Origin of the sequence: Maritalea myrionectae DSM 19524, from assembly GCF_000423365.1 — a bacterium.
Lineage (GTDB): Bacteria > Pseudomonadota > Alphaproteobacteria > Rhizobiales > Devosiaceae > Maritalea > Maritalea myrionectae.
In genome coordinates this window covers 285,498-343,168 of the sequence record NZ_AUHV01000004.1, presented here as the reverse complement: position 1 = coordinate 343,168, position 57,671 = coordinate 285,498, and the positions used below count along the sequence as shown (strand labels likewise).

Sequence of the window (57,671 nt, the reverse complement as noted above, 5' to 3'; positions counted from 1 at the left end):
TCGAAAATAAGGTGGGACAATTGCAATGTGCCGCCAGAAAGCTGCTCATATGGATCAAGCGAAACCGGATCCGCATCATAAGCCACGCGCAATGTGTGTTGCGCCTGCGCTGATGCGGCCACAAAAAACACCAGGGCGATGCCTGCCAAAATTCTCCTGATCATTGTGGTTGATGTCCTCCCCAGAACCAGCCGCACCACCAAATCTGCAAGCCTTGCTTTTGGATGAAGTGGTCGCGTTTCCCCCATTATCAGCTCGGCACTCTAATGGGCTGGCTTTGATCTGAAAAGAACTGATCTATGATCTGCTCGATATTCGGTGATTGCATGATCGAATAATGATCTGCCTGCAGCACGGCACCGTGCGTTATTTTGGCCAAGCGTTCCTTCCATTTTTGCACGTGTTCTGTTGGCTGAATTGGGTTCACCAGCAATCCTTCGGCGACATCATTGGCGATGAATAGATGCACCTTGGTTTGTTCAAGCTCGCCCGGCGAATGGTCGCGCATGGCTGCCATATTCAGCTGGCAGCAGCGCACAAGATTATCCAGATGCACCTGCAGTTCCGGCGCAATTTGGCTTTTCAAAGAAACTCGATCGTCGTGCGTATGCTTCAAGCGCGGTGCCAAATCGTAGAGAAATGCCTCTTGAATATCCTCTTTCGAGTGAACGCTGACTTGGGTGCCACAATCGGGTTCGGGCGGGTCGATCATTGTAAGATAGCCGATGGCATGTTCTTCTTGTTCCGCAAGTCGACACATTTCTTGTGCCACCCAGCCGCCAAACGACCAACCAACAAGCTCTAACTGACTGCGTTCGCCGCCGGTTTTTTCATCAAGTGCTTGTAAATAGGCCTTTGCCCGGCTTTTAATGCCAAAGCTCTGGCCCGGTTCTTGGCGCAAATTGGGATCAGATATGGCAAACACAGAAATGGACTTGGGCAATCTTTGGAAAATTGCACGATAGGAGGCTGTTTCACCGCCGACAGGATGGACAAAACAGATGCTTTTGGTGCCATTTCCCTTTTGCCAACAATCTACCGTTACTGCCTGTTGCATGGCATCGGGTGCCTCGTGTCGGTTTTCAATATCCTCGACGACATATTGAACAACATCATTCAGTGTTGCCTCATCATGAAATGCGGAGAGGGGCAATTGAATGCCGAAACGCTTCTTGATTTCGTCAATCATATCGAGCGCCATCAACGAGTCCAAGCCCAGTTCGCCAAATGAGTTGGACACTGAAAAATCATCGCTGCCTAACAGTTCAGCCAGGATTGTCTGCAATATGGCTGCGATGTCTGGCTTATGGCTTTTTTCGTTGATCAAGTTGATCAACGCCGACACCTGTAAAGAGGGCGGTAAATCCGACAATGACAGCGCAACATCAAATTTTGATTTGATGTCGTCAATCAAATCAAGAGTGGCGAGCGAGTCGAGCCCCAACTCATCCAAGCGTTGCGAGGCCTCGACCTGATCGGCACCAACAAGGTGCGCAATCGCCTCAACAACAAATATTGCCGGATCATCATGGGCGTCGGTCGCTCTGTTTTCTGTTGTCGACGCGGGTGAGTAAAAGCGTTTCGCGTGCTCCAGCGCAACAGTTGACACCATGATTTGAGGGCGAGTGGTGTTAAGACACCGCTTGAAAATGTCTCTGCCCTCTTGGTCACTCAACCCAAAGGCCAAATGCTGTTGGTGAGTTACATCGTGATGCAGGGCCGAAATCGCCATGCCACTTTCGCGCCAAATATCCCAATTGATGGTGGTTCGGATTGTATGCGGCGATTGAGGATTAACCCAAAAAGCAAAGCTATCCATCAATCCGTTGGTTGCAGCATAATCGAGCTGGCCAATGCCGCCAAATTCCGAACTCATGGAGGAGCAATAGATCACCCGCTTTGGCTGATGAGTTTCAATCCAGCGTTCAAGTTTCAAAAGCCCTTGAATTTTCACACTGTTTAAGCTGCGCATCTCCTCTGAATCACGATGGGTTAGCATCGCACCTGAAGCCACACCTGCCGCAAAGACAACACCTGCAATCTCTTTTTGATCGAGTTGAGGCAAAGTTGCTTCCATATCTGTGAGGTCGAGCTGATGCGCATTTATTCGATCGGCGAATTCTAAAAGGTCACCCGGCACATCGCCGCTTCGTGTTGTGATCTCCAAATGCACATTTTCATCCGACAAAAGCTCACGACAAATATTGCGCCCAATGCCGCCATTGGCTCCGATGACCAAATAGGTCTGTTGCGCGGTTCCGCGATGTTCTGACCGCATCGGTGCAGGTGCGGCAGTCCTTTGCCTCGCCCACAACGACCCATAGCGCAGGCCATATCGACCAGGCGTCAGGCCGTCATCCATCAAGATAGGCGCGAAACCGTTTAGATCGTTCGCTTCTAGATCAATCCAACAGCTCTTTAAGTCACGCTCAGATGAAAGCACAGTTTGGGCACCGGCCAGCAGCCCAGAAAGCGGCGCGTTGATCTGCCCCGATAAGTCTGAACCTTCTTTGGAAACACAAATAACCCGTAGATCTGTTCCATTAAGCTGGTCGGCCAAAGCTAAAATAGGTGGTATGGCATCCAAACAATAGGTTTGGGCCAAGTCCAGATTGTGAGTGGTTAGCTCATGTACCATTTGTGCTGGCGAGAAATGAATAATATCGACTTGTGAATGCGCGTCCGCATTTGCCTTTGCACCGATGCAGGAGAAATCTTCGCTCGAGAGAGACGCAATGAATTCGTTTGTGTCGGTTTGCGCAAATTTTTCGCCATGTTTTACGAAAATGACCTTTGGATAGGCCTGCTCAAAACACCGCTTTTCCTCTGGCGTCAAAGCGTCCGCATGCAAAACAATGCCAAGCGCGCGGCGGGTGCCAATTTGACTAACTCGTCCGCAATTTTGCCATGTAGGTACATGCAGCCATTGTTCCGACTTAAGGCGTTCAATGTCTTGAAAACCTGTTGCCGGCGATGTCGCAGCCTTTCGCGACAGCTCATAATGTTGCAGGTCAAAAGGATAAAGTGGAAAGCCGTCAGGTCGTGGCGCTACGACATGTTCAATGTCCAGCATTGCCCCGTCAAGCCAAGCGGTCAGCGCGTCCTCCATATTGTCATCACGCAGAAACACTTGGGCTTGGCTGTGCGCCTTCTTCCCGCCAGTCACTTCGCGCAACTGTTCAATGGCGTTTGCGACATCAGTCACCAGGAACCCGGTGCGATAAGGCAAATGCGGGGTGCCAGATTGCAAGAATTGGAGTGCGTCATTGAGGCGGTTGGGGTGCGCAGTTAAATAATCTGCAATCTGCGCCGCCCATTTCTGCAGACTTGTTGCGCTGTGAGCTGAAAGCAAAAGTGCTTGTGGCACATCTTTTGTCATTTCTGGGTAGGGGGCTGGTTCACCAATAATGGCATGGGCATTTGTGCCCCCAATCCCAAAGCTGCTCACTGCGGCGCGCTTTAGCACATCAGTTTTCCAGGCTTCACTCCGCGCGGGGAAAACCAAAGGCATGTCACCGAAGTCGATCTCCGGGTTCAATCGTTTAAAGTTTAGATTTGGCGGCAGCTTTTTCGTTTGCAATGCAACGATGGCCCGAATGAGCCCGACCAAACCCGCCGCAGCGCCCATATGGCCGATTTGGCTTTTCAATGAACTCACAGCGAGCTGGGTTTTGCGCGGGCCATACGCCTGTCGCAGCGCCTCAATTTCAATCGGGTCACCCAAAGCCGTGCCTGTGCCGTGGGCTTCAATCAACGACACATCATCTGGTTGCAGCCCTGCATCCATAAGCGCCAACTTCAATACGGACGCTTGTCCTTTCACCGAAGGTGCGGTGTAACTCATTTTGTCGTGGCCATCATTATTGATCGCCGAACCCTCAAGCACGGCATAGATTTTATGCCCGTCGGCAATCGCCTTTGACAAAGGCTTGAGCAAAACAAATCCATATCCGCTGGCCCCAATAGTCCCCGAGGCATCTTGGTCAAACGGTCGACAAAACCCGTCTTTTGAGAAAATATGCTGCGGTCGATAGCTATAGCCGTCTTGCAAAGTGGCATCGATTAGGCAGCCACCCACCAGCATCATGTCCGCATCATTGTTGCGCAACATGCCTGCGGCCATGTGTAAACCAATCAATGAACTGCCGCAGGCTGCCTGCACCGCAATTGCCGGACCGGTTAGCCCCAAGCGATAGGCGATTTTTGAGCCTAAAAAGTCCTTGTCGTGGTGCAGGGCCATTTGAAAACTATCAGGCAAGTCCGCAGCATACTCACCGCGCAATGCATCTTGAAAATATGTGTTTTCACCTGCACTTGCCATCACGCCGATGCGTTCCTGCACTCGTTGGGGATTTACACCCGCGTCCTGCAAACAATGCACTGCCCCCATAAGCAGGTGACGCTGCTGCGGATCCATCAGCTTGGCTTCGGGTTTGGAAATGCCAAAATAAGCAGGATCAAAACCCATCATATTTTTGAGCTGACTGCGGGCACCAACCTTGCCGTTCTCCGCATTAAATCGTTCAATACCGGTGCGATTATTCACCACCAAATCGGTGAACGATTCATAGTTTTCCGCGCCCGCAACACTAATCGATATGCCAACAATTGCCATTTTCTCATGGTTGGTGCGTTGCTTGGGTTCCGGTGCGCTTTGCGCTTCCTGTTGCGGTCCCAAATGCCGTGCCAGCTTTTCAATGCTGCTATACTGGAAAAGCAATGCAACCGGCAGGCTAATGCCTAATGCTGATTGGCAGGCATCCCGATAGCGAATGAGGTCTAAACTTGTCGCCCCCGCATCAAAGAAGCTTTGCTCCGGTCGAATTTCACGATGAATAATGTCGCGAAAGAGATCAGCAAGCTGTTGCTCTGTCTGGTTCGACCACGTTTCCCTCGCGTCGTTTGCCCCAAGTTGCTCGATGGAAGCTTTTTGCAGCTTCAGTTTTTTGCGGTCTATTTTCCCACTGGGTGTTTTGGGCCAGCTATCCATCGGCACCAAGCTATTTATCCGCACATAATCCGGCAGGTGGCGAGATAGATGCGCGTTCACCTTGTTCAGTGCAGGTAATGTACCATTTGGCTCGTAAAAGCAGGTCAGTTCATTGTCAGATATTTGAACAACGATGGCCAGGGCGATACCCGATATACGGTTTAGCACTGCCTCAATCTGCTGCAGTTCAATGCGATGTCCGGACAATTTGATTTGATTGTCCAAACGGCCACGATAAGCAAAATGATAATTGCGGGTCACCGCAACGCGATCTCCCGTTTTGTACCATACACGACCGTCTAAATCTGTTTCAAATGCTTTTTGGTTGTCCTCGTCATCGACATAACAGGGGCGTACAAAATCACCAGAAACCAGTAGCTCACCAGACCCGTCTTCGCTGTCTTGGGCATTTGTAATGCGGAAAGAAACATTGGAAATCGGACGTCCAATTGGTGCGCTGTCGGGCCATTGATCCACATCTTCGGGCAGATTATAGGCACTCACCACATGGGTTTCGCTCGGCCCATAATGATTGATCAGCCGGGCTTGCGGCAATTTCTTGAACCAGGTTTTCAGCGCCGGCGTACTCACCAGCTCTTCTCCTGCTGAAACGACTTCTTTCAGATAAGGCAAAATGATCCCGGCGCGAAGCGCGGTTTCAGCCAAAAGCTTCAGGGCAACAAAGGGCAGGAAAATGCGTTCAATGCGATTGTCGCGCATTTCTTCCAACAAGATCGCTGGATCTTGCCTCAATTCAGGTTCGATGATGTGGAAGGTGCCACCCGTTGTGAGCGTAGTGAAAATCTCTTGAAAACTTACATCGAATGACAGTTTGGAGAATTGCTGAGTGATAGCAGCTTTCGCCAATGTGCCTTCCCGCTTTTGCCATTGAAGCAGATTGCATAATGCATCATCGGGCACATAAACACCCTTCGGTTCGCCTGTCGAACCAGATGTGTAAAGCAGATAAAGCGGGTTTTTGCCCTCATGTGAGGCGGGTTTGTTTTGCGAAGGCTGGTTGAGGTTGACTTCATAGACGTCCACACCGGCAAAACTGCGGGGTTCAGCTTTGGGATGGGTGAGAATGAGCGTCGGCTTTGCTTTCTCAACAATGCGTTGCAGCATATCGTCCGGATAGCTGGGATCGAGTGGCAAAATGGTAATGTTCATTTGCGCCAACGCGATCAATGAAACGATATGTTCACGCGACGGTTGAATATAAACACCGATCACATCGCCAGCTTTACGATCGCCTAGTTGAGCGTTCAGCTCATCAATCAATTTCCATGAATGCTGGATGAGGGCGCGATAGCTCAGCCAGTGATACCCATCCACAACGGCAATTGTAGAAGGCGTCAGCGCCGCTTGTTCTCGCAACATTTCAGCAACAGTTTTTGGCGTAACGTCTGTGTTCGGTGCAGACAGTTCATCAATGAGCGGCAGTGTAAATTGCTCTATCGGCGCGTCTAATTCGGCCAACCCGTAAAGCGCTTTGGCAAAGCTGTCGCAAAGTCGATCAATATCGTCCTGCGTAAAATACCGCGACTGAGCTTCAACAATCAGCTCTGGCCCATCAGCGGTTTCCAAAACAAAGGCCGTGATCGGCGCCTTGCCATCCACATGAGAGGGTGTTTCAAAGCGTGTTCTGCACTGGGCCAGCTGAAGTTGGTCATAATCCGTGTTTTCCAACACAAACATCGCATCAAATCGGCCTGCGTCAGCGCGGCCAGCTTCTGCTATATCTTCAATGAAATGCTCAAAGGCAACATCATCAAACTGCAACAATTCCGCCCAACTTGCCCAATTTGCTCCAAATACGTCACGCAATGACTGTTCGGGCGCCAGATGAACGGGCAGCAACATGGTGTTGGCCATCATGCCGATCGTATTGGCAAAAGTTGGATTTGATCGGTTGCTTACTGGCGTTGCCAACTTAAACGTCTGTTGGCCGGTGATATGGGCGTAGGCCAGCGAGAAGGCCGCTAAATATAGGTTAAAAGGGGTCACATTGTAGGTTGCAGCGCAACGCCGCACAATCTGCCCAGCCTTAGACCCGAAAGACTTTCGCGTAACAAACGCCGCCTGGTCATCGGATGCACATTGTGCGGGCAGTGGAGCATACGAGCTGTCATCGTCGAGCCACAGATCACAAAGCGCTTTGCGCTTGGCCAAATATGCGCCGGTCGAATAGTGCTCACGCTGCCAGAATGCAAATTGCCCCATTTCAGGGCCAGCATCTTCTGGCAGCAATTCGCCGCTATACAGGAAGGAAAGCTGCTGCAACATCAAGTCGAGTGACCAACCGTCCAATAGGATGTGATGCGCATTGATCAGCAAAACGCCTTCATGCCCATTAAATGGCAACCAACAGGCACGGCAAAGCGAAGGCTCACTCAAATCGAAATTTTGCCCAAATAGTTCTTTGGCAAAGCCTTCCCAATCCTTCGCTTTATATTTCCCAGCCCGAAACGATTCAAACGTGCAAGCGCTTTCCTCAAGCACCACCTGCATCAATTCACCGTCAACCTCACGATATGCCGTGCGAAATGAAGCATGGTGTCTAAAAAGAGAATTGAAAGCGTGTTCTAGTTTTTCTGCATCAACTGGACCTGCAATTTTAAACACCAGCGGCACAGAATATGCCCGTGAGTCGGGATAGCGCTGCGCATCCAGCCAAAGCCGTTTTTGCTCACTTGTCGCTGGGCTTGTGCCGTTTTGAGGCTGTCTGAATACCAGTGAAGCATCCTCGATGGGAGTGGATTTGTCATGCAAATCCTTCAACGGTAGCGATAAAATGTCTGCAATCGAAAGTGAGAGATTGAGTTCACGCGCAACTTGATGCTTGAATCGCAATGCCGACAGGCTATCGCCACCCGCGTTCAAAAACGTAATTGTGTCATCCAAATCTGGCTGTTCCAACACAACATCGGCGATGTCGCGCAGCGCCTTGACCTCAGGCGTGAGGTCCACGGCAGAACTTGCCCGTTGCCAACGCGGATGGCTGCCATCCAACAACGCATCTTGATCGATCTTACCATTGGCATTAGTTGGCAAATGCGTCAGGCGATAAAAATGATGCGGCGCCATGTATGTAGGCAAATGCTCCTGCAGATAGGCGTAAAGGCTCTCAATGGTAACTTCATCAGCAGGCACCACAAAAGCATGCAGTTCAAGCGTGCCAGAAGTGGATTTTGCCGCCAATACATGCGCATTTTCAATCGCGTGGTGGCGGTTCAAAATGGTCTCTATTTCGCCCGGTTCCACTCGAAAACCGCGAATCTTAACCTGTCGCCCAATGCGCCCGACATAGCTGATCGTGCCGTCAGCGTTGCGTTGGACCAGGTCACCGGTGCGATAATGCAACTTGCCGTTCAGCTTCACAAAGGCCTGATCATTCAGCTCCTGCCGCTCATGATAGCCGAGCGCCACCGCGTCACCTGAAATAAGCAACTCACCTTTTTGGCCGTCCTCTAACATATGTAAATCAGCATCGACAATGGCGAGTTTCGTGCCCGGAAGTGGCCGCCCAATCGGCGCATTTGCGGCTTTTTCATTGCGAGGAATAGGATAGTTCAGCGAGAACGTCGCGCACTCGGTGGGGCCATACACATTGTAAATTGTGCAATCGCTTTTCGAGTTGGTTTTATACCATTTCAGAACCGTTTGCGTGTTGATTTGCTCGCCGCCAATCAACAAGGACGATAGGTTCGCAAAGCAGTGCTCCTGCTCGCCAACAATCGCGTTAAACAGCGCTACTGTCATAAACATGGTGTCGATTTTTTGGGCGGCGAGTTGCGCTGAAAAAGTGCCGAAATCATCAAACGCGCCGTCAGGGAAAACAACGCAAGTCCCACCGTTCAGTAAAGGCGCCCAAATATCAAAATTTATCGCATCAAATGATGGATTAGAGATGTGTCCCACACGCACATTTTCATCCAAGGGAATATAGCCTTGCATGCCCAGCCGCAGAACACCGCGTTCCGGCACCAAAACAGCTTTCGGCTTGCCGGTCGAACCTGACGTGAAAAACACAAAGCTAAGCGCTTCTTTTGAACGCTCATGAGCTTTGAATTTACTCTTCTTGCCCGCATCTAAAATGCTTGAAAAAACAGCACAGCGCTGCCCGCCAATCTTCGTTGATTTGTCGCGGGCCAGAATGAGGGCGCAGCCGATATCTTCTGCCATCTCCTTGATGCGACTTTTGGGGCTTTGGCGGTCTAGCGGCGCGGCCACAGCACCAGCTTTAACAATGCCCAAGATGGCGACAATTTGCTCCCAAGACCGAGGCAACATCAGCCCTACAATTGCGCCAACTTCAATCTTCTTGACGCCGAGCCCATGGGCAAACTGATCGCTTAGCTTATCGAGCGCTCGATAAGTTAGTTTGGTCGATCCATCCTCCACGGCAATGTGGTCAGGAAAGTTTTTGACGATCTTGCAAAAACGCTCAGCAAGTGAGTTGAGTTTATCCATTAGCCACCTCCAGTTCAGATGCCGGGGCGATGGCATCCAACTCTTTCAACATCACATTTTTCACGATCTTGAGCTCGTCACTTTCCAGCATTTCCCAATGATCTCCTCGCACCAATTTCACAGAAAATTCGCCGTCAGTGCGGCTGCGCCAATAGGCGCGTGTTTCATGCAAAAATGGGCGGGGCAGATCACTGCGCGCTTGGATAAATGCCATCCGCGCACCGCTCACCGGAACTTCATAATCACGCACGGCCAAGCGGTTTTGATTATAGACATTGAAGTAACGCTCGATCTGAGCGTCATCAATGCCAGGATAGGTGCCGTTAAATCGCACCAACTTGTCGCGGAATTCGGGTAAATCCACCACATCAATCATTCGGCGCGCTTCAACGTCATGGGTGCCTTGGGTATCAAGCAACACCACCGAAATGTCTTGCTTGCCCCGGGCGCTCAGCAAGCGACCCATCTCGTGCGCGACCAAACCGCCGAAGGACAGCCCGGTGATCACCATCGGTCGATCCATCAAGGGCTCGATTAAAGGGAGATAATGCGCCGCCATATCCTCAACGGACGTGCAGGCCACTTCATTGGCGTTCAAACCCATAGATTGCAGGCCATAAACGCCGATATTTTCGTCTAGAGTTTTGGCCAGAGACAGATAGCAAAATGCCGTGCCGCCCGCGGGGTGCACGCACACCACATTGGTCGACCCATCGCCCGGTTGCAGGGTGATTAAATGATCTTCATCCTGCCGCTCCGCCGCATCGCCACGCAGCATTGCGCCTAACTCTTCAATGGTCGGGCTGGTGATGATGCTCTTCAGCGCCAACTGCACGCCAAAACTTTCCTTGATCTGGTGCACCATTTTGATCGCGGAAATGGAGCTACCGCCAATGGCAAAGAAATTATCGCGAATGCCAATGGTCGGATGCAGCAAAATATTCTTCCAAATGCGATAAAGCTTCATCTCGGTGTCATCGCGCGGGCTGGCTTGGTTCACCGCGTTGCTTGCCATAAAGTCAGCCGGGTCGGGCAGGGCCTTGCGATCAATCTTCCCGCTGGCATTTAGCGGCAACTGGTCAAGGTGAATGATCATCGACGGCACCATATAGGTGGGCAGAAACTGCTTTAGCGCCGCTTGCAAATTGTCAGGCTCATCGCCCCCTTGCACAAATGCCACCAGCTGGTCTCGCCAGCCAATAACAGCTGCAAGGGCGCAGCCACAACGCCGCAATCCGGCTTCAATTTCACCAGGCTCTATGCGGAAGCCATTGATTTTGAGCTGAAAATCCTTGCGGCCAATAAAGCGAAGTTCGCCGTTTCTGTTCTCTACGCCCAAATCGCCAGTGCGATATAGCTTGGTCTGCGGTAGATACGGATGATCAATAAAAGTCTTAGACGTGAGTTCATCCCGCTGATGATAGCCATTGCCAACCCCAGCACCAGCAATGCAGATTTCGCCAATAGCGCCACGTGGCACAGGCAGGCCTTTCTCATCCAGCAAGCAAATGCTGGTACGTGAAATCACTTTGCCAATTGGCACATGCAAATGGTCATCTCGATCCGGATCAAAGATGTGATAGGCAGAATCCACTGCACATTCGCTCACGCCGTAAACATTGATCAACTGAACCTGGGGTAGCTTCTCAGTCACCAAACGCGCTAAATCTGTTGTCAGCGCGCCTCCACCGCAAAAAACATATTTCAGGCTGTGGCTGCCTTGCTCCGGCAGCGCATCCAAAAACAATTGCAGTGTTGCTGGTACAAACTGAATGGCCGCGATCTGGTGCGCATTCACAAGCTCATGCAGGTGGGCGGGGTTTTTCCGCGCATCCCCCTGTGCCAACACCAACTCATGACCTGAAAGAAGGGGCCAGAAAAATTCCCACAAACTGGCGTCAAACCCAATAGCGCTCTTTTGTAAAACACTTTCCTGCGCACCGAGCGGAAATACACTTTCAGTCCAAGTCGCCAGATTAACCAACCCCTTATGAGTGACATATGTACCCTTTGGGGTGCCGGTCGAGCCGGAGGTGAAAATCAAAATCGCATTGTCAGATGCTTCAATTTCAACAGCAGGAGACGTTGCAGCAAATGCATCTAATTCGGCCAGTAACTGTTCCAAATCGACAATTTCAGGAGCGTCAAATGCAGTTTCACCCGAAGCAAACACCAGTTTCGCTTGTGCATCCGCCAAAATTTGCTGCTTGCGTTCGCTTGGCAAGCTCGGATCAAGCGGCAGCGCAGTTGCCCCTGCTTTGAGAACGCCAAGTAGTGCGACAACATAATTACAGCCAGCCTCTGCACTGAGCGCGACAACGTCTCCCTTTTGGATAGATTTCGACGAAAGCAACTGCGCGACTTGGTTCGCTTTCCCATCTAATTCAGCAAAATCAAGGTGCTGCTTTGCATCCGTAACGGCACGCGATTGCGGAAATTGTGTCACAACTTCGGAAAAACGGGCAGGGATGCTGGTAAGTTCATCATCGAGCGCTGATGTGTCATGCAGTTGCGCGCGATACGCATCAAGATCAATCAACGCAATATCGCCTACCGAAATGGTCGGCCTTGAACTCACAGCCTTTAAGGCATGGGTGAACGCATGCGCCATGCTTTCAATCGTGCTTTGATCAAACAGGTCGCTATTATATTCAAAGCCAAGCTGGAAATTATCCTGATTTTCAAACAGTTCGATGGTGATGTCATATTTTGCCGTGGCGCTGTCTGTCTCCATCGGCGAAATGTCCAACACACCATTGGCTTGCTCACCCACAGGCATATTTTGAAAAATCAGCATGGTTTGAAACAGCGGTGAATAGCTGGCCGAGCGCTTTGGATTGACTGCCTCAACCACTTTTTCAAACGCAATATCCTGATGGTCCATCGCGCCCAACACCTTGTCGTTCATTTGGGCAACCAAATCAGCAAGTTGCATCTGATCGTCAAATTGCGCACGAATAACGACTGTATTGATAAAATGGCCAATAAGCCCTTCCAGCTCTTGCTGGTCGCGTCCGGCCAGTGGCGTGCCGGTGCAAATATCGCTTTGCCCGCTAAAACGCCCCATCACCAAGGCATGCACCGCCAGGAAAATCGCAAACGGTGTTACGCGAAGCTTTTGGCAAAGATTGTCAATTTCCTGGAATAAAGGACCATCGATCAGATTGCGGAAATGGGCCCCATTCATTGATTGTTCGGCTGGGCGGGGTCGATCCGTCGGCAAGTCCAACAAATCAGGCGCATCGCTCAGTTCCGCCCGCCAATAATCAACTTGCCGCTGCATTTCATCGGACGATAATTTATTGCGTTGCGTTTCCGCAAACTCTGCATATTGCAGCGGAAGCGGTGTAAACTCGGGCATCTCGCTGGCGGCAAACCCCTCATATGCCTTGAAAATTTCGTCCACTAAAATGCCAATAGACCAGCCATCGGCGCATATATGATGCACATTCAGCAGCAAGACATGACCGTCCGCACCCAGCTTTATAAGCTGTGCGCGAATGGCCGTTTCCTGTTCCAGATCAAAACCCGTTTGCGCCTCTGTGCGCACGATTTCGTCCAGTTTTTCGGGCTCCGATTGCAGGTCAATAACAACTAGGGCGCGATCATTTTCCAGCAAAACTCGCTGGCGCGGCTCACCCTGAAGATCAAAAAAGACTGTGCGCAAAATACTGTGCCGTTGAACGATAAGATCAAAAGCCTTGCCCATGGCATCCTGATCCAATGCACCCTTTATCCGAAAGGCGAGCGGATTGTTATAACGCGGGTTTTTCGGCTCCAACCGATCCAAAAACCATAATTGTGCCTGGTTGAACGATTGCGGATAATCCCGGCCTTGGCGCAATCGCAATAGAGACAGCAAAGCGGGTTTGTGCTGCTTCATTTGCTGCAAAAGCTCTGGTGAAATTGCACCCTTCGCCGCTTTCACTTTCAGATTTCCATCTTGCACAAGAAGGGTCACACCCAAGCTTTCGAGTTCATTGAGAAGGCGAATAGCACTCATATTTCAAACTCCTCCACCTCTTCGGATGGATCATCGTGCGCAGGCGCGGTGGCGGGGATGCCGCCGATCATGGAATAAATAAGATGATGGTGTGGCCCAAGATCGAACAAATCGCACAAAGCTTCATTGATCATCTCGCCAATGCCACATAGGCCAAGGCCAATTTCGCCCGCGCGGTGCGTCAAATGTTGGGCAACCAAACCAGCTTCAATCAGCGACATATCACGGCCCTGATCGCCATAAAGCGGTCGAATAGCCGCATCATCCGCCACGAAGAACAGGGCAAATGCGCCGCCTTCAAAAGTCGGTCGATTGACAAAATAGTCATAAGCATCCGCCGAAAGCGCTTTGCCGCTTCCCGTGGCCACCAAAGAGCGATCTTTCGGATCAACATAGTAACAGCCGCCAGGTATGCCAATCACACGTTCAGGCTTCACATAAAGATAGGTCTGCACAGGATAGAGCCCGCCCGCAGAGGCATATTGAAAGCGCGGACGCCCTTCAGCAGGGTTTTGCATAATGGCGGCCAGCAGCATTGAAAATGCACGCTTGTCCACTGGCGCATCTGAAAACTCGCGCACTGAGCGGTTTGCCTCAAACACATCACGCTCTTCTGGCTCGATATCCAACGGCACCCGCTTAGCCTCCGGATCAAATTTGCGACGTCCTTTTTCCGCAGCCTTAAAGGCTTCACGCTCTGCTTTATCTTCAATAATGCGCGGCGCAGCCTCTGTGTGCTCAGGCTTAGGATCTTCAACAGGGCGTGTTTCCTGCCAAATATCAAAAAGCGTGGTCACTGTCGGCGCCCGCATAAATCGGGCAAGCTTGGGCCGAAAACCCATCTCCGCCGACAGCGCATTGCTGATCCGAACAATGTCGAGCGATGTTGCCCCCAGAGCCAACAAATTTGCATCTATGGCGATTGCACTTTGCTTCAACGCCTTTTCAACAATGGCCACAATTTTCTGCTCGTCCGGCCCCAATTCTATAGCAATGCTGGCCTGCGTCTTCATTTCAGGTTTGGGCAATTTCTTCCGGTCAACTTTCCCATTGGCCGAAAGCGGCATTTGATCAATAAAGCTGATGCTTGATGGAATTTCATAGGCAGGCAGCAATTGCGCCAAATGATCCCGCAGAGCATCCTCAGTCAATTCACTGTCTGACGTCACCACATAGGCGGCGAGGCGCTTCTCCTCCATGGTTTTGCCCCAAATCCGCACGGCGGCCGCATCCACAGCAGCATGTTTATCGAGCGCAGCTTCAATTTCGCCAAGCTCGATGCGATAGCCTTGCACTTTCACTTGCGTGTCGGCACGGCCCATAAATTCGATATTGCCGTCAGGCAACATGCGCCCCAAATCCCCGGTGCGATAGAGCCGCTCGCCCGTTTTAGGATGCTCAACAAATGCCGCGTCTGTGCGTTCCTGATCGCCATAATAGCCAAGGGCAACCCCACGGCCACCAATATACAGCTCGCCTACCACCCATGTAGGACGGGCATTCAACTGATCATCAAGCACATGGAAGCTTTGTCCCTTTAGCGCCTTGCCGTATGGAATACTCTTCCAGCTTGGATCAACTGTCTCAATTGGATAGCAAATCGACCAGATCGACGCTTCCGTTGCGCCACCCAAACTCCAAATCTGCGTCTCAGGGCTTTGCGTCCGCACCTTGTCCGGCAAATCAAGCGGTATCCAATCGCCAGACATCATGGCCACGCGCAAAGAATAGGGTGCAGACATTGCGTTGGCGTGATCTGCCAAAAGGCCGAGCAAGGCAGGCACAGAGTTCCACACGCTCACATCATGCGCATTGATCAACTCAAGCCAATGTTGCGGATCGCGGCTCTTGTCAGCCTCCGGCACCACAAGGGCAGCACCTGTGCTCAAAGCCCCGAAAATATCATAGACGGAAAGATCGAAATTAAGCGCTGAAACGCCCAAAATACGATCTTCTTGGTGCAAGCCGATCCGCTCATTGATGTCGTAAATAGTGTTGCACGCCCCACCGTGATCAATCATCACGCCTTTTGGTTCGCCTGTCGAACCAGAGGTGAAAATGATATAGGCCAAATCATCCATGTTGCGTTCAACTGGCGCAGGTTTACGTCCGTCCGCGCCTGCGTCCACAATGACAGCCTCAACATGAGGCGGCAAAACATCTGGCTCTGCAAAACCGTCTTCCACCAGCACAACCCGACTGTTGGTTTTGGCCAAAATCTTCTCTAGCCGCGCCTCAGGTAAGTTGCGATCCAGCGGCAAATATACGCCACCCGCCATCAAAATACCCAGTGCAGCAACAGTTTGCTGCCAACTCGGCTCGAGGAAAATGCCAACAATATCGCCAGGCGCGCAGCCCTGATCCTGCAACCGCGCCGCAAGCGCCTGCGCTTCCTGAAGCACTTCGCCATAAGTCAGCGTTCGATCATGGGCAATCACGGCCACATTATCCGGCGTTATGGCGGCTTGCCGCTCAAACAATCCATTTAACGTAGTGAGGTCGGCGAGGGGTGCTGCTTGATCAAGCAGCTTCTGATCAAACAATTCATCGGTTCTCGCCTGCCATTGCGCACCATCGCTAAGTACGTCCAAAAGCTGGCAATAGTCAGCAAACATCGCATCCATCAACCCATCCGGAAACAGCGCGTCGATACTATCCCAATTGAAGATCAGCTCGCCCTGTTCTTCCATAATGGTATGGTCCAGCCAAACCTGCGGCGTCTGCGTAATAGTATGCACATTCTCCGCATCCCAAGCCTTCACTTCGGCTTCTGCATTTGCGCCATCAACCATTTCGGTCAGTGTGGAGTTGAACACAACCGGCAAACCGCTCGGTTGCACCCCGAATTTGCGACCCAATTCGCGCATAATTTCAATGCCAGAAATTTTGGCATGGTCCATATCCCGCCATAAATCCTGCTGAATATTTTGCGCGAATGCCGCAAATTGCTGGTCTTTCTCCGCACGCTGGCGATAAAGCAGCACAGACGTGAAATCGCCAATCACACGGTCAATCTCAGGGTGCACAGGAAGGCGGTTAAACAGCGGCAGCGACAGGCTGAACTCACCACTTTGCGCATAGCGATTAAGGGTCAGGCAGAAAGCAGCAAGAAGCAAGCCTGAGGGCGTTACCTGCTGTTCATTGGCCACCTGCTTGAGCGCCAACCATTCGTCCCGCGAGATCACCTTTTCGCGGCGCACAAATTCCGGCGCTTTCAAGCTTTCTGGCGTGCGCACCAACGGCAATTGCGGCCCCGCTGGCATATCGTCATAGTGTGACAGCCAATAATCTAAATCCGCGCGATAGCTCGCGCCTTTGCGGAACTCCTGCTCTGCCAACACATAATCACGGAAGCTGACGCCAATTTCAGGCAAATCCAATCCCGGATCAGCATAAAAACGGTTTAGTTCATAAAGGAAAATCGACGTGCTGGCCGCATCAAGAATAAGCGCATCAAGGCTCATATGAAGGTGACTAAGTCGGTCACCAAGCTGCGTCACTTCAAACCCAAATAACGGCCATTGTCCCGCATCGAAAACCTGATGCGACAAGCGGTTGCGGTTCGCGTTCAACGCGTGCTCTTGCACCTCTGATCCCCGATCAGAAATGTCGTGAATAGCAATCTTATAGGCTGGAACATCTGCCAAAACCTGCTGCTGCCCATCATCGGTGAAAATAGCACGCAACATATCATGGCGGGCGATCACCTTGTTCAAAGCGGCTTCAAACCGTTCGACATCGAAGTTCCGAATACGCAATTCATTGTAGGAGTGAGCGCCAACGCCACCCAAATCAAATTCATCATTACGGCCAACAAGATAAGCCTGCTGAATATCGCCCAGCGGGAAGGGTGCGTAACGATTTTTTGGATCTGGCGTTAGCGTAATCTGCGTCGAAACGGTGCCTTTGTTCGCTTGCCGATCAATATGCGCAGCCAAATCCCCAAGCACAGAATGACCCATCAAATCAGATAGCTTCAGATCAATCTCGAAATGCTGATTGATCCGGAAGGCAAGTTTGGCCGCCAACAATGAATGGCCACCCAAAGCGAAGAAATCATCATTCGCGCCAATTTCATCCACGCCCAGTACAGTCGACCAAATTTCGCCGAGCGCTTTTTCGATTTCTGTCCGCAATGGAGCTTTGTCGGCGGTCGCCTTTTGCCAATTCGGCGCGGGCAGCGCCTTGCGGTCAATTTTACCGCTCGAATTTAGCGGCATGTTGCGAAGGTGTTGCCATGCAGTTGGCACCATATATTCAGGCAATTTGTCTTTCGCCAGCGTCCGCAATTTCTCTACGGAAATAGCACCTGTGAAGTAAGCCACAAGCGCCAAGGGGCCGTTGGGCCGTGGGCGCGCCAGGACCACGCAATCTCGCACATTGGGGTGCGCACGCAGCGCAGTTTCAATTTCCCCTGGTTCCACACGGAAACCGCGTATTTTCACCTGATCATCAGCGCGCCCCAAATAGTGAATCACGCCATATTCATCGCGCCGCACCAAGTCGCCGCTTTTAAACATTTTCGCGCCTTCGCGCGGGGAAAATGGATCGTCCAGAAAACGTTCGGCCGTAAGGTCAGGACGGTTGAGATAACCCAGCGCCACATTATTGCCGCCCAAATAGAGTTCGCCCACAACACCATCTGGCACAGGATTTTGGGCCTCGTCCAAAATATAAAGATTGGTGTTGGCGATCGGTTTCCCGATGGGCGAAACATGCGGCCAATCTTTGATGCTGTCCAATGGCAGCCGGTGGTGGGTCACCACATGGGTTTCCGTTGGGCCGTAATGATTGTTCAGCGCATATTTGCCGAGCTTTGGCAGGTTCTGGCGCACCGCATCTGTGATCTTCAGCGCCTCACCAGCAGTGATAAATTCACACCCGCCAAACTCATCTAAATCGCCACATGTCTCGGCAATAATATGCAGCACCGCAACAGGCAAAAACGCCCTGTCAATTTTCTGCGCGGCGATAAAACCAGCCAAATTCGCAACATCTTTCGCGTTGTCTTGCGAAATCAGCACCAGGGAGGACCCGGCGCACAACGACGTGAAAATCTCCTGCATCGACACGTCGAATGTCAGCGACGCAAATTGCAGCACGCGTCTTGGCGTAGTCCCATCCGTAAACTGCCAATTGATCACATTGTCAAGCGTGCGGTGCGATTGCACCACGCCTTTTGGCGTACCCGTGGTGCCTGAGGTATAAAGCACATAGGCAGGGTCTAACGGATAGGGCACCGCATCTTCAAAATCCGCAGGCGCTTTAGAATCCAGCAGACCTTGTAGATCGACCTGATGGACCTGAACATTTGCGTCAATCGTAGCATTGGTCGCTTTTGCGTCAGATGACAGGATCAGCTGCGCTTGCGCATGGCCCAAGATAAAATCAAGGCGATCACGCGGATGCGACGGATCGAGCGGCATAATCGCGCCGCCAGCTTTCAATATGGCGAAAATGGAGATGATGGTTTCAATCGACCGATCTGCCCAAATCCCCACTGGCTGATCAAAGCTGTAGCCTGCCTCAAGCAGATCATGGGCCAAACGATTGACACAATGTTCCAATTCGTCAAAACTCAGCTGACGACCATCTTTCTCAACGGCCAATTCGTTGGCGTGCGCCGCACAAACTGCTTTGAAACGCGGCAATGTGCGCAACGCCTCATCATAATCAGCAACAGGTTGCAGCCATCTTTCAAGGTCAGCTTGCGCACGTTCCTTGGGCGCAAGTCCTATCTTGGCCAGCTCAGCGTTTGGTTGCTGCACAAACGCCGCCAAAATATGCTCGAAATATTGCGCATATTTCTCGATTGTTTGGCGGGAAAACAAACTGGTGGCAAACTGCAGACTGCCCGCGATGGAGTCATCAAACTCAGTTGCTTCCAACAGCAAATCGAACTTCGCATTATCGAGTTGCAGCGGCATGGGCTCAAAGTCTGAAGGGCGCGTTTCGCCAGATGCACCGCGCGCATTTTCCCAAGCCAGCATGTTTTGGAAAATTGGGCTATAGCTCCGCGAGCGTGCAGGGTTCAACCGTTCCACAACATGATTAAACGGAATATCCGCATGCTGCTGGGCTTCTTGCAAGGTTTCGGAAGCGAGCTTAATCAACGCCGCCGGCGTGGCAATTTCAGTTTGGTCCAAACGCAATGCGAGCGTGTTGACGAAAAAGCCAATAATGTCTTCAACTTCTTTCGGCTTGCGGTTGGCGGTCGGTACGCCGGTCACCACATCTTTTTCACCAGAAAGCTTGGCCAGCATGTAACTCCATGCCGAAAGGGCAACGCTAAACACAGTGGTGGCGTTCTGCTGGGCGAAGGCGCGCAATTGCGTCAGCAATTCGCCTTCAATCTTCACCGCAACGCTATCACCTTTAAAATCTTGCACCGCCGGCCGCTGATGATCGGTTGGTAGAGGCAAAAGCGATAGCGCATTGACCAATTGTTTCGCCCAATAATCTGCCTGCTCAGCACGTTTTTCCGCAGTCAAATTTTCCCGCTGCCACGCAACAAAGTCGCTATATTGCAAATCCAGCGGCGCAAGCATGTTGGCGCCCCCGCGCTTGAACGTCGCGTAAAGTTCGGAAAACTCACGCGCAAAGATATCCATCGACCAGCCATCAGAAATGATGTGGTGCATGGTCACCAAAAGAAGGTCTTGACCATCTTGGTTCCTGATCAAGCAGGCGCGAAGCAGGGGAGCTTCCTGCAGATCAAATGGCCGCGCAATTTCCGCTGCAATTTCTGCATCAATTTGGTCTGCCGCCGGCGTAAGCTCCCGCCAATAAAGCGGCGGAGCCGACATTTGAATTTCAAGTTGCGGCGCCCCATCCGCCGAAATAAATGAGGTGCGTAATGCTTCATGGCGCTCCATTAAGGCCGTCAAAGCTTGCTTAATCGCACCCACATCTGCGTCTGACGATAGCCGCCACCCCATTGGCATATTATAGGCCGCATTTTGCTCCACATCTTGCGCCAGCAACCACAAGGATTCCTGCCCGTAGGACGGCGGCATATGTGTCACATGTTTGCGTTTTGTTAGCTTCGGGCCCTGCGCATCTAACAGCTGCACCGTGGCGGCAAATTCTGCCAAAGTGGGATGTGCAAAAACCTGAGTCCCATCGACTTGTCGACCCAACATTTCACTTGCCTTAAGCGCCATGCGGACAGCGAGCATTGAATGGCCGCCACGTTCAAAGAAATTGTCAAATCGACCAATAGGCGCACCACCCAGAAACTCGTGCCAGATTTCGGTAAGCGTTTCTTCAATGTCGCCAATTGGTGCTGCATACTCTTGATTTATCTCAGGTAGCGGAAGGCGATCGCGATCAATCTTGCCGTTGGTGGTCAGCGGGAAACTATCCATCGGCACCAAATGTGCAGGCACCATGAAATCCGGCAATGCAGCCCGCAAATGCGAAGCCAGCGCGTCCATATCCAACTGCCCAACCACATAGGCAACCAACCGCCCATTTCGCTCGCAAACAAAAACCTGCTTAGCCCCGAAACCTAAAATTGCATGTTCCAACTCGCTAGGGTCAATGCGATAACCACGAACTTTAATTTGCCGATCTATCCGCCCAAGAAACTCAATTTGCCCGTCTGCATTTAGACGACCTAAATCGCCCGAGCGAAACAAAATCTCACCGTTCGCTTTCCGAACAAATTTAGCCGCGGTCAATTCATCTTGCTGCCAATAACCGCCAGCCAAGCACTCGCCCTGTATACAGATTTCGCCTTCAGCACCTTGTGGCAACACGTTCAAATCAGGCCCACAGATTAAGGCGACATTTGCACCAATTGGGGCACCTATTGGCAAGCTGCTGGCACCATCTTCAACTTCGCGTACATCAGAATAAAGTGCATCAACCACTGTTTCAGTTAGCCCATAGGCATGCACAATTTGGCAGCTTGCAGGGCATATCGCACGCAGACGCAGCGCATGATCCAACGACCAATGGTCAGAACCACAAAGGACCAGCCGAAACTGGCTAAAGCAGTCGCGAGCCAAGTCTTTATCTTCCGTCAAACTGTCCAAAACAGCAGGTACAAAGTCTGCTGCGTTAATGCCTTCTTGTTTAATCAGGCCAGCCAACCCGATAGGGTCAGACAATGTCTCCTTAGGGCACAAAACCAATTTTCCGCCAAAGCACGAAGTACGGAAGAAGTCCGCAATCGCGACATCGAAGCCAAAGCTGGCCATCTGCAGCACATTCATGTGCGCATCAAATCCAAACTCATGCCGCCAATTCTGCGCCATTTGTGCCAACGCATCATGGCGCACAAATACGCCTTTGGGAGTGCCGGTGGAGCCAGATGTATAGATGATATAGGCCAGCTGATCCCGCAGCGCCTCAGCAGCGGGCAACTCAAAGCCACCTGCATCAATGCACTCCGCAAACCGAACCATCGGCACATCAGCAAAAGTAGAGGCATCTGCATCGCCCACAATGACAGCTTTCGCATCACAATCCTTCACAATGAAGGCCTTGCGGGCAGAAGGGTAGGTGTAATCAATCGGCACAAAGCAGGCACCAATTTTCAAAATGGCCTGAGCCGCAATAAACATCTCTGCTGAGCGGGGCAGACAAATCGCGACCCTATCGCCAACGGAAATGCCTTTGGCCCGCAACAAATGCGCCATCTGTTCGGCGCGATGCTCAAATTCTGCATATTTGATGGAACGTTCACTGTCCCGCACAGCGATTTGAACGGGTCGGGCTTCGGCTTGCTGGGCAATCAAATCATGTACCAATGGCGCATCATCTTCAGCTTGGCCCAACCCAATAAGGCGAGAAGGTTTGGCAAACAAACCTGCCGATATATAGGCAGACTCATCACCATCACGCGCAACCAACTGCTCCAAGATGTGCTGATAACGAATTGAAAGCGCCTCAACCTCCTCAGGTGAAAACAACGCCGTCGCAAATTCAAATTCGCCATTTATCTGATTGCCCCGCAGCACCAGATCCAACGTAAGGTCCAATTGCGCTGTTTGGCCACCAAGTGTGCTTGGGGTGGCCAAACAATCACCAAACTTCAACTCGCCATCATCATCAGATTGCGCCCAAGAAAACATGGTTTGAAATAGCGGGCTATGCGATGGATTTCGCGGTGGATTTACAGCCTCAATAATTTGGTCAAATTGAATGTTTTGGTGGTTCTGCGCCGCCAAAAACACTGACTGAACCTGCCGCACCAATTGGTCGGCTGACTGGTCAAACAGAGTGCCAAAGCGCAGCGGCAATGAATTGACCAGCGGACCAAAACTATTGCGCAGTTCCGGCAAATTCCGCAGCGATACCGGTGTGCCCGTCACCACATCATATTGATGCGCCTGCGTTTGCAGTAAAATCACCCATGCGGCGAGGGCGGTGGTAAAATCAGTTACACCAGCCTGGCGTGAAAAGGATTGGACCTTCGCGGTGACGTCGGCGTCGAGCGTAAACGCCAGCGTTTGCCCTTCAAATTCAGCCACCTTGGGTCGCTTCTTTTCAGAGACTGGCGTGGAAAGTGCTGGGCAGTCCGCCAAATTTTGCCGCCAGAACTGCTTTTCACGCGCCAATTGCGTTTTCGCAACTTTGTCCTGCTCCCAAGCCGCAAAGTCGGCATAAGGAAGGGCGTCAGCATTTGCAGGCGCTTGAGCTCCAGCAACAAGCGCGCTGTACTCAGTAGCAACTTCTTGCAGCATAAGGCCCAAGCTATCGCGATCAGCCACCGTATGGTGCGCCAACACAAGTAAAATATGGTCCTCATCGCCAACGCTAAACAGATACGCCTTCACCAACGCACCCCGACCCAAATCCATCGGCATGGCGACAGCTTTGCTAATTTGTGCATCACGTTGTGCAATGCTTTCCGAACGTTCAAAACTCAGCGGGAAGGGTGTTCCAACGGCCGCTATATGTTGCACCAGACCGTCACTAGACATCTCGAATGACGTGCGCAATGCCTCATGGCGATCAGAAAAGCATTGAAAGGCCTGAGCGAGCATATCCTGATCAATATGGCCGTCCAAATGCAACATGGCCTGCAAAATATAGGCTGCGCTTGCATCTTCACCCTGAGAGAGCAACCAAAACATCTTTTGTGCTGCAGACGCAGGCAATGGCCGACCATCACGCGGCAAACGGGGAATGCCCGCATTGGCCTTCACCTGCTTCAAACGATCGCGCGAAAACCGTGACTTCTTTGATGGTGCTGAAATTGTTTGCCCACTCATTGTGTCGTCCCGTCCAGTTCGTCTTGCAGGTAAAATTCTTCTAAATATGCAGCTAGGCTGGCGATGGTTGGCCGTTCAAAAATCACCTTCACATCCACATGTTCTTCCAGCATTTCGCGCAAAATGGTGACCACCCGAATGGCCAGCATGGAATGTCCGCCAATGGTGAAAAAGTTCGCATGGCGACCAATATTTTCCAGTCCCAAAACATCGGTCCAAATCTCCGCCAAGGTGGCTTCAACTTCACCTTGCGGCGGTTCTTCGGTGGCGGCGGGCGTCATACCAATTTCAAGGTCTGCTAGCGCGCGCCGATCGATCTTGCCATTGGGGGTCAGCGGAAATTGTTCAAGCTGAATAATCAATGAGGGCACCATGTAATCCGGCAACACCTGCGCCAGCTCAGCGCTCAGAGCGTTTGGCTCTCCATTGGAAATAAAAGCGATCAACCGATTATCACGCAATTGGCACACAGCATGCTGCACCCCAAGCGCGTTCAACTGTGCCTCAATCTCTCCAAGCTCAACACGATAACCGCGAACTTTCACCTGACTGTCGGTGCGTCCTACAAACGCGAACGTGCCGTCCGGTCGCTGCTGAACCAGATCGCCCGTCTTATATAGGCGCTGCGCAGAACCCGGAATTTGAACAAACGCCTTTTGCGTCAATTCATCCGCATGCAGATAGCCATAAGCGAGCGCATCGCCACCAATATAGAGTTCGCCTCTGTTCCCAGCATTCACAGGGCGCTGATTTTGGTTCAGCACATAAAACGAGATGTTTTGTAGCGGCACGCCAATGGACACGGTGCCATCTGTTTCATTTCCGCTAAAATCATAAGCGCTTGCCCAAACAGTGGCCTCTGTCGGGCCATATACATTGGTCAATTTAGCGTTAGAGAAGGTCGATTTTGCCGTTTGAAATAGTGCAGTCGAGCTCGCCTCACCACCGCAAAGCACACGCCGGACAGTCACAAATTTTCTGTTTTGATCCACCAAAAGCGATAGCATGGATGGCACCATCTGCACCAAGCTGACGCCTTCTGTCTCAACCAAATCAGCAATGAACGCCGCATCAAGCTCTTGCCCTGGCGCTGTAAGCACGACACTCGCGCCAATACTCAGCGGCGCAAGAATTTCCGTCACTACAATATCGAAACTAAGTGAGGTCACCTGCAAAACACGATCATCGCGCGCCATCTCAAATTGCCTGGCGACGGCATCAAGATAATTGCACAAGCTGCGATGCCCAACTTCCACGCCTTTTGGCGCACCAGTAGAACCAGACGTATAAATCACATACGCCGCATCAGTAGCGACTTGCACAGGCAATTGCGCATCAGATGCCTGATAAAACTGCTGATCCCGAACTGAAAATTGGTGAGCTTCCAAGCCTCTATTGATCTCTTCAGTAACAATTAAATGCGGACGCGCACTCGCCACAATCTGCGCCAATCGCGATTCAGGATAACCCGGATCGAGCGGCAAGTAGGCTGCACCCAGTTTATGAACGGCAAGGATCGCCTCGATCATACGCGGCCCGCGCGCGATATGAACTCCCACCAAACTACCTGCGTCAATTTCATGGGAGGCTAGTTTGTCTGCCAATTGTTCCGCCGCCGCATCTAACTCGGCATAGCTGATGCTTTGGCCTTCAAAGCGAATGGCCGTTGCGTCGCCTTCCATTTGCACCCAATAGGCAAACCGCTCGATAAATGGTGTCGCATTAATGTCAGCTTTAGGCCCGAAAAGAGCGGGTTCCAACTTCGTTAGTGGCAATAATTGATCAAGTGACGCTGCCGGTTCTGCAACCGCTTTTTCAAGAAAATCAACAAAACCTTCGGTCAAATTTTGAATTCGTGATGCGTCAAAAATATCGGTCGCAAAATTGATATTGAAGCTGATCACATCGCCGCGGCGAACACCCACAGACAAATCAAATTTGGCCTCAGTCTCAACCGGATCAATCATCCGCATTTGCGCACCGCCCAAATCTATTGCACCGCTCTCGCTATTGTCCTGCACCATCATGATTTGGAAAATCGGACTATGTGCAAAGCTGCGGCCAGGCTGAAGGCGGTCAACCAGCTTTTCAAACGGCAGCGATTGGTGCGCCATATCTTCTTGAAATTGTGCATGGGCGGCACGTAGAAAATCACTGAAGGAAGCGGAAAAGTCAGGTTGCACCCGCAACGCGACAGAATTGACGAAATTGCCGATGATGCCCTCAAACGCGTCACGCTCACGGTTGGCCACTGCTGTGCCGATCACGATATCAGCTTGCCCCTGCACATGGCAGAGATAGGCCGCGAATGCGTCAAACAGGGTGGCGAATTCGGTCACACCTAGTCGCGCCGCGAGAGCGTCAAGCTTGCTTGAAACCTCCTCACTCAGTGCAGCGCTAATCGTTTGCCCCTTATGCGAAGGCTGCGCGGGTCGCGCCGCATCCAATGGCAATTGATGCAATTGCGGCGCGTCCTCCAACCGGTCTACCCAATAAGCAAGATCTTGGTCGCCATCATAATGATCATGTTGCCAAACCGCGATGTCTGCAAAATTCAAATTGGCATCCGCCACTTGGCTGGAACCGTTGAAAAACGCCTTAAGCTGGTCAATGAAAATACCAACAGACTTGCCATCAAACGCAATATGGTGCACCGCAATAAACAGACGCGATTTCTCTTCACTCAAAATCGCCAGCGCCGCGCGGAAAATCTGCCCCGAGGATAAGTCAAATGGCGCGTTTAAAATCCGATCTTCCAAATCAGCCAAGTGCGATGGCATGTCTTGGCTTTGGCGCATGTCTGAAACGCTTAGAACCCCAGGTTTAAAGGGCAATACTTGCTGATAGGCATGATCAGCTTTTTGCAGATAGGTCGTATGTAAAATTGGATTTTCTTCGACAAACTGATCAAAGAAAGCTGCTAACCTGTCGAGATCAAATTCGCCATCAATCTCAAACACTAAGGGTATGGTGTAGAACCGACCGTGGGCATCAATTTGGTCAATTGCCCACATGCGTTCCTGAGAAAAGGAGAGGGGCAGTGGCTGCGACAAATCTTGCCGTTCAATATTAGTCGATACCGCGCCAGCGTTCGTTTGGTTGGCATCCAATGCTGAGGCGATTGCCTCTATCGTCAGATTTTTGATCACATCCCGTAGAGCGAGTTGACTGCCAAAATGCTTATTGACCTGATTGAGCATCTTGATGGCCAAAAGCGAATAGCCACCGAGAGCGAAAAAGCTGGCGCGCACGTCAACAACATCGCGCTCGAGCAGCTTGCTCCATAACGCGCACAAGTCTTGCTCAGCCCGATTGCGCGGCGCAGTGCCTAGCTGTACCTCCTGCGTAATATCCGCTGCGGGCAGTGCTTTCCGGTTGATTTTGCCACTGCTGGTCAAAGGCATTTCATCAAGCAGAATATAGTGCGCAGGCATAAAGCTTGGCGGCAGGTTCTCTGCGAGAAATCTGGTCAAAACGCTGCTGGCTTGCACAGGTTCAAGTGTCGTTTGAACATAAGCCAGCAGTTGTTTGCTGCCATCAGGCAAAGCGTTTGCAATAACGGCTGCCTGGCTCACTGCTTCATGATGCATCAGTGCCGTTTCAACTTCTTCCAGTTCAATACGCACACCGTTAATTTTAACCTGGAAGTCACGGCGACCAATGATTTTGATCGTCCCATCAGCGCATCGTTTCGCCACATCGCCCGTGGCATAGGTCCGCACAGTCCGTCCACCAACATTAAGCTTGCCAAACCGTTCTGCCGTCAGCCTCTCATTGTTTAGGTAATACAGACCCACTTGTGCGCCCGACAGCACCAATTCGCCTTCGCAATGGGCTGGGCAAGGGTTACCATATGCATCAAGCACATGGGCACCAGTATTCGGCAGCGGCTCGCCAACATGCACGTCTTCACCGTCGCTCAGCGTAGACGCCAAAACATAACCGGTGCATTCACACGGGCCGTAGATATTGATCAGACATATATCACGATTGGCGGTATACAGTTTGGATTTAAGCTGGTCTGAAAGAGCTTCGCCACCGGAAATGATCGTCTGTTGAGCCTTGGGGCACCAGCCATCATCAAGCAGATATTGCCAAGTCGTTGGTGTGGCGAACAAATAATCAACCGCGAGCAGTTCTTGATCTTGGTTCAGCAGTTTTCCGTCACGAAACCGTGTTGGTTCAAACAGTGCAATGGCCCCGCCAAAGGCCAGCGCGACATAAATCTCGAAAAGATGTGCGTCAAAGGTGAGGGTGGAGGCCACGCCGAAACATTGTCCGGATGCAAAACCAAGCCGCTCCTTGCTGGCAAAAATCAGATTGGTCAGCGCACTGGCGGGCAACGCCGAGCCTTTTGGTCTGCCCGTTGAACCGGACGTGAACACAAATACCGCGAGCATTTCACTATGCCAACCGTTGCCGGCTCGGCTCGGACTTTGCGCCTCATTTCGTCCGTCAGGTTCAACGCATATAGTTTGAGGGAAATCCACAAATTGCTGCGCCGTCCCGATCAAATGGGTACATTCCGTATCCTGAATAATCTGCTCATTGCGTGCTGCCGGATTATTGCTATCCAGCACGACATAGGCGCCACCGAATTTTTGCACGGCAATCAAAGCAATCAAATTGTCGGCTTCATGACCAACAAAAATGCCCACTCTGCTGCCCACTTGCGCACCATTCGCGATCAATTGGGAAGCCAGTCCATTGGCACGTGCGTTCAGATCGGCATAACTCAGCTGTTGAACAGCACCATCTTTGCCCAGCCAAGCGCAGGCGTTTGCGTCTGGTGTTTTCTCAACCTGCTTTTCAAATAGATCTGCAAAACCTAGTTTAAGGGGATAGGGGGCAGATACGCTGTTGATAGCATCCCAGTTTTCCTGAAGTTCAGGCGCAACAAGGGCCACCTTGGCGAGCTTCTGGTCAGGTTCGCTTGTCAAACATTCCAAGGCATAAGCATATGTTTGGGCAATGGATTCAATGGTTTCTTGCTCAAATAGCCTGTCCGCATAAAGCCAATTGGCAACTAGGCCGCCGTCTGACGTGCCAGTTAAATGTAGTTCGATTTCAAATCCAAGATGGTACGCATCAAGGTCAATCCGGGCGCCCTTTTTTCCATCCAATATTGGGCAAGTTTCAGCTTCTTCAGCGAGTGAAAAGATCAACTGGGTGAGGGGCGTAAAACTCGCTTCACCCGCAAAGCCAAGCTGGTCGATAATCCGCTCAAAGTGCAAGTCCTGATGGGCCTGCGCAGCCAAATTGGTTTTGTGCACACGGCGGATAAGGTCGCGAAAGCTCAATTGATGATCTGTCTGTACCCGCAGCGGCACCATATTGGCGAAAAAGCCAATCAAATCATCAAGTTTTGCGCCTCGCCGACCTGCCACAGGCGTGCCAATCACGCAGTCCTCCGTCTGGCTATATCGCACCACCACCACACAAAATGCAGCCAACATCACCGAATAGAGGCTGCATTCACATTCTCGCGCCAAAGCGCGCAGTCCATCCAAGCTTTTTCGTTCAACCGGAACAGTTAGAAGGCGGCCAGAAAAACTTGCTTGCGACGGGCGGGCATGATCGGGTTTGATGGTGTTTAGAATTGACGCGCCGTCTAGCTGTTCCTGCCAATATTGACGGCTTTTGTTCGACCAGTCTTTGCCGCCCTGCCACCGCGCAAAGTCGCCATATTGAAAGGGAAGTTCTGGAAGGTTTTGTCCTTCATTGATGCCGTAAAGCGCTGACAGTTCTTTGTAAAAACAATCAAACGACCAGCCGTCAAATACCAAATGATGGAAGGCAAAAAACAGATAGCTTGCGTCTTGATGCCGCAACAGCCCCGCATAGCAAACCATGCCGTTGCCGATATCCAGCGGAACGGCCATTTGCGCCGTCAGCCATGTGTCAAAGTCTAAATCATCTTGAACATCCAATGCGAGTTCCACATCGGCGAGGGGCGTTTGCGTCGCTTCGCCCGCATCATCAAGTGTAAATTGGGAACGTAAAATCGTGTGCCGATCTAAAATGTCATTAAGCGCCCGTTGTAGCCGCTGGGCGTCCAGCTGCCCGTCAAAGCGATAGGCCGCCCGCAACACATAGGTATCTTGCAGATCAAACGCTGTTTCTTGATAAAAAACACGCCGTTGCGTTTGAGATAAGGGGGCAGCAGCCATCGGGTTTTCGGCGAGTGGACCCTCGTTTTGTTGTGAAGGGGTATGATCTTCAAAAAAAGCGATCAAATCTGATTTGTGGCCCATAATCGCTTGGCGAAGATCATCGCTCGGCGGTTGGGTACGCGCCCGAAATTTTAGTTTCCCAGCTTCCACATAAAGCTGAATACCTTCTGCCTTGGCTTGCCGCAAAAGCTCAAGAACCATTAGAACTCACCATCAAATTGATAGTCAGATTCAGGTTCGGCGAGACTGCTCTGAATGAGATCAATGTATTCAGCTAAATCTTGCACGGTCGCATGGTCGAAAAAGTCATTCACCTTGAGTTCGACATTGAACTGATCACGAATGCGCCCGATCAACCGAATGGCCAAGAGCGAATGCCCACCCACCGTGAAGAAATTATCTGCAATGCTGAGTTGTTCGATATTGAGCGCCACGCACCAAAGCGCATGCAATTCTTTTTCGGTTGGCGTTTCTGGTGCAATGAACCGCGCGGTCTGGCTGATCGTTTCTGGCAGCGCTTTCACGTCCACCTTGCCCTGCGGCGTCAGCGGCAGACGGTCCAACACCATAATTGTGTTGGGCACCATATATTTCGGCAACACTTTGGCCATCTGCGCTTTAAGGTGACGTGTCAGCTTGTCTTCATCGATTGTGCCTGCCACCGTCACATAAGCACAAAGCGATCCGTTTTTCACCGCAACTGCGGCTTGTGCCACGTCAGCATGGCTCTGCAAATTATTCACAATCTCTGCGGGCGCAATCCGATAGCCCCGCAATTGGATTTCGTCATCAATGCGCCCCAAAAACTCCAACTGCCCATCATGGCGCCATCGCACTTTGTCTCCAGTGCGATAAAATCGTTCATTCGGCCATTCGGCGAACTGCACAAAAGACTTGGCGGTTTCAGTCGGTAAATTGCGGTAACCCTTGGCAATGCCCGTGCCCCCGATCACCAATTCTCCCGGTGCGCCAATCGGGCAAAGCCGTCCACCGTCCATCACCAAAGCATTTGTGTAAGCGGCCGGTCGCCCAATCGGCGGTGCTTCACGCTCATCGCGTGGCACTTTATAAAATGTCGCATCAATGGTGGTTTCAGTCGGGCCGTAAAGATTAAGCAGTTTCGCATCAAATCCGACAGGCAAACGAACTGCCGACAGCCGATCTCCGCCAGCTGCCAGAACTTTCAAGCTATCCGGCCAAGCTACATCGCTGTTGATGGCCTCTTCCAGCAACCCGGTTGGCAAGCAGGCTACGCTGATCTGGTGCTCCCGCATCAACTGCATCAAGCGACTCAAATCATCTCGCTCTTGATCCGCAATCAGAGAAATGCTGCCGCCTGCAAGCAACAAGGGCCAAATCTCGCCATGATAGGCATCAAAGCCTGTGTGAGAAAGGCTGACACCGCGTGATTGAGCATCTAGCTCCATAATCGACATCAGGTGCGCACATTCGTCTAACAAACTGTTGGCATAAATCTCTACACCCTTGGGCTGTCCGGTAGAGCCTGATGTGTAATTCACGTAAGCCAACTGCCCATCTTGAGCCGCCTGGTTGGCAAAACCAGTATCTGAAGCAATTGCCTCGCTGATCGCCTTGCATTCGAAAGGTTGAGCTTGCGGCGGCAATGCGCCCTCCCAAAGCACAATGCTCGGCGCACTGTCGCGCAACATATGCTCAACACGCCCATCGGGCAGAGAGGGATCAAGGCAAACAATGGTGGCCTGCAACTTCTGCACCGCAACCATTGCCACAATTTGGGCCATGCCACGCGCCGCATAAATTGCCACGCGGTCATTCGGCTGCACCTTGTTTTCAAGCGCGGAAGCCAACGCGTCGGATCGTTCATCCAATTGGCGATAGCTCATCGCCTCGTGGCCCGCCCGCAACGCAATGTGATCACCTTGGGTCTTCAGTTGTTCGTTGAGCGCGTCAATAAAGCTCGTGCCATCGAGCTGCGCCCGCACATGGGCTGGCACATCGTGGCCACGTCCCCAATCGAACAGCAGTATATCCTTATGTTCAACCGTCAGGCTCGGCACATCGGCAATGGCCATGTGCTGCGCTTCACAAAGCGCCAAGAACACCTTTTTGAAGCTCTCAACAAAGTGGCGAATTTCTGAAGCATCATAAATATCACTGCGATATTCCCAGAGAAACGAAACCATGTCGTTGTCCGTGAAATGGCTGTCGCGGTTGACTACAAGACAGTCCAAATCAAACTTTGTGGTTTGCGAAATCACCGTTTCATCTTTGCGCCAGCGCAGCCCAACTATGTCGTCCACATCAATCGGTGTGTCGTGAAAGCCAAGCAACACATTGAACAGCGGATTCTGCCCGCCAAAACGATCTGGATTGAGCGCTTCTACCACAGTGCCAAAGGGCATTTCCTGATTGGCATAGGCGGCATCAATTGTCTTTTGCGTTTCCTGAATAAATGAAAGCGCATCTTGGTCTGGATCAATTTTTGCGCGAAGCACCAATGTGTTCACCAACATGCCGAGGATTGATTGGCTATTCAGCCAATTTCGGTTGGCAAATGGCGCACCAAAAACAATGTCCCGCTCGCCCGAATATTGCCAAAGCATCAGGTTCAACACCGCCGAGGTGAAACCAAAAGGCGTCACACCTATTTCGCGGCAAATCTCCTCACATTTGCACCACTCAGCGCGGGTGAAGTCGATGCGTTCATAACCACCTTCAAAGCCCAGACGCGTCGATTTCTTGCCAAAAATCGGCACAGCACGGGGCGCATCTGCAAGTTGTTCAACCCAATAGGCTCTTTGGCGTTCCGCATCCGGCGAGGCGAGCCATTTTGACTGGGTCAGCAAAAAATCCGAATATTGCGGCACATCAGCTGGCGCGAATTCGTAATCAGGTGTCGCAAAATGATGATACCAGCCCATCAGTTCGGCCGTGAATTCTGAACCGCCCCATCCATCATGCACAATGTGATGTTCCTGATGCAGTAAGGCGTAGTGCTCGTCGGAAAATTTGATCAAAGCAAAACGTGCCAAGGGCAGTTCGCCCAAATCAAAAATGCCCGGCAGAACTTCGGCAAATGTCTGCTTGATAAAATCCTCTCGCGCGTCAGGCACAATGTGCGTGGCATCAATGCTGGGATAGTCAACCTGGTGATGCGGCAGAATCTGCTGAACAGGTTCTCCCTGTTCTTCAAAAAAGACAGTGCGGTAAATCTCGTGCCGATCGAAAATCTTTTGCGCAGCTTTCAGCATCGCATCGGGATCAAACGCACCTTCAAAATGATGCACCGCTTCAGCGAGATAGGCTTTGCTGGTCGGGTCTTGGTTGAACATATACCAAGCCGCATTTTGCTGCTGCGACAGTGGCAACACATCTGTATCACGTTGGTTGGGTTCAATTTGGACGCTATCGGATGCATTGCGCTTCAACAGGTCGATTAGGGCCCCTAGTGTCGGTGCCTTCCGGAAGTCGCCAACCGCGACTTTGCGATCAGTCAGTTTGGAGAGTTTGGCCAAAAGCCGCATCGCGCCAACTGAATCGCCGCCAAGGTGGAAAAAGTCCTGCTCCATCTCAACATGATCGCAACCCAGTTCCTGCATAAAGGCCGCTCGGGCGCAGCTCTCCAAATCATCGGATAAGATCTCATCATGCGTCGCAGTCGGGGCTAGAGCCGCCAGCGCTTTGCGATCCACCTTGTGATTCAATGTGTAAGGCAAGCGCTCTAAAAACATGAAATGTTTAGGAAAATGCGACTCGGGAAGGCTCTTGCTCAGCTCTTCTTTGAGCTGCGGTAAAAGTTCATCTTTGGCTCTATCGGCCACAACAAAGGCCACCAGATGCCGGTCGCTGCTATTGTCACCCACGGCAATAACCACTGCCTCGCGCACATCATTCCGTTGCAACAACACAGTTTCGACAGCGCTGGTTTCCACGCGTGCGCCCCGAATTTTGGTTTGAAAGTCTGTCCGTCCGACAAACTTGAAGTTGCCGTCCGGCGCTGCGCGAACCTCATCGCCCGTAAAATAGCGAACCACACCATCTTCGCCAAGTATAAAGCGCGCTGCAGTCTGTTCTGGCGCCCCCATATATCCTTTGGCCAGTCCAATCCCACTGATCAACAGTTCGTTGGTTTGTGGATCATGAGAAAAGTCCACATGTTTCAGCGGTTCGCCCAAGCTGACTGGCGTGCCGTGGGTCACTTTGCACAGGCTGGCGCAAACTGAGGCTTCGGTTGGGCCATATCCATTAAAAGTCTGGCAAATATTCGCCCAATCCCAGAGCAATTGATCGTCTAGCTTGTCACCGACACAAATCAACGCCTCCAGCGCGTAATCATTGCGTTGCGGCAAATAAGGGGTAATCGCTGCCGGTAACGTCAGATGCGTGACTTTTTGGTCCACGAGAAACGTCGCCAATTCTTCAGGTGCAAGTCGCGCGGTCTCCGGCACAATGGCCAGCTCCGCACGATGCAGGTAGGCCTGTAAGAATTCTAGCACCGCAGAATCGAAGGAAAGCCCGGTAAACTGTGCGATGACAGAGCTGGCATTCATGTCTGTGCGAGCGCCAAAAGCTTGCACAGCCATCACAATCGCGTCCAGCGCCAACATCACGCCTTTGGGTTTGCCAGTTGTGCCAGAGGTAAAAAGCACAAAGCCAACATCACCCGCCGCAAAAGGGGCAGGTGCCCTAGTCGTGCTAACCGCCAATGCTTCAAGGCTGTCCAAAGAGTGGCAAGGCGCGCTGGCCCAATTTTCAGTTTGGTCGCAAATCACCAAACTGCACTGCGCCGTCGTGACCAAATCGCGCTTATAGTCGTCGCCATGCGCCGGATCGATTGGCACCACAACGCATCCAGCCTTCACACAGGCCAGAATGGCGATAAAAATATTTGGCCCGCGACGTAGCGAAACGCCAACGGATGGCCGGCCCAGTTCCTTTGATATAGGAAGATCAAGGCTGCAGATTTTTTCAGCCAGTGCCGCAGCGCGTCGTTCTACACTGTCGTAATCCAACTCTTCTCCTTCGTAGGAGAGGGCAATCCGGCTCAAATCCAAATGATTGGCCGGTATAGTGCAAAATGGATTTACGAAATCAGGCATCTTCAATCATCTCAAATGCTATAGATAAAGCGCCAATCGCTTGGCATATTGGGCAATCAAGATGGCGATAGGGCCATCGCTGTCTAAGCGCTTGTTGCTGATGCCCATGGATAAAATGATCGAACCCCACATCGTATGCGCAAAGCTTTAGTCAAAAAAGCTAAAGCGAGGGAGATGCGATGCGAGATCCGATCGAATAAGGTGCAGTGCGAAAAAGCTATAAACGCACCAGCTTGGTTGCGCCGAAGTGCATGGACACTAAAGTGATCATCGGCATCTTTAAGTTTCGACTTAAATTATTATTATCGCCCATAATGCTAGTCCCTCCCAGAGCATAATTGGCAACCAAGACATATGTTTTTGTCGAACATATGGCACCTGATATTATTGTTTTTGGTCGCCGCCATTTTATGGTTCGGCAACTCGAATAAGCTAATTCCGATTTGTGCATCAATCCAATGCTGAATCTGCATACCCTATGCATCTCTTGCAATGGATATCCGATCCATATGACGTTACGCTGTCAAACTTGTGGCGTAAAAGAACGTATCACTACGCAGCCGAAAAAGCTGGCAGCGCCCAATAACAATAAGAACGACCCTAACGGGCGTTTGGGGGGAGAAGAGCGTGGCTAATGAAAAGAAAGCAGGGGGCTTTGTCGCAACTTTGCGCAGCCTGCCGCCACACGCGCAATTCTTCATTGTCGCCATCACTTTAACCCGACTGACCAGCTTTATGGTCTTCCCATTCTTAGCTGTAATTTTGAGTGAACGCCTTGGCGCAACCGTTTTCCAAATCGGCTTTCTGTTTACTCTGGGTGCATTTATCGGCCTGGCGGCTTCGCCGATTGCAGGGTTCATTGCCGACGGGATGCGGAAAAAGAACTTGATGCATGGCGCAAACCTGCTGACCATCATTTGCTTTCTGATTTTGGCGTTCCTGCCCAATTTGCAGGCCTACTTTGTTGCAATCACGTTATTCTCGGCCGCTGGAGGCGTGCTAGAGCCGCTTTTGCGTTCGTCTCTGGGCGAATTGGCGGAAAATGAAGAACAGCGCCCAGCGCTCTTCCATGTGCGATATTACATTGTGAACATCGCAGGTGCTGTCGGCCCATTTATCGGACTGTGGTTTATTCAAAACGGAAATAACTCAATATTTCTCATCGCTGCCGCAAGCTATGTGCTTTTGGGCTATGCCATTCAGTTCAAATTGCCGGAAATTGAGGATACGCCAACAGCCACGGGACGTGGCTCAAGCCTTTCAGTCTTAAAAGAAGCATTCAAACATCGTCTATTTGTCGCCTTGTTCATCTCCAACTTACTGTTGGTGTTTATCTATGCGCAAACAGATGAGCCGTTGACCTTGCACATGATCGATCTGGGTGTGCCCGACCTAGCGGCGATTATCGCCATGCTCACCGTCACCAACACAGTCGTCGTGCTGGTCATCCACGGCCTGTTTATGAAGCAGATTATGGAAATAGGTGAGCGTTTGGCCTTTTTGATTGCGATTGCCTGTTTGGGCCTGTCGCTTTTGATGATTGCCATCAATCAGCAGCAATTTGTCTGGCTTTGGATTCTGGCAATTGGGGTTTCGACCCTTGGTGAAATCATTGCTTTGCCCATGTTTCTCACCATTGTGGATCGTGTTGCGCCAAAGGGGCAGCGAAATTCGTTTTTTGGCATTTACATGTTGTCCAATCTCGGGGGTGCTATTGCACCCTTATTGGCGGCGCAATTGATCATCACACTGGGCGGCCCGGTTTTGTTTTATGCCGCTGCGGCCTTGTGCCTGCCGTTGGCATGGATCGGCTATGTCGCCTTGAAGGAAAAACCACCAATTGCGGAGGAGGGGGAGATTGAATCCGTATGAAAAACTGGATGATCGCGCTTTTTGGAAGCTCGGCGTTGCCGAGCCCAAGCAGGGCGAACTAACCCAAGTCTGGCTTCCCAAGTTCAAAATTGAAAAGCAACACGCCGTTGCCACTGCTGGCTCATGCTTTGCGCAAAACATTGGGCGCGCGCTGCGCAGCCGCGGCATGAATTGGTTGGTTACGGAAAACCCGCCTAAAACACTGCCGCGATCGTTGCACACAGCACATAATTACGGGCTCTTCACCTTTCGCACAGGCAATATCTACACGCCTGCCTTGCTGGCCCAATGGGTGCGCTGGGCACTAGACAGATCCAGCATGGACCAAGAAGTGTGGGAAACAGACGGGCGATTTTTTGACCCCTTCCGCCCTTCCGTTCGACCCAATGGTTTTGACAGCGTCGAAGAGGTGCTGGCTTCGCGCAACGTCACTGCTGATGCAGTCAAAACAGCAATTGAGCAAGCAGATATCTTTCTGTTTACACCAGGCCTTACCGAGGCTTGGGTCAACACAAAGTCAAAATCAATATATCCTGCTTGCCCAGGCACAGTGCAGGGCACCTTCAATCCCGATGAGCATCAGTGCATCAACTTCGGATTCGAGTCGGGCAAGAAAGCGTTGGCGAGCGCGTTCAACGCCATGCGAAACCACAATCCAAATATCAAAATGCTGCTCACCGTTTCGCCTGTGCCGATCACGGCAACAGTAACCGGTCATCATGCTCTAACTGCCAGCACCTATACGAAATCGGTGCTGCGTGCCGTTGCTGGTGAATTTGCTGATGCCAATGTGCATGTGGACTATTTCCCATCCTACGATTTGGTGTCGCCGGCCATGCTGGACCAGTCATATTTCAATGAAAACAAGCGGACAGTTTCCCCGAGCGGCGTGGATTATGTGATGAAGCATTTCTTCGAAGGCTTGGGGCAAGAGAGACAATCCAGCCCAGTTCCGATGGGCGATATTGTCTGTGAAGATGAGATTTTAGAATATTATGGCAAAGCATAAATTTGCACTGATCGGTGACTCGCATGCGGGCACCATTGGCCGTGCCGCGCGGGAACGCGGCATCGAATTTGGCGGTGGCCCCATCGCGTCCGGTAAAGAGTTTTATTCGGATTTTTTTGAGGTCGAGCAAGGCAGGCTCAGCTTCGTTGTGGAAGATACAATCCGGGTCTATGGCGAATTGTGCGAGCTGTGGGACGTAAGCAACATCGAAGAACTCGACATCCCCATCATCTCCACCATTGGTTCAGGCTTTCACTTTCCTGCCGCCCGCGCAGTTTGGGCAAACTTCCGCGATGAAAATCTAGGCTTTACTCAGGACTTTATCGCCGGCCCCATGTGCCAATCCATCTTTCAACGTATGCAAGCACCCATGTTGGCCTTCCATCAGCACTTGGTTGAACAGGGCAAAACTGTCTTTTTCGCACTGCCGCCGCAGCGTGTACCAGATAGTGCGTGGGCTGAGTTGTTCCGCGCGCTGCAAAACCGTGCTTTTAGCGAGCTCACAAAAATCGGCTGTTCAGTCATTGATGTGCGCAACGACACATCGGACAGGGAAGCGAATCTTCTCGCTGAATATTGCCAGGACAATGACCCAATTCATGGGAACATCGCCCTGGGCAAAAAGATGTTAGACGCGGCTGGCCTCTAAATTTTCTCGTAAGGCTTTTCACCTACAAGCGTTACCCGCTCGCCGAAACGGGAATAGGGGTAATAATCCCAAATTGCCCGGTGCTGCGTGCAACGATTATCCCAGAACACCACCGTTCCGGCTTCCCACTGAACGCGACAGCTCAACAGCACCTCATGTTCAATCTGCCGGAACAACATTTCTAAAATGGCGCGGCTCTCAAATTCAGTGAGTTGCAAAATGCGCGTCGTGAAACCGGGATTGATATAGAGCATTTTTGCCCCAGTTTCCGGATGTTTCACCACAATGGGGTGCTCAATTTTTGGCAAATTGGGTGGCGCCTCATACCCGGCCCATGGTAGCGCCGCATCATGTATGGCCGTCATACCTTCCAGCATTTCTTTCATGCCGGGCGAAAGCATTTCATAGGCCAAATGCATATTGGCAAAAACAGTATCACCGCCGCAGCCAATTTCCGGAATTTGGTGAATGTGCAGCATTTGTGCCCATGCTGGTTGTTCAGAGGCCGTGCCATCTGTGTGCCATACTTCGCCGGCCACAAATTGCGAAGCGTCTGAGGCTTGGATCAACACAATCTCGGGATCATCGCCATCAATATCTTCAAGCGCCATTTTCCGCAGCGTGCCAAAATTGCGGGCAAACTCTTTTTGCTGTTCCGTATCTATTTTCTGATCACGGAAAACCAGCACATGATATTCGTTCAGCGCCTGCCGCAATTCAGCAACCTGCTCTTTGCTGATCGGTTGCGACATATCTATGCCACTCACTTCGCCACCAATAACCGGATTGAAGCGCTTCACATTGATGGTCTTAAAATCAGTCTTTTTGGCCGTGGCGATCTTTTTGATCGCTTCTAAATTGGTATGGTCCATTTCTCTCTCCCAGATGACAATTCTTATTTTTGTTTATTTTAGGTGATGGCCTGCTGCAGTTTATCCCGCAATTCTGTTGCCAATTCCGCCTGGCTTTTAGGGCCTAGGGCATTCTGATAGCTGCGCATCAAGCCGCGCAAAAATGCGTCAGGACAACTATTCAAAAATTCGTCGACGCTTTGTGTCTCAAAGCTTTTTGCAATGCCTTCGCCCATGGCCGCGCTTATTGTGCGGTTGAAAAAGGCCAGCATCGCATTGGTGTCTGTTTCGGCATAATACTCCGCATAATTCTCCGCACTGCCGAAATGCTCATTGATCATGTCCTGATTTTTGCCCGCAAATTCCATGGCACTTTCATGGGCCGCATCATAAGTCGCGTCATATGCGAAGGATTGACCCGTTTGCTGCACAAACATGTCCCGCAAAGCAGCAGCCCACTGTTGGCCATCATATGTACCGTCCGCTTGCCATCGCTGCCCCAATTCCTCGACGCGCCGAATAGGCGATAAATCTTCGGCCCTCAATTGCGTGACATTTTTCGCCACGGGCAACAGTCCATCGCAAACCCACCTGATCACCGCATCAAAATCATCCTTTTCGACCCCCGCAGACGCAAGCGGCGGAGCATTCTCGCCTGATGAGTTGGTGCTCAAAATGTGTGAAAGGGAGAGGGCCCAATGGGGAATATTATTCATTATCTAGGGCCTCAGTTGATGCAGTATGCTTTTTAAAAATCAGATGATTTTGCGCGTCTCAAATCTAGCCGCAAAATCTACGATAAACCTAGCAATTCCTTGCTGTTGAGGCAAGTCAGAACCCAGCTTTTTACCGCCGAATTTGTGGCCAAGCAGCCAATTATTTCTGCGTTATGATCATCAAAATCCAACAAGCGAAATGATCCGGAAAACTCGATGGTGGGATTATGCGTATTTAGCCGTACGTCTATGGAATTAAGCTCGTCAATTAACCCCATCGCCGTCACCTTCAACAGCGCTTCTTTGCGCACCCACATGCGCATAAATCCAGGCCCTTGCTCTGCCGGTTCAAGTCGCCCGATCCAGGCTTTTTCGTTAGCGTGGCACACCATATCGATCAGGCTGTCGGCCTCTTTTTTACGGGATATTGTTTCAATATCCACGCCCACGGGGTGTTCTTGATGAAATGCAACCGCAACCACATGCTGCGTGTGTGAGATGTTGAACTGGGCGACATTGCTGATCGGCTTACCATTCTCAGTCAGGTCAAAATCATCGGTTGGCAGTTTTAAGAAATATCGGACCAAGGTCCGGCCCCAAATATGCGCTTTGCGTTGTGCGGGCACCCAAACCCGATCAAATCGCGCGGCTTCATCAGGCGTTATGAGCGGAGAGAACTCATTTAATGCGTCAAGCGGCGCATAAAAAACAGCAGCTTGGTCGGCCTCCAGCGCATTCTGGATCTGTGATCGGCACGCCTCAAGTTGGTCATACAGGGGCATGAATTTTTCGTGTCACATAATCATTGACGATATTTTGCAATTCTTGGCTCGGCGCTTCATGCATATGGTGTTGGCCCTCGATGTGCTGAAGCATAAACTGACCACTTGTAAACTGGGCCCAAGGTTGCATAGTCTCTGGGTGCGTCACGGTGTCTTGATTCCCGGCAATTGCCAAAATGTCGGAAGAGATTTTCCGGCCAGTCACTGGCTTATAAGCTGCGCACATCCGAAAATCACTGACAATTGCTGGAAGTAACAATTCCAATAATTCAGGATATTGCATAAGTTCCTTAAAGTGTGAGTTGAACGCCAACAGATCATCTGTAATCCGCGATTCATCCTCCAGCGTTGGCAGATCCCGTGGCTGGTCCGGCGAGGGTGAAGTCAGCGCAACGATAAATTCGGGTGCCTGTCCAATCTGCTCAAAGCGCCACGCCAGTTCATAGGAAATCCACCCGCCCATGCTGGAACCCAAAAACGCAAAGTGCTTCATGGTGCCCCCACGCAATTCTTCGAACAGATCATCGCAGAGCTGTTGAAAATCATTTGGTGGTGTCTCATCAAGCCGCACACCACGCCCTGGAAGGGTAACCGGGGTTACCTGCACATTGTCCTGCAAAAAGCGCTCCCAGCTCTTAAAAATAGCCGCATCAGCGCCAGCCTGCGGAAAGCAGAAAAGCTGCAGAGGGGATGTGGTTGCAGGCATAAACAAAAGCTCCAAATCAATGTCAGAAACACCGTTGGCATGCATATAAGCAGACCTGTTTCAGATTCACAAATGATTGGCGCAAAAGAAAAGTTCTGAGGATTTACATCATCAAGACGCGCTAAATCGATTCAAATTGCGCAAGGCGATTTGAATGAAGAAAGTGCGGTAAGTCTTTGAAGGTAATGGTGTGCCCGGAAGGATTCGAACCTTCGACCGTCCGATTAAAAGTCGGATGCTCTACCAGCTGAGCTACGGGCACAAGAGCGGTGTTCATCAGCGAACAGCGCGGACAATAGTTTTATTCGCGCTTGTGTCAACCACAATATTTCAACTTTCGGATTTTTTTGTAAATCAGCCCAAATCTTCCAGCGGAATTCCATCAAATCCGCCTGCTTCACACACATAGCCCTGTCGAATTATTTCGCGGCACAATTGCGTTGCATCTGTTTCGGCGTCCAATGGACCGACCACGAGTTGAATTTTTTCCGACTCGTTGACCACAGGAATCATTTTTGGCTCCAGTCCGAGTAACAGCGTGCCCACGTTTGATTTGATATTGAGCCAATTGAGTTGGGCTTTGTTCTTATCGATCTTCGGTCCCAAAATCACGCCATAGGTAAGGTCTGTCTCAGGCAAGGCTGCCATTGCATCGATACTGGCAGTGGTTTGTGGGTCCACAGCATCGAGAGTTTGGTTTTCCGCGCCATCTTCCGCATCTTGCATGACTTCAGTTGGAACCGCATTGCCATCAATGCTGGCCACAATTTCAGGTAGATCTTGCTGCATTTCTGGCGGCGCACGTTCCGCTAGGGGCAGGTTTTCAAAAAGATAGGAGCGCGACACCTTCAAATCATCGTCAAGGCGAATAATCTCCTCGCCATTGGCCTGGTTGATGGATGCTGTGATCAGGTTCTTATCCACCTGTGCGCCTGGTGGTAGTGCCTCAAGAAGGATTGGGATGCTTGCTTCAAGGGCCCGCACGCGCTTTGAAACAAAACTGTTGCTTTCCTCGCCTAGGTTGAGGCGACTGTCTGCAACGTTTGACTCGCGTTTGATCGCAGCAAATTCCATACGCATCGCGCGCAGTTCAGATTGCACCTGCGCCAATGTACCAAGATTATTAGGGGTTTCTTTGAGTATATTGTTCCAGCCCTTGGGCAACAAAAGGCCGGCGGAAGAAAAGACCAACATGGTCGTCAAAGCAGTAACCGCAACAAACCCCCACAATCGCATATCCGATTGCTTAAATTGATTGAGTTCTTGTTCTGTCATCACTACTTTCCCTAAAAGAGCTGCGAATCAAACTATTAACCACAACTGCTAATGCTGACATAATTTACCATTTTGCCAACACATTCGTGGCATATGCCCAATTGAAGTGTTTAAAAGGGGTGGGGATCAGGCTTTTATGACCGATATTTTGACGATTGTTTTGGGCGCAGGCGAAGGCACGCGCATGAAATCGGAAACGCCAAAAGTGCTGCACAAAGTTGGTGGGCGGCCCATGATTGGGCATGTTTTGGCTGCTTGCGCTGCGGCAGGCGCGACGGTCCGCCATGTGGTTGTCGGCCCCAATCATGATCATGTGCGCGATTATGCCAAATCTGTGGATAGCCACATAACCTCATCGATACAGGCGGAACGATTGGGCACTGGCCATGCGGTCATGGCGGCGCGTGAGGCGTGGCAAGATTTCCAAGGCAACGTCATTGTGCTGTTGGCCGATGCCCCGCTTGTTTCACCTGACGTGATTGAAGATGCCATTGCCTCGCTAAATGCTGGCGCAGATTTAACCGTTGTCGGGTTTCAAACGCCTGAACCGTTTGGATATGGCCGAATCTTGGTTGAACATGGTCAAGTAAAGGCCATCCGGGAGGAGAAAGACGCCACCCCATCAGAGCGCAAAATTAAATTCTGCAACTCCGGCATTATTGGTTTTAAGGCCGAATGTCTGCGCACAGTCATTGATGAGATCAAAAATGATAATGTGCAAGGTGAATTCTTGCTCACGGATGCGATTGAGATTGCAAATGCCAAGGGCCTTAAAGTGCGCAGCGTCGAATGTCCTTTTGTGACGGTGCTCGGCATCAATGATCGTGGCCAACTGGCCGAGGCTGAACGCATTTTCCAACAAGCGCGCCGTGCCCGCTTTATGAAAGAGGGGGTTACACTTGTTGCGCCGGAGACAGTGTTTTTCAGCTATGATACGCAAATTGAAAAAGACGTGATTGTTGAACCCAATGTGGTGTTCGGGCCAGGCGTGAGCATAGAAAAAGGTGCTCATATTCAAGCGTTTTCTCATTTAGAGGGCGCGCATGTGGGGCCAGCGGGGCAAATTGGACCATATGCCCGTTTGCGGCCAGGCACTAATCTGGCGGCTGGCGTAAAGGTCGGCAATTTTGTTGAAACCAAAAAAGCTGAAATCGGCGAGGGCGCAAAGCTCAACCATCTCAGCTATATTGGTGATGCCAAAGTGGGCAAAGCAACCAACATTGGCGCAGGCACCATTACCTGCAACTATGACGGGAAAAACAAATTTGTCACCGAAATCGGCGATAATGCCTTTATCGGCTCGAATAGCGCCCTGGTGGCGCCGGTCACCATTGCTGATGGTGCCTATGTAGCGTCCGGTTCTGTGGTGACTGAGAATGTGGAAAAAGATGCCTTGGCGATCGGTCGTGCGCGCCAGGTCAATAAAGAAAACTATGCCGCCCGCATTCGAGCGCGGTGGGAAGACAAGAATTAGGAAAACTATATGTGTGGGATTGTAGGGATTGTCAGCACGACACCAGTCGCTGATCGGATTGTAGATGCGCTAAAACGGCTTGAATATCGTGGTTATGACAGCGCTGGCCTGGCAACGTCAGTAGATGGCAGGATCGACCGCCGCCGTGCCCCGGGCAAATTGACCAATTTGCGCGAACGTTTGGCAGCCGAACCGTTGGATGGCACGATTGGCATCGGCCACACACGCTGGGCAACTCATGGCGCGCCGACCGAAGCAAATGCCCACCCCCACACCACAAATCGCGTGGCGATTGTGCACAATGGCATCATTGAAAATTTCCGTGAACTGAAAACGGAGTTGGATAAGGACGGGTATAAGCCGGTTTCTGAAACCGACACCGAAATCGTAGCGCTGATGGTCACCCGCGAACTCGATCGCGGCATGGCACCATTCGATGCGGCAGCCAGTGTGATCAAGCGGCTCGAGGGGGCATTTGCCCTCGCCATGATGTTCAAAGGCGAAGACAATCTGATTGTTGGTGCACGCCAAGGCGCACCACTAGCTGTCGGCCACGGCGAAAACGAGATGATCCTCGGGTCCGATGCCATTGCCATTGCGCCTTTCACCAACAAAGTCACTTATTTGGAAGAAGGCGACTGGGTTGCCATCACCAAAGATGACGCGCGTATCTTTGATCGTGAAGGGCAACCGGTGGAACGGGCCATGGCGCAAACGCAATTGGGCGTGAGCATGGTGGATAAAGGCAATCATAGGCACTTTATGCTCAAAGAAATCTATGAGCAGCCCGATGCGATTTCCCACACGGCGTCGCACTATTTGGATTTGGCCAACGGCAAAGTGAAGCTGCCAAGCAAGCTGCCTTTTGATTTCAAGTCGCTCAACCGTTTGACCATTTCAGCCTGTGGCACGGCCTATTATGCGGGCCTAGTGGCAAAATATTGGTTTGAAAAATATGCACGTTTGCCCGTGGAAGTTGATGTGGCGTCCGAGTTTCGTTATCGCGAACCGCCAATGGATGCTGGCGGTTTAGCGCTGTTTATTTCGCAGTCTGGTGAGACAGCGGATACGCTGGCTGCTTTGCGCTATTGCAAGGAAAATGGTCAGCACATCGCCTCCATCGTCAACGCGCAGGAAAGCACTATTGCCCGTGAAAGCGATATTGTATTCCCCATCTTGTGCGGCCCTGAAATTTCCGTGGCCTCAACCAAAGCCACAACAGCGCAATTGTCGGTGTTGGCGTCTTTGGCAATTGCGGCTGGTCGCCAGCGCGGCCATATTTCTGAGGCTCAAGAGTTTGAGCTTGTCGATATGCTGGCCAAATTGCCCGGTGCGATCACCAAGGCGCTTGGTTCAGAAGAAAAAATTGATCAAATCAGCCATAAATTGTCAAAGGCCAAAGATGTGCTTTATCTTGGCCGTGGATCGTTATTCCCCATCGCCATGGAAGGTGCTCTAAAGCTGAAAGAGATCACCTATATTCATGCCGAGGGCTATGCTTCGGGTGAGTTGAAACACGGTCCAATTGCGCTCATTGACGAAACACTGCCTGTTGTTGTAGTGGCGCCGTCGGATGATTTGTTCGACAAAACCATTTCCAACATGCATGAAGTTGCGGCACGGGGCGGCAAGATTATTCTCATCACCGACGAAGCTGGCGCAAAATCCGTTGGTGACGACGTCGACGAAATCATTATTGTGCCCGATGCCCACGAATTTGTGATGCCAATTATCTGCGCAATTCCGGTACAATTACTGGCCTATTACACAGCCGTATTTATGGGGACGGACGTGGATCAGCCCCGAAATCTTGCCAAATCGGTGACGGTTGAGTGATGACAGCACTTCGTAAACGCCACAAAATGCGCTAAAGCCGTTGTATTGCGGATTCGACGGTCTATATAGGTTTCTATGATGAACGATAAGAATGATAAAAAGCATAGTGACGATCACGCGGATCATGGCCATCATCCAAAGCCTGCCCGCAGATTAACAAACTATTTTTTGACCGGTCTGGTGATTGCGGCGCCCATCGGGCTGACCATGTATATCACTTGGTCGATCATTCGCATTGTCGATGATTTCGTCAAACCGTTGATCCCGCCGCAATATAACCCTGACACCTATTTGCCCGTCGCGATACCTGGCTTTGGGCTGGTCATTGCATTTATTGCCATTGTGCTTCTCGGCTTTTTAACTGCCAACCTGGTTGGTCGGACGCTGGTGCAGTTTGGCGAAAGCATTTTGCACCGCATGCCGTTTGTCTCGATTCTTTATCGCGGCCTTAAACAAATCTTCGAAACCGTTGTCAGCCAAAGCCACTCAAACTTCAAGCAAGTCGGCCTGATTCAATACCCGCGTCCCGGCTTGTGGGCATTGGTATTCATTTCCACCACCGCCAAGGGCGAGGTGGCCGACAAAGTCGATGGCGAAGACATTATTAGTGTGTTCTTGCCGACAACGCCTAACCCCACCTCTGGCTTCTTGCTGTTCGTGCCGCGCAAAGACATCAATGTCTTGGATATGTCAGTTGAAGATGGCGCAAAGCTGGTGATCTCTGCTGGCCTTGTGTCTCCAGAATATCAGGCCAAGATGGCTGAATTGGCGGAAGAGGCCGAAGAAACAGTGCGCGAGGAAAACACCAAGGCGAGCTAACCTAGCCCGCCTTGAGCAGTGGAATCGCCAAGTCTTTTCTAAATAGATAAAGCAATGCCCGCACAGCGTCGCCCTGCGGACCCGTTAAACCCGGGTTGGCTTCGATGATATTCGAGGCATCTTCATGGGCCATATCCAGCAAGTCACGATGGAAATCCGGAATCGCTATGCGATAGCCCGGCATGCCGGATTGGCGCGTGCCCATCAAATCGCCTTCGCCGCGCAATTCCAAATCGCGCTCGGCGATTTTAAAGCCATCTTCGGTTTCTTTGATGGTTTCCAGCCGCTTTTGCGCGATTTCGCTCAAATTCTCACCATGCAACAGCAGGCAGGCCGATTTTTTGCTGCCACGGCCCACACGACCGCGGAGCTGATGCAATTGTGATAGGCCGAACCGTTCGGCATGTTCAATAATCATGATGGTGGCATTGGGTACATCAACACCCACTTCAATTACCGTCGTCGCCACCAATATCTGCAAATCACCTGCGGCAAACCGCTCCATCACAGCCTGTTTATCCGCGGCGGCCATGCGACCATGCACCAGCCCAACGCGCCCAGGGAAGGCTTGGTCCAGCGCTTTAAACCGGTCTTCCGCTGAAGTGGCGTTGAGGTGTTCGGATTCCTCCACCAAAGGACACACCCAAAAGGCTTGTATCCCATCAGCCATCCGCTGGCCGAGCCGGGAGACCACCCGATCATAGTCTTTCTCTGAAAGAATGGCCGTATCAATGGGCTGTCGCCCCTTCGGCTTGTCCGTGAGCAGGCTCACATCCATATCGCCAAAGTGGGTCAAAACCAGCGTGCGCGGGATCGGCGTTGCGGTCATGACCAACAGTTCGGTCTTGCGTCCCTTGTCCGAAAGCGCCAAGCGTTGGTGCACGCCAAATCGATGCTGTTCATCGACCACCGTTAAGCCCAAATGAGCAAATTCAACACTCGATTGGAACAGGGCGTGAGTGCCAATAACAATATCGATTTCTCCCGCAGCAATCTTTTCTTGGATCGACCGCCGTTGGCCCTGCGGCATCTTTCCGGTCAAAAGCGCCACTTTAAGCCCGACCTGATCGCAAATCTTCGAAATGGAGTGGAAGTGCTGCGTGGCCAAAATTTCGGTCGGGGCCATCAAGGCGCTTTGAGCCCCGCTTTCCGCCATGGCCGCCATCGCCATCAGGGCAACAACGGTTTTGCCCGCACCCACGTCACCTTGGATCAATCGCGCCATTTTTCTGCGATGACGCAGATCGACATAAATGTCATCCAGCGCTGCTTCTTGGCCAGGCGTAAGGCTGAAGGGCAGGGCCGCCCGCACCTTGTCCGCCAAAGCACCGCTAAATTCGCGGGCGATACCCGTCTCGCGGGTCATGGTGGAGCGCACAATTTGTAGCGTCAGTTGCCCTGCCAAATATTCATCATAAGCCAACCGCGCCCGCGCAGCGCCATCTAGGGCCGCATCGCCCGGCGTGGTTGGGGCATGCGTTTGGCGCATCGCATCGGCAAAGCTGGGCCATCCATTTAATGTGAGCCGATTTGTTGGCACCCATTCAGCCAAATCGGGCAGGGCGGTCAATGTGTCTTTCACTGCGGTTTGCAGTTTTTTGGCGCTCAAACCCTGAGTGAGCGGATAAACCGGCTCAACCAGCGGCATCTGATCAAATTGATGGGGCTTGACCACAAAATCCGGATGGTTGATCTGCTTTTGCCCCTGAAAGGCCGTCACCATGCCAGACACGTAGCGTTGCTCACCTTCTGGCAAGAGTTTCTCCAGCCATGCGGCACGTCCGGCAAAATAAGTGAGCATGATCTCGCCAGTGTCGTCATGGGCGATGATGCGATAGGGCAGGCGCTTATTGCCCCGCGGCGGCGGTTGGTGCTGATCAATGGTCAGCAAAAATGTCGAAATCGCCCCCGGCTGCGCGAAGGCTGCGCCCGGCTGATGTCGGCGATCGACAATGCCTGCCGGCATATGCATCAGCAAGTCCAGTAAAATGGCATCTTGCCCCTCGGGCGCACCAAAAAAGCGCGCCATAGTCTGCGCCAACTGCGGACCGATTCCCTTGAGTTTTTTGACCGATGCAAAAAGCGGGTTGAGTTGTTGCGGCCGGGCCACCCATTTTCCTTCCATATTTGTTCACAAATGAGAACAAGTGCGTCCACATCAGCCTATACATGCAAAAAAATCAATCTGGATGCTGACAAATCCAATGATTGATCGTATTGAAGGCGTTCATTTTTCTATTCGTTCCGACAAGGTGATGCAATGAGCAGCACGACCGACCAAGCCAACACGGATCGCATCAAGCGCATCAAATATCGTGCCCACCATCGCGGCACGCAAGAAATGGATATTATTCTGGGTGGGTTTGTTGACGCGCGCGTTGCAGATTTTGATTCTTCTATGCTTGATCGGTTGGAAATTTTGATGAACGAAACCGATGCGGATCTTTATCAATGGATCATTGGGCAACCTGGCACAACGCAGTGCCAGGATAGTGAATTGCTGGACATGATCATCGCCTACCAGCGCGAAAAGGTTGGTTCGGGAGCCTAACTTATGGCCGATCACAGCGACAGCTTCAGCCTGACACCCAGCAAATATCTTTGCGGCGTGCCCGATGGCATGCAACCCATTGTTGTGAGTCAACAGCTTGAAGCCTTGCAGGTAGCGGCGCCGAACGACCCAGCCACCGTTTTTGTCGCACGCGATGGGCGACGCATGCAAAAAATGGCCGATCATTTGCGCCATCTTTGCCCCAACCATGAGGTGTTGCTGTTTCCTGCGTGGGATTGCTTGCCTTATGACCGCGTTTCCCCCAACGCAGCAGTCTTGGCGGAACGAATGACCGCCCTTGCGCAACTAGCGCCAGGTAAAAATGGCGGCAAAGTCGTGGTGACCACGGTCAATGCGATCGTACAGAAAACTGTTCCGCCATCATTGATCAATCAATTCGCCTTGTTCTTCAAAGTTGGCGAAAATATCGGCACCGAAAAACTGATCGAATGGGCAAACGTCAATGGCTATTTGCGGGTGCCAACTGTACGCGAACAGGGCGAGTTTGCCGTGCGCGGTGGCTTGGTCGATCTTTATCCTGCGGGGGCAGAGGCGCCCTTGCGCTTTGACTTTTTTGGCGCAGCGCTTGAAACCATTCGCACCTTCGATCCTGAAACCCAGCGCACATTAGCGCAGCAGCGTTCAGCAGCACTGGTCCCGATGAGTGAAGTTGTGCTCACACCCGAGGCCATTTCCAACTTTCGCCGGGCCTATACCCGCCAGTTCGGCGGCGACACGGCAAACGATCCGCTTTATGCGGCGATCAGCGCCGGACAACGTTTTGCGGGCATGGAGCATTGGTTGCCCTTCTTTTATAGCGAAATGGGCAATTTGCGCGATTTCACTGGCGAGGCGACATGGATATTGGATGATCAGGTCAGCCAATCCATTGCTGAACGCATGGTGCAAGTCGCCGATTACTATGAAGCCCGCCATGAAGCGCTCAGCGAACCGCAAACGGGCGGCGCGCCGTACAAGCCTCTGCCACCGGATTTGTTGTACGATTTGCAAACGGACACGACCGAATGGCTGGGGACCAAGCTTTATCAGGTCACGCCATTTCAAACGCTTGAACGACCCGACGCTGAAATCACCTCTCTTGATGGACAGTTAGTTGCCAACTTCTCGCAAGAGCGACAAGCCAAAGACACCAATGTGTTTGAGGCGGTTTTACATCGCATCAAGGCCAAGCAGGCCGAAGGCAAGCGTGCCGTAATCGCCTGTTGGAGCGAGGGTACGCGTGACCGCATGGCGCAAGTGCTCAAAGATCACGAGCATGAAAATCTCAAGCTGATCCAATTCTGGCAGCAGGCTGAAGACTTAAGCAAAAATGCCATTGGCCTCATCGTGCTGGGCCTTGAATCGGGTTTTGAAACCAAAAACCATTATGTGCTGTCCGAGCAGGATATTTTGGGCGAACGCATTATCCGGTCCCGCAAGCGCAAAAAAGGGGCCGAAGCGATCACAGAGGCCAGCGGTTTGGCCGCTGGCGATTTGGTGGTGCATGTGGATCATGGGATTGGTCGCTTCGTCGGGTTGAAAGCCATCGAAGTGACAGGCGCGCCGCACGATTGCGTAGAAATCGAATATGCCAAGGGCGACCGCCTATATCTGCCGGTCGAAAACATCGAGTTGCTGTCGCGCTATGGCTCTGAAGGTGGCGCTGGCGTGCTCGACAAATTGGGTGGCGTCGCGTGGCAGGCCAAGAAATCAAAACTCAAGCAACGCATTCGCGAAATGGCCGAGCAGCTGATTAAAGTCGCCGCCGCACGAGAACTCACCAAAGGCGATGTCATCGAGCCCACGACGGGTCTTTATGAAGAGTTTTGCGCTCGCTTTCCGTTTGAGGAAACCGACGATCAGCTCAATGCCATTGATTCTGTGTTTGAAGATTTGACCAGTGGTCGCGCCATGGACCGGTTGGTCTGCGGCGATGTGGGCTTTGGCAAAACAGAAGTTGCTCTGCGCGCGGCATTCGCCGTTGCCATGACTGGCAAGCAAGTCGCGGTGGTTGTGCCGACGACACTATTGGCGCGGCAGCACTATAAGACCTTCAAAGAACGGTTTGCCGATTTGCCCGTGCGTGTCCGCCAAGCATCGCGCTTGGTTTCTGCCAAAGAGCTGAAAGCCACCAAAGAGGGGATCGCCAGCGGTGACGTTGATATCGTCATCGGCACCCACGCATTGTTGGGCAAAAGCATCAAATTCCACGACCTTGGCATGTTGGTGATTGACGAAGAGCAGCATTTTGGTGTCGGGCACAAAGAACGCCTGAAAGAGCTGAAGTCGAGCGTACACGTGCTGACCCTGTCGGCAACGCCGATTCCCCGCACCCTGCAGATGGCACTCACCGGCGTGCGCGATCTTTCAATTTTGGCGACACCGCCAATTGATCGCTTGTCTGTCCGGTCATTCGTGATGCCCTTCGATAGTTTGGTGATCCGCGAAGCCTTGTTGCGCGAGAAATACCGCGGCGGCCAGAGCTTTTATGTGGTGCCTCGCATCAAGGATCAGGCAGACATTGCCCGCTTCTTGGACGAACATGTGCCTGAGGTCAGCTACGTGGTGGCAAACGGCCAAATGTCTCCCGGCGAACTCGATGACATAATGAACGCCTTTTACGATGGCAAGTTTGACATACTTGTCGCCACCACCATCGTCGAATCGGGCCTGGACATTCCCACCGCCAACACGCTTGTGGTGCACCGGGCCGACAATTTTGGCTTATCGCAATTGCACCAAATTCGCGGGCGGATTGGGCGGTCAAAAGTGCGCGCCTACGCCTTGTTCACCACGCCAGCGCATCAAAAGCTCACGGATACGGCCACACGGCGACTTTCGGTTTTGCAATCGCTCGATAGTTTGGGCGCAGGCTTCCAATTGGCTAGCCACGACCTCGATATTCGCGGCGCAGGTAATATTTTGGGTGAAGAGCAATCGGGCCACATCAAAGAAGTTGGCTTTGAACTTTATCAGGCCATGCTGGAAGAGGCCGTGGCGCAGCTCAAGACAGGTGCCGAAGAGGACGAGGTGGAAGACCAGTGGTCGCCTCAAATCTCTTTGGGCATGCCAGTGATGATTCCTGAAGCCTATGTGCCAGACCTGCAAGTGCGCATGCAGCTCTATAGACGCTTGGGCGATTTGACCGAGGCGCAGGAGATCGACGCCTTTGGTGCCGAGCTGATCGATCGCTTCGGCCCATTGCCGGAAGAGGTCAAACATCTGCTCAAAATCGTGCTGGTTAAATCCCTTTGCCGCCGCGCCAATGTCGAAAAAGTGGACGCGGGACCAAAAGGGGCTGTGATCACTTTGCGCAATGGTGAGTTTCCAAATCCAGCTTTACTTGTGCAACTTATTGCAAATCCAGCAGAAAAAGCTAAAGTGCGCCCGGATCAAAAGCTTGTCTTTGCCCGTAACTGGCCTGACAACAACAAAAAGTTGACAGGTGCGGCGCGAATTTTGTCGCAATTGGCCAAACTGGCTGAGCAAGGATAGGCGGGGATTTGAACCGGGGGCGTTACACACGGGCAGAAACCATTTTAGACAAAACCTATATGAATGCAGCTTTTGTCATGTTATTGCCCGATTTAGAACGTCAATAGGGTGGAACTGAAAACGCGAGCCATCCACGTGCTCGCGAAACAATTAGGGTGCGTTATGCTCAATATTATGAAGTCAGGTGCAAAACTTGCAGCAGCTGGCATGTTGGCCATGTCACTAGCTGGCGGCGCGTTTTCACAAGACGCGGAACAACAAGAGCGGAAGCCAGAAGATAACTGGCTGAAAGTGTGTGACAAATTAAGCTCAGGCGATTTGGCGTGTATCGTGCGCCAGGTGGTTTACAAGGGCGGAAACAAGATTGGCGCATTCACATTGCGCGACGATCCTTCTGGCGAAAACCGCTTTCTCGCGATTGCGGAGATGCCATTGGCAGTTTTGTTGCCCTTCGGTTTGACGTGGCAAGTGGACAACACCAAACCAATCCGCATGCCCTTCGTGACATGTGATCCGACCAAGTGCACAGGTCAGTTGGTTGTCAACGAAGCCTTCATTGGTGCGCTGAAACGTGGCGCTAAGTTGAAGCTTTCGGCGAAAAACCGCGCCAACAAAGATTTGGTGGTTGATGTGAACCTTTCTGGCTTCACCGCCGTCTATGAAGGTGACACATATTTCACACCTGCCGAATTCCAAGCCCAAACTTCTGGCCAAAATGCCCTTGAGCAACAATTGCAAGGCGTGGCTGAAGAATTGCGCAAGGAAAAATCAGGTGAGGGCAGTGATCAGCCAGCCGAAAATTCCGGAAACTAGAGTTTCACGGACATCGAGAATTTGGATTTTGGGGCGCTCTTAGCGCCCCATTCCTATTTTAAAGGCAAGTTTACGCAGGGGCTGCATTGTTTTTAGCGCCCAAAGGCCGGACAGTCGCAGCGCTTGTGCAGGCAAAAAGTCCGACAGGAGCGACTTAAACAGGCCGTCCACAAATCCGCTAGTTTTGATCAAATCTGCTGTGCGTTTTGCGGCATAGCGATCGCTGATCTTGCGCGCGGCTGCCGCACTTATTGGTGTGCCAGCGGGGGCCACTTCGTCCAAAGCCTCAATAAATGATTCCACATCGCGCAGCCCCAAATTAAGACCTTGCGCGCCAATCGGCGGAAAGGCATGGGCGGCTTCCCCCACCAGCACAACCCCATCCTTGCCTGCCGTGCGCATATGGATGTTGGTGAGTGGGAAAACAAAGCGTTTGCTCAATAGTTTGGCGTGGCCAAACAAGTGATGCGCCTTTTCGGCCAACAGCTGTTCAAATTGATCATCGCTCAATCCCATCGTGTCGTTGAGCACCTTGTGCCGGTCCAGCCAGACCAGATTGATTTTGTTGTTATGCGCAGGCACCAGCGTAAATGGACCGTTTTCATAATGAAATTCGATGGAACAATCGCCAATTGACCGCTCAAACTCAAAGTCGCAAACCAATGCCGATTGCTCGAACGGTTCTTCATCATAGGCGAAGCCAAAATGTTGGCGCACCATCGATTTCTTGCCGTCTGCGCCCACCAGTAACCGTGCGTGATGCTCTTGTTGATGGGAATCGGTGATAACAAATAGATCATCTTTTCGCTCAATCAGGCCGACACGCGCGTCAATCTGATCAATATGCCCGTCCTTGCCCTCTCCAACTTGTTGGAAATGCGCCAAAAGGTCGGCATTGGGGAAATTATAGCCAAATTGTTCACGCCCGATTTCTTTGGAATCAAACAGCGCTTCGGGGCTGCGCAAGAGCCGTTGTGTGGCATCAATGATGCGGATCTGCCGTAGGGGATAGCCCAAACTGTCCGGGTCTTCACAAAGCCCCGATTGCGCCAAAAATTCCACCGTTGGCATCATAAGGGCAGAGGTGCGGTAATCCTTTTCCATCGCGGGGGCAAAATGAACCACTGATTTGCCGCGCGCTTTCAAAAGCCCAGCCAGCGCCACGCCTGTCAATCCACCACCAACAAGTGCTATATCGTATTCGGCCATCGTTTATCCTATCATTTCAAGCAAGTATGAAGGATTGTCGACCGATTGGCCAATGTGAAATTGTCGCATTTCGCCCATGGACATTCTGCCTGCCTGATCTATTCTCAGCATCACAACGAACATTTGGATGGTAGCACATAATGGAATGGATATCTGATCCAGCGATATGGGCAAGTTTGGCCACGCTGACCGCGATGGAAATCATCCTCGGGATCGATAATATCGTCTTTATTTCCGTTCTGGTGTCTCGATTGCCCAAAGAACAGGCCGACAAAGCGCGCCAATTTGGGCTGGCGCTGGCGCTTGTCGCGCGCATTGTCATGCTGGTGCTGCTGGCGTGGATCATTGGATTGACCGCACCGCTGTTCACGATTTTCGCGCATGAGGTGTCCTGGCGCGATGTGATTCTGATCGGGGGCGGTTTGTTCCTCTTGTTCAAAGCCACACATGAAATTCACGGCGCGGTGGAAGACCCGGGCGGCGAAAGCTTAAAAAAGGCCGGGGCGTCGGCAACATTCATGGCGATCATTGGCCAAATCATCATTATCGATATGGTGTTTTCGGTTGATTCCATCGTCACCGCCATTGGCATGGCACAGCATGTGCCCGTGATGGTCGCGGCCGTCACCATCGCGATGTTTGTGATGTATATCGGCTCGATCCCCATCTCGAAGTTTATTGCCGAACATCCCACCACCAAAATGCTGGCGCTGGCTTTCTTGCTGCTGATCGGTATGTCGCTGGTGGCAGATGGCCTCGGCTTTCACATTCCGAAGGGCTATATCTATTTTGCCATGGCGTTCGCCACAGGCGTTGAAAGCATCAATATATTGATCAACATTCGCAAAAAGAAAATAAAAGCGGGAGAAGCATAAATGCAAAAGGTTGTCGTCGCCGAAACAGGTGGAAGCGAAAAACTCAATCTAGTGGATTTCGAACTAGAGGCACCGGGAGCGGGCGAGGTGCAATTGCGCCACACCGCCATTGGCCTCAACTTTATTGATGTCTATTTCCGTACCGGGCTTTATCCGGCAGAACTGCCCTTTACGCCTGGCATGGAAGCCGCTGGCGTGGTCGAGCAGGTGGGCGAGGGCGTCACCAACGTCAAGCCCGGAGATCGTGTGGTCTATTGCGGGGCCATTGGTTCATACGCAACACATCGCATCATCCCTGCTGAAAAGCTGGTGCCTATTCCAGAATCGATTTCAGATGAGGTTGCCGCAGCGTCACTTTTAAAAGGTTTGACAGCGCATTATTTGCTTTTCCTCACCTATGAGTTGAAAAAGGGTGATGCCATGTTTGTGCAGGCTGCCGCAGGCGGCGTTGGCTCAATTCTTTGCCAATGGGGCAAGCATTTGGGCGGCCATGTGATTGGCGCAGTCGGTTCTGATGAGAAGATGCCGCTCGCGAAAGCAAATGGCTGTGACGTGGTGATCAACTCGTCCAGAGAGGACTTTGTGGAAAAAGTGCGTGAAGCCACTGACGGGAAGGGCGTGCGCGTCGTCTATGATTCTTTGGGCAAGGACACGTTTGAACGTGGTTTGGATTGTCTTCAACCCCATGGCCTGATGGTGTCCTACGGCAACGCAACGGGACCCGTTTCGATCCCCGATCTCGGCATTTTGGCCCGCAAAGGCGCGCTACACGTGGTGCGGCCGATTCTTGCCGCCTACACAGGCACCTATGAAAAGCTAACCAACAACGCAAACGCGCTTTTTGACGTGATTGAAAAGGATATTGTGAAGGTCAATATTGGGCAAAAATTTGCACTGAAAGACATTGCGAAAGCCCATAACGCCTTGGAAAATCGAGAAACTACGGGCTCGACAATTATTTTGCCGTAAAATTTTGAAGAGATTGGTCTTTAAGCCCTTGCAACTGACCGCAAGGTGCGATAGATCACCTCTCACATTGCGGGTGGGTGGCAGAGCTGGTTGAATGCACCGGTCTTGAAAACCGGCGAGCGTGCAAGCGTTCCGGGGGTTCGAATCCCTCCCCACCCGCCATGTTACTTTTTCCGAAATTTTGTGGCTTTGAAACAACGCTTCTCCGTACGATGTGACGGTAGATTTAATTTTATGATGGCTAAAAACAACGATATAGGCATCATCGAAGCACGATTAAGCTATGAAGCTGCGATGATGTATTTCAATCACATCGATAGAAGCATAGTTTTGGGCTACCTTGATGATTTGATGCAGCAGGGTGTTTGGGCAGATTCTTAAATTGCGGCTAACAGATATTGCAAACGAGAAAATTGCTCCTTTGGATGGCTTAGTAGATTTATTCGACAGAATTTATTTCGAATATGATTTTCACTCTAAAAGTGAACATTGCTTGGGTGACTCACATGGAATTGAGCACTTGATTGATCTTTACCTATGCTATGATGATCTTATGGAAGGCCCCATCGAACTGGTGCGAAAAAAAAGCTGGATTTGATCAAATAATAAGAGATCTCAATTCAGAAATTTTGCAGCACGCCCGTGATTGGGCTGCTAAGCATTCCAGTTAATTTGACATAAAGACAGCTCACACTTTCTATTGCCAGATCACTCCACCGCCAGTTCTTCCCCAATCGCCCGAAATAACGCAATGGCTTCAATCTCATGGTTATGGAAACCAGGGTCCGCGCCTGTTTTAACAATCACGAGTTGCTTTTCTGGGTGGA

Annotated in this window: 26 protein-coding genes and 2 tRNA genes (2 of these 28 cut by a window edge); 13 read left to right on the top strand and 15 right to left on the bottom strand. The window is 51.5% G+C overall.

Features of this window, described 5'->3' with window-relative positions; genetic code table 11:
• The 6 genes from G549_RS0112870 to G549_RS0112845 form a co-directional block, all read right to left on the bottom strand.
• Window positions 1-164: the start of an ABC transporter substrate-binding protein gene (locus G549_RS0112870; RefSeq protein WP_036222819.1), read on the bottom strand. The gene continues 1,402 nt to the left of window position 1, outside the view; only the first 164 of its 1,566 coding nucleotides appear in the window; it begins with the start codon at window positions 162-164; the stop codon falls past the left edge of the window.
• An 86-nt stretch (window positions 165-250) separates the two neighbouring features.
• Window positions 251-9,463 carry a non-ribosomal peptide synthetase gene (locus tag G549_RS0112865; protein WP_027835367.1) on the bottom strand — a complete coding sequence of 3,071 codons (9,213 nt, stop codon included), beginning with the start codon at window positions 9,461-9,463 and terminating at the stop codon, window positions 251-253.
• On the bottom strand, window positions 9,456-13,466 hold the full coding sequence (locus G549_RS0112860; protein WP_027835366.1) for a non-ribosomal peptide synthetase: 4,011 nt from the start codon (window positions 13,464-13,466) through the stop codon (window positions 9,456-9,458). Before G549_RS0112860 ends, G549_RS0112865 begins: the two co-directional genes overlap by 8 nt.
• Window positions 13,463-23,689 (bottom strand): non-ribosomal peptide synthetase, encoded by a 10,227-nt coding sequence (locus tag G549_RS20260; protein ID WP_051213783.1) that lies wholly within the window; start codon window positions 23,687-23,689, stop codon window positions 13,463-13,465. Before G549_RS20260 ends, G549_RS0112860 begins: the two co-directional genes overlap by 4 nt.
• Window positions 23,686-30,063, bottom strand: a complete 6,378-nt coding sequence (locus G549_RS0112850) for a non-ribosomal peptide synthetase (protein WP_027835365.1) — start codon at window positions 30,061-30,063, stop codon at window positions 23,686-23,688. The genes G549_RS20260 and G549_RS0112850 overlap by 4 nt, the downstream gene beginning before the upstream one ends.
• Window positions 30,063-34,943: a non-ribosomal peptide synthetase gene (locus tag G549_RS0112845; protein ID WP_027835364.1), complete on the bottom strand. Its 4,881-nt coding sequence runs from the start codon at window positions 34,941-34,943 to the stop codon at window positions 30,063-30,065. The genes G549_RS0112850 and G549_RS0112845 overlap by 1 nt, the downstream gene beginning before the upstream one ends.
• A 627-nt stretch (window positions 34,944-35,570) precedes the next feature.
• Between G549_RS0112845 and G549_RS20255 the strand changes: the two genes are divergently transcribed.
• From G549_RS20255 to G549_RS0112820, 3 genes are read left to right on the top strand one after another with little or no spacing between them, the layout of a single operon-like run.
• Complete coding sequence (locus G549_RS20255) at window positions 35,571-36,815, top strand: MFS transporter (RefSeq protein WP_051213781.1); 1,245 nt, start codon at window positions 35,571-35,573, stop codon at window positions 36,813-36,815.
• Complete coding sequence (locus G549_RS0112825) at window positions 36,802-37,824, top strand: GSCFA domain-containing protein (RefSeq protein WP_027835363.1); 1,023 nt, start codon at window positions 36,802-36,804, stop codon at window positions 37,822-37,824. The genes G549_RS20255 and G549_RS0112825 overlap by 14 nt, the downstream gene beginning before the upstream one ends.
• The gene (locus tag G549_RS0112820) at window positions 37,811-38,473 is read left to right on the top strand and encodes a hypothetical protein (protein WP_027835362.1); all 663 of its coding nucleotides are present in this window, start codon (window positions 37,811-37,813) and stop codon (window positions 38,471-38,473) included. The genes G549_RS0112825 and G549_RS0112820 overlap by 14 nt, the downstream gene beginning before the upstream one ends.
• Here G549_RS0112820 and G549_RS0112815 read toward each other — a convergent pair.
• The 6 genes from G549_RS0112815 to G549_RS0112790 all read right to left on the bottom strand — a co-directional run bounded on the left by G549_RS0112815 (window position 38,470) and on the right by G549_RS0112790 (window position 42,803).
• Complete coding sequence (locus tag G549_RS0112815) at window positions 38,470-39,345, bottom strand: TauD/TfdA dioxygenase family protein (RefSeq protein ID WP_027835361.1); 876 nt, start codon at window positions 39,343-39,345, stop codon at window positions 38,470-38,472. The two genes, G549_RS0112820 and G549_RS0112815, sit on opposite strands and share 4 nt — an antisense overlap.
• Window positions 39,346-39,383: 38 nt before the next feature.
• Window positions 39,384-40,040 carry a hypothetical protein gene (locus tag G549_RS0112810; RefSeq protein ID WP_027835360.1) on the bottom strand — a complete coding sequence of 219 codons (657 nt, stop codon included), beginning with the start codon at window positions 40,038-40,040 and terminating at the stop codon, window positions 39,384-39,386.
• Between the two features lie 77 nt (window positions 40,041-40,117).
• Window positions 40,118-40,822 (bottom strand): 4'-phosphopantetheinyl transferase family protein, encoded by a 705-nt coding sequence (locus tag G549_RS0112805; RefSeq protein ID WP_027835359.1) that lies wholly within the window; start codon window positions 40,820-40,822, stop codon window positions 40,118-40,120.
• On the bottom strand, window positions 40,809-41,528 hold the full coding sequence (locus G549_RS21470) for a thioesterase II family protein (RefSeq protein WP_169449651.1): 720 nt from the start codon (window positions 41,526-41,528) through the stop codon (window positions 40,809-40,811). The genes G549_RS0112805 and G549_RS21470 overlap by 14 nt, the downstream gene beginning before the upstream one ends.
• A 186-nt stretch (window positions 41,529-41,714) precedes the next feature.
• Window positions 41,715-41,790, bottom strand: a tRNA-Lys gene (locus G549_RS0112795).
• 92 nt (window positions 41,791-41,882) lie between these two features.
• Window positions 41,883-42,803, bottom strand: coding sequence for a hypothetical protein (locus G549_RS0112790; RefSeq protein WP_027835357.1), 921 nt, complete (start codon window positions 42,801-42,803; stop codon window positions 41,883-41,885).
• A gap of 136 nt (window positions 42,804-42,939) precedes the next feature.
• Between G549_RS0112790 and glmU the strand changes: the two genes are divergently transcribed.
• From glmU to G549_RS0112775, 3 genes are all read left to right on the top strand, one after another.
• The gene (gene glmU / locus G549_RS0112785) at window positions 42,940-44,277 is read left to right on the top strand and encodes a bifunctional UDP-N-acetylglucosamine diphosphorylase/glucosamine-1-phosphate N-acetyltransferase GlmU (RefSeq protein WP_027835356.1); all 1,338 of its coding nucleotides are present in this window, start codon (window positions 42,940-42,942) and stop codon (window positions 44,275-44,277) included.
• A 9-nt stretch (window positions 44,278-44,286) separates the two neighbouring features.
• Complete coding sequence (gene glmS / locus G549_RS0112780) at window positions 44,287-46,113, top strand: glutamine--fructose-6-phosphate transaminase (isomerizing) (RefSeq protein WP_027835355.1); 1,827 nt, start codon at window positions 44,287-44,289, stop codon at window positions 46,111-46,113.
• Between the two features lie 78 nt (window positions 46,114-46,191).
• Window positions 46,192-46,932 carry a DUF502 domain-containing protein gene (locus G549_RS0112775; protein WP_084634188.1) on the top strand — a complete coding sequence of 247 codons (741 nt, stop codon included), beginning with the start codon at window positions 46,192-46,194 and terminating at the stop codon, window positions 46,930-46,932.
• Window position 46,933: 1 nt separating this feature from the next.
• Here the strand turns inward: G549_RS0112775 and recG are convergent, their stop codons facing one another.
• Window positions 46,934-49,057: an ATP-dependent DNA helicase RecG gene (gene recG / locus G549_RS0112770; RefSeq protein ID WP_036222601.1), complete on the bottom strand. Its 2,124-nt coding sequence runs from the start codon at window positions 49,055-49,057 to the stop codon at window positions 46,934-46,936.
• Between the two features lie 135 nt (window positions 49,058-49,192).
• On the opposite strand from recG, the gene G549_RS0112760 reads away from it, so the two are divergent.
• From G549_RS0112760 to G549_RS0112750, 3 genes are all read left to right on the top strand, one after another.
• Window positions 49,193-49,483 (top strand): FAD assembly factor SdhE, encoded by a 291-nt coding sequence (locus tag G549_RS0112760; RefSeq protein WP_027835352.1) that lies wholly within the window; start codon window positions 49,193-49,195, stop codon window positions 49,481-49,483.
• A 3-nt stretch (window positions 49,484-49,486) separates the two neighbouring features.
• Window positions 49,487-52,978, top strand: coding sequence for a transcription-repair coupling factor (gene mfd / locus G549_RS0112755; RefSeq protein WP_027835351.1), 3,492 nt, complete (start codon window positions 49,487-49,489; stop codon window positions 52,976-52,978).
• Window positions 52,979-53,140: 162 nt separating this feature from the next.
• Window positions 53,141-53,791 (top strand): invasion associated locus B family protein, encoded by a 651-nt coding sequence (locus G549_RS0112750; protein ID WP_027835350.1) that lies wholly within the window; start codon window positions 53,141-53,143, stop codon window positions 53,789-53,791.
• Between the two features lie 39 nt (window positions 53,792-53,830).
• Here G549_RS0112750 and G549_RS21465 read toward each other — a convergent pair whose 3' ends face one another.
• Window positions 53,831-55,000, bottom strand: coding sequence for an FAD-dependent monooxygenase (locus tag G549_RS21465; protein WP_051213779.1), 1,170 nt, complete (start codon window positions 54,998-55,000; stop codon window positions 53,831-53,833).
• Window positions 55,001-55,137: 137 nt separating this feature from the next.
• Between G549_RS21465 and G549_RS0112740 the strand changes: the two genes are divergently transcribed.
• The 4 genes from G549_RS0112740 (at window position 55,138) to G549_RS21840 (ending at window position 57,225) form a co-directional block, all read left to right on the top strand.
• Window positions 55,138-55,875, top strand: coding sequence for a TerC family protein (locus tag G549_RS0112740; protein ID WP_027835349.1), 738 nt, complete (start codon window positions 55,138-55,140; stop codon window positions 55,873-55,875).
• Window positions 55,876-56,844, top strand: a complete 969-nt coding sequence (locus tag G549_RS0112735) for a quinone oxidoreductase family protein (RefSeq protein WP_027835348.1) — start codon at window positions 55,876-55,878, stop codon at window positions 56,842-56,844.
• 71 nt (window positions 56,845-56,915) lie between these two features.
• Window positions 56,916-57,006 (top strand) — tRNA-Ser (locus G549_RS0112730).
• 21 nt (window positions 57,007-57,027) lie between these two features.
• Window positions 57,028-57,225: a hypothetical protein gene (locus G549_RS21840; protein WP_169449650.1), complete on the top strand. Its 198-nt coding sequence runs from the start codon at window positions 57,028-57,030 to the stop codon at window positions 57,223-57,225.
• 327 nt (window positions 57,226-57,552) lie between these two features.
• Here G549_RS21840 and G549_RS0112715 read toward each other — a convergent pair whose 3' ends face one another.
• Window positions 57,553-57,671, bottom strand: the 3' portion of a protein-coding gene (locus tag G549_RS0112715) for a serine hydrolase domain-containing protein (RefSeq protein ID WP_027835346.1). The gene runs 1,054 nt beyond the window's last position; only the last 119 of its 1,173 coding nucleotides appear in the window; its start codon lies beyond the right edge, outside the window — the gene reads right to left on this strand; it ends in the stop codon at window positions 57,553-57,555.

Excerpts from the sequence above, each read along its gene's own strand:
- G549_RS0112865 (WP_027835367.1), bottom strand. The coding sequence starts at position 9,463 with ATGGATAAACTCAACTCACTTGCTGAGCGTTTTTGCAAGATCGTCAAA.
- G549_RS0112860 (WP_027835366.1), bottom strand. The coding sequence starts at position 13,466 with ATGAGTGCTATTCGCCTTCTCAATGAACTCGAAAGCTTGGGTGTGACC.
- G549_RS20260 (WP_051213783.1), bottom strand. The coding sequence starts at position 23,689 with ATGAGTGGGCAAACAATTTCAGCACCATCAAAGAAGTCACGGTTTTCG.
- G549_RS0112850 (WP_027835365.1), bottom strand. The coding sequence starts at position 30,063 with ATGGTTCTTGAGCTTTTGCGGCAAGCCAAGGCAGAAGGTATTCAGCTT.
- G549_RS0112845 (WP_027835364.1), bottom strand. The coding sequence starts at position 34,943 with ATGCCTGATTTCGTAAATCCATTTTGCACTATACCGGCCAATCATTTG.
- G549_RS0112820 (WP_027835362.1), top strand. The coding sequence starts at position 37,811 with ATGGCAAAGCATAAATTTGCACTGATCGGTGACTCGCATGCGGGCACC.
- G549_RS0112815 (WP_027835361.1), bottom strand. The coding sequence starts at position 39,345 with ATGGACCATACCAATTTAGAAGCGATCAAAAAGATCGCCACGGCCAAA.
- G549_RS0112810 (WP_027835360.1), bottom strand. The coding sequence starts at position 40,040 with ATGAATAATATTCCCCATTGGGCCCTCTCCCTTTCACACATTTTGAGC.
- G549_RS0112805 (WP_027835359.1), bottom strand. The coding sequence starts at position 40,822 with ATGCCCCTGTATGACCAACTTGAGGCGTGCCGATCACAGATCCAGAAT.
- G549_RS21470 (WP_169449651.1), bottom strand. The coding sequence starts at position 41,528 with ATGCCTGCAACCACATCCCCTCTGCAGCTTTTCTGCTTTCCGCAGGCT.
- G549_RS0112790 (WP_027835357.1), bottom strand. The coding sequence starts at position 42,803 with ATGACAGAACAAGAACTCAATCAATTTAAGCAATCGGATATGCGATTG.
- glmU (WP_027835356.1), top strand. The coding sequence starts at position 42,940 with ATGACCGATATTTTGACGATTGTTTTGGGCGCAGGCGAAGGCACGCGC.
- glmS (WP_027835355.1), top strand. The coding sequence starts at position 44,287 with ATGTGTGGGATTGTAGGGATTGTCAGCACGACACCAGTCGCTGATCGG.
- G549_RS0112775 (WP_084634188.1), top strand. The coding sequence starts at position 46,192 with ATGAACGATAAGAATGATAAAAAGCATAGTGACGATCACGCGGATCAT.
- recG (WP_036222601.1), bottom strand. The coding sequence starts at position 49,057 with ATGGAAGGAAAATGGGTGGCCCGGCCGCAACAACTCAACCCGCTTTTT.
- G549_RS0112760 (WP_027835352.1), top strand. The coding sequence starts at position 49,193 with ATGAGCAGCACGACCGACCAAGCCAACACGGATCGCATCAAGCGCATC.
- mfd (WP_027835351.1), top strand. The coding sequence starts at position 49,487 with ATGGCCGATCACAGCGACAGCTTCAGCCTGACACCCAGCAAATATCTT.
- G549_RS0112750 (WP_027835350.1), top strand. The coding sequence starts at position 53,141 with ATGCTCAATATTATGAAGTCAGGTGCAAAACTTGCAGCAGCTGGCATG.
- G549_RS21465 (WP_051213779.1), bottom strand. The coding sequence starts at position 55,000 with ATGGCCGAATACGATATAGCACTTGTTGGTGGTGGATTGACAGGCGTG.
- G549_RS0112735 (WP_027835348.1), top strand. The coding sequence starts at position 55,876 with ATGCAAAAGGTTGTCGTCGCCGAAACAGGTGGAAGCGAAAAACTCAAT.